The organism is Buttiauxella noackiae ATCC 51607 (genome assembly GCF_001654865.1).
GTDB lineage: Bacteria > Pseudomonadota > Gammaproteobacteria > Enterobacterales > Enterobacteriaceae > Buttiauxella > Buttiauxella noackiae.
The window spans coordinates 114,433-172,103 of record NZ_LXEO01000008.1; the positions used below are offsets into that span (position 1 = coordinate 114,433).

General features: G+C 49.7%; 44 protein-coding genes (2 of these 44 only partly in view). 26 read left to right on the top strand and 18 right to left on the bottom strand.

The genetic code is table 11. From position 1 onward, the window contains the following. The 7 genes from M979_RS02885 to aqpZ form a co-directional block, all read right to left on the bottom strand. On the bottom strand, positions 1-503 hold the 5' end (the start) of the coding sequence (locus M979_RS02885) for an SDR family oxidoreductase (protein ID WP_064553631.1). The gene continues 946 nt to the left of window position 1, outside the view; 503 of the gene's 1,449 nt are visible here — the first part of the coding sequence; its start codon is at positions 501-503; its stop codon lies beyond the left edge, outside the window. A 16-nt stretch (positions 504-519) separates the two neighbouring features. After that, positions 520-1,521 carry a low-specificity L-threonine aldolase gene (ltaE, locus tag M979_RS02890; RefSeq protein ID WP_064553633.1) on the bottom strand — a complete coding sequence of 334 codons (1,002 nt, stop codon included), beginning with the start codon at positions 1,519-1,521 and terminating at the stop codon, positions 520-522. Positions 1,522-1,558: 37 nt separating this feature from the next. Next, positions 1,559-3,280, bottom strand: a complete 1,722-nt coding sequence (gene poxB, locus M979_RS02895) for a ubiquinone-dependent pyruvate dehydrogenase (RefSeq protein ID WP_034456419.1) — start codon at positions 3,278-3,280, stop codon at positions 1,559-1,561. 104 nt (positions 3,281-3,384) lie between these two features. Then, on the bottom strand, positions 3,385-4,353 hold the full coding sequence (hcr, locus tag M979_RS02900) for an NADH oxidoreductase (protein ID WP_064553635.1): 969 nt from the start codon (positions 4,351-4,353) through the stop codon (positions 3,385-3,387). Positions 4,354-4,362: 9 nt separating this feature from the next. Next, on the bottom strand, positions 4,363-6,015 hold the full coding sequence (gene hcp, locus M979_RS02905) for a hydroxylamine reductase (protein ID WP_064553637.1): 1,653 nt from the start codon (positions 6,013-6,015) through the stop codon (positions 4,363-4,365). A gap of 143 nt (positions 6,016-6,158) precedes the next feature. Then, positions 6,159-7,058 (bottom strand): LysO family transporter, encoded by a 900-nt coding sequence (locus tag M979_RS02910; protein ID WP_064553639.1) that lies wholly within the window; start codon positions 7,056-7,058, stop codon positions 6,159-6,161. 170 nt (positions 7,059-7,228) lie between these two features. Beyond that, entirely contained in the window at positions 7,229-7,924 is a 696-nt protein-coding gene (aqpZ, locus tag M979_RS02915) for an aquaporin Z (protein ID WP_034456414.1), read from the bottom strand. 475 nt (positions 7,925-8,399) lie between these two features. Here aqpZ and M979_RS02920 point away from each other — a divergent pair, with 475 nt between their 5' ends. Beyond that, entirely contained in the window at positions 8,400-10,055 is a 1,656-nt protein-coding gene (locus M979_RS02920; protein ID WP_034456412.1) for an ATP-dependent endonuclease, read from the top strand. A gap of 12 nt (positions 10,056-10,067) precedes the next feature. On the opposite strand, the gene M979_RS02925 is transcribed toward M979_RS02920, so the two are convergent. Continuing rightward, entirely contained in the window at positions 10,068-11,015 is a 948-nt protein-coding gene (locus M979_RS02925) for a VirK/YbjX family protein (protein ID WP_064553772.1), read from the bottom strand. 141 nt (positions 11,016-11,156) lie between these two features. On the opposite strand from M979_RS02925, the gene macA reads away from it, so the two are divergent. Both macA and macB read left to right on the top strand, forming a co-directional pair. Next, positions 11,157-12,272 carry a macrolide transporter subunit MacA gene (gene macA / locus M979_RS02930; protein ID WP_064553641.1) on the top strand — a complete coding sequence of 372 codons (1,116 nt, stop codon included), beginning with the start codon at positions 11,157-11,159 and terminating at the stop codon, positions 12,270-12,272. Then, entirely contained in the window at positions 12,269-14,215 is a 1,947-nt protein-coding gene (gene macB, locus M979_RS02935; protein WP_064553643.1) for a macrolide ABC transporter ATP-binding protein/permease MacB, read from the top strand. Before macA ends, macB begins: the two co-directional genes overlap by 4 nt. 89 nt (positions 14,216-14,304) lie before the next feature. Here the strand turns inward: macB and cspD are convergent, their stop codons facing one another. After that, positions 14,305-14,529, bottom strand: coding sequence for a cold shock-like protein CspD (gene cspD / locus M979_RS02940; RefSeq protein WP_034456407.1), 225 nt, complete (start codon positions 14,527-14,529; stop codon positions 14,305-14,307). A gap of 323 nt (positions 14,530-14,852) precedes the next feature. On the opposite strand from cspD, the gene clpS reads away from it, so the two are divergent. Both clpS and clpA read left to right on the top strand, forming a co-directional pair. Further along, the gene (gene clpS / locus M979_RS02945) at positions 14,853-15,173 is read left to right on the top strand and encodes an ATP-dependent Clp protease adapter ClpS (RefSeq protein ID WP_034456405.1); all 321 of its coding nucleotides are present in this window, start codon (positions 14,853-14,855) and stop codon (positions 15,171-15,173) included. Between the two features lie 27 nt (positions 15,174-15,200). Next, a complete protein-coding gene (gene clpA, locus M979_RS02950) occupies positions 15,201-17,474 on the top strand; it encodes an ATP-dependent Clp protease ATP-binding subunit ClpA (RefSeq protein WP_034456403.1) in 2,274 nt (757 codons plus the stop codon). Between the two features lie 117 nt (positions 17,475-17,591). Here clpA and infA read toward each other — a convergent pair whose 3' ends face one another. The 5 genes from infA to trxB form a co-directional block, all read right to left on the bottom strand. Beyond that, entirely contained in the window at positions 17,592-17,810 is a 219-nt protein-coding gene (infA, locus tag M979_RS02955; protein ID WP_002211347.1) for a translation initiation factor IF-1, read from the bottom strand. Positions 17,811-18,101: 291 nt separating this feature from the next. Beyond that, the gene (gene aat / locus M979_RS02960) at positions 18,102-18,794 is read right to left on the bottom strand and encodes a leucyl/phenylalanyl-tRNA--protein transferase (protein ID WP_034456400.1); all 693 of its coding nucleotides are present in this window, start codon (positions 18,792-18,794) and stop codon (positions 18,102-18,104) included. 53 nt (positions 18,795-18,847) lie between these two features. Next, positions 18,848-20,569: a heme ABC transporter ATP-binding protein/permease CydC gene (cydC, locus tag M979_RS02965; protein ID WP_034456398.1), complete on the bottom strand. Its 1,722-nt coding sequence runs from the start codon at positions 20,567-20,569 to the stop codon at positions 18,848-18,850. Then, positions 20,569-22,335, bottom strand: coding sequence for a heme ABC transporter permease/ATP-binding protein CydD (gene cydD, locus M979_RS02970; RefSeq protein ID WP_064553644.1), 1,767 nt, complete (start codon positions 22,333-22,335; stop codon positions 20,569-20,571). Before cydD ends, cydC begins: the two co-directional genes overlap by 1 nt. Before the next feature lie 130 nt (positions 22,336-22,465). Continuing rightward, positions 22,466-23,434, bottom strand: a complete 969-nt coding sequence (gene trxB / locus M979_RS02975) for a thioredoxin-disulfide reductase (RefSeq protein ID WP_064517474.1) — start codon at positions 23,432-23,434, stop codon at positions 22,466-22,468. Between the two features lie 490 nt (positions 23,435-23,924). Here trxB and lrp point away from each other — a divergent pair, with 490 nt between their 5' ends. The 9 genes from lrp (at position 23,925) to M979_RS03020 (ending at position 37,540) form a co-directional block, all read left to right on the top strand. Continuing rightward, positions 23,925-24,419, top strand: a complete 495-nt coding sequence (gene lrp, locus M979_RS02980; RefSeq protein WP_000228469.1) for a leucine-responsive transcriptional regulator Lrp — start codon at positions 23,925-23,927, stop codon at positions 24,417-24,419. 121 nt (positions 24,420-24,540) lie between these two features. After that, complete coding sequence (locus tag M979_RS02985) at positions 24,541-28,302, top strand: DNA translocase FtsK 4TM domain-containing protein (RefSeq protein WP_064553646.1); 3,762 nt, start codon at positions 24,541-24,543, stop codon at positions 28,300-28,302. A 163-nt stretch (positions 28,303-28,465) separates the two neighbouring features. Beyond that, the gene (lolA, locus tag M979_RS02990; RefSeq protein WP_034456386.1) at positions 28,466-29,077 is read left to right on the top strand and encodes an outer membrane lipoprotein periplasmic chaperone LolA; all 612 of its coding nucleotides are present in this window, start codon (positions 28,466-28,468) and stop codon (positions 29,075-29,077) included. An 8-nt stretch (positions 29,078-29,085) separates the two neighbouring features. Then, entirely contained in the window at positions 29,086-30,429 is a 1,344-nt protein-coding gene (locus tag M979_RS02995) for a replication-associated recombination protein A (RefSeq protein ID WP_064553648.1), read from the top strand. 94 nt (positions 30,430-30,523) lie between these two features. Next, a complete protein-coding gene (gene serS, locus M979_RS03000) occupies positions 30,524-31,816 on the top strand; it encodes a serine--tRNA ligase (RefSeq protein ID WP_064553650.1) in 1,293 nt (430 codons plus the stop codon). Between the two features lie 354 nt (positions 31,817-32,170). Next, positions 32,171-34,615, top strand: a complete 2,445-nt coding sequence (gene dmsA / locus M979_RS03005) for a dimethylsulfoxide reductase subunit A (protein ID WP_064553652.1) — start codon at positions 32,171-32,173, stop codon at positions 34,613-34,615. 10 nt (positions 34,616-34,625) lie between these two features. Further along, positions 34,626-35,243 (top strand): DMSO/selenate family reductase complex B subunit, encoded by a 618-nt coding sequence (locus M979_RS03010; RefSeq protein WP_064553654.1) that lies wholly within the window; start codon positions 34,626-34,628, stop codon positions 35,241-35,243. A 1-nt stretch (position 35,244) separates the two neighbouring features. Continuing rightward, a complete protein-coding gene (locus tag M979_RS03015) occupies positions 35,245-36,105 on the top strand; it encodes a dimethyl sulfoxide reductase anchor subunit family protein (RefSeq protein ID WP_064553656.1) in 861 nt (286 codons plus the stop codon). Positions 36,106-36,391: 286 nt separating this feature from the next. Then, entirely contained in the window at positions 36,392-37,540 is a 1,149-nt protein-coding gene (locus tag M979_RS03020) for an MFS transporter (protein WP_064553773.1), read from the top strand. 72 nt (positions 37,541-37,612) lie between these two features. On the opposite strand, the gene pflA is transcribed toward M979_RS03020, so the two are convergent. The 4 genes from pflA to ycaO all read right to left on the bottom strand — a co-directional run bounded on the left by pflA (position 37,613) and on the right by ycaO (position 44,036). Then, positions 37,613-38,353 (bottom strand): pyruvate formate lyase 1-activating protein, encoded by a 741-nt coding sequence (gene pflA / locus M979_RS03025; protein ID WP_034456380.1) that lies wholly within the window; start codon positions 38,351-38,353, stop codon positions 37,613-37,615. Positions 38,354-38,678: 325 nt separating this feature from the next. After that, positions 38,679-40,961, bottom strand: coding sequence for a formate C-acetyltransferase (pflB, locus tag M979_RS03030; RefSeq protein ID WP_064553658.1), 2,283 nt, complete (start codon positions 40,959-40,961; stop codon positions 38,679-38,681). Between the two features lie 53 nt (positions 40,962-41,014). Beyond that, complete coding sequence (gene focA, locus M979_RS03035; RefSeq protein ID WP_034456378.1) at positions 41,015-41,872, bottom strand: formate transporter FocA; 858 nt, start codon at positions 41,870-41,872, stop codon at positions 41,015-41,017. A gap of 406 nt (positions 41,873-42,278) precedes the next feature. Beyond that, positions 42,279-44,036, bottom strand: a complete 1,758-nt coding sequence (gene ycaO / locus M979_RS03040; RefSeq protein ID WP_064553660.1) for a 30S ribosomal protein S12 methylthiotransferase accessory factor YcaO — start codon at positions 44,034-44,036, stop codon at positions 42,279-42,281. Positions 44,037-44,174: 138 nt separating this feature from the next. Here ycaO and M979_RS03045 point away from each other — a divergent pair, with 138 nt between their 5' ends. The 12 genes from M979_RS03045 to kdsB form a co-directional block, all read left to right on the top strand. After that, positions 44,175-44,867 carry a DUF421 domain-containing protein gene (locus M979_RS03045; RefSeq protein ID WP_064553662.1) on the top strand — a complete coding sequence of 231 codons (693 nt, stop codon included), beginning with the start codon at positions 44,175-44,177 and terminating at the stop codon, positions 44,865-44,867. 160 nt (positions 44,868-45,027) lie between these two features. Further along, on the top strand, positions 45,028-46,113 hold the full coding sequence (gene serC / locus M979_RS03050; protein ID WP_034456372.1) for a 3-phosphoserine/phosphohydroxythreonine transaminase: 1,086 nt from the start codon (positions 45,028-45,030) through the stop codon (positions 46,111-46,113). 79 nt (positions 46,114-46,192) lie between these two features. Then, entirely contained in the window at positions 46,193-47,476 is a 1,284-nt protein-coding gene (gene aroA / locus M979_RS03055) for a 3-phosphoshikimate 1-carboxyvinyltransferase (RefSeq protein WP_064553775.1), read from the top strand. Positions 47,477-47,726: 250 nt separating this feature from the next. Continuing rightward, positions 47,727-48,413, top strand: a complete 687-nt coding sequence (gene cmk, locus M979_RS03060; protein ID WP_034456370.1) for a (d)CMP kinase — start codon at positions 47,727-47,729, stop codon at positions 48,411-48,413. A 181-nt stretch (positions 48,414-48,594) separates the two neighbouring features. Next, positions 48,595-50,286: a 30S ribosomal protein S1 gene (gene rpsA / locus M979_RS03065; RefSeq protein WP_277813396.1), complete on the top strand. Its 1,692-nt coding sequence runs from the start codon at positions 48,595-48,597 to the stop codon at positions 50,284-50,286. 90 nt (positions 50,287-50,376) lie between these two features. After that, entirely contained in the window at positions 50,377-50,664 is a 288-nt protein-coding gene (gene ihfB / locus M979_RS03070) for an integration host factor subunit beta (RefSeq protein ID WP_034456367.1), read from the top strand. A 202-nt stretch (positions 50,665-50,866) separates the two neighbouring features. Next, positions 50,867-53,137: a ComEC family protein gene (locus tag M979_RS03075; protein ID WP_064553664.1), complete on the top strand. Its 2,271-nt coding sequence runs from the start codon at positions 50,867-50,869 to the stop codon at positions 53,135-53,137. A 37-nt stretch (positions 53,138-53,174) separates the two neighbouring features. Beyond that, positions 53,175-54,923: a lipid A ABC transporter ATP-binding protein/permease MsbA gene (gene msbA / locus M979_RS03080; protein WP_034456363.1), complete on the top strand. Its 1,749-nt coding sequence runs from the start codon at positions 53,175-53,177 to the stop codon at positions 54,921-54,923. Beyond that, entirely contained in the window at positions 54,920-55,903 is a 984-nt protein-coding gene (lpxK, locus tag M979_RS03085) for a tetraacyldisaccharide 4'-kinase (protein ID WP_034456361.1), read from the top strand. Before msbA ends, lpxK begins: the two co-directional genes overlap by 4 nt. A gap of 50 nt (positions 55,904-55,953) precedes the next feature. Beyond that, positions 55,954-57,189 (top strand): winged helix-turn-helix domain-containing protein, encoded by a 1,236-nt coding sequence (locus M979_RS03090; protein ID WP_034456359.1) that lies wholly within the window; start codon positions 55,954-55,956, stop codon positions 57,187-57,189. Between the two features lie 46 nt (positions 57,190-57,235). After that, positions 57,236-57,418 (top strand): protein YcaR, encoded by a 183-nt coding sequence (gene ycaR / locus M979_RS03095; RefSeq protein ID WP_034456356.1) that lies wholly within the window; start codon positions 57,236-57,238, stop codon positions 57,416-57,418. Then, a protein-coding gene (kdsB, locus tag M979_RS03100) for a 3-deoxy-manno-octulosonate cytidylyltransferase (protein ID WP_064553666.1) crosses the window boundary here: on the top strand, positions 57,415-57,671 show its 5' end (the start). Its footprint extends 490 nt past the window's final position; 257 of the gene's 747 nt are visible here — the first part of the coding sequence; it begins with the start codon at positions 57,415-57,417; its stop codon lies beyond the right edge, outside the window. The genes ycaR and kdsB overlap by 4 nt, the downstream gene beginning before the upstream one ends.

Here is a 57,671-nt window from a genome sequence, read left to right on the forward strand (position 1 = left end):
TTATAAACCATATCGCGCATGACTTCGAAAGCGGCAGAACCTGCGCCGACAATAATACCAGCCCGAACCTCAGTGACCGGAACCCCGGCATCACGCAGAATATCGGCGGTGAGTTGGCGAGCACGAAGGTGTGCGGAATCACCGTCACCTTCAGCGGCTTGCAGTGAACTCAGAAAGATTAGCTGTTTTACAGGATGTTCTCGTAGCGCATCACGTAAATTGAGTGCAGCCTGGCGTTCATGGGCAACGAAATCAGCACCGTCACCCATGCTATGTACCAGGTAGTAAAGTGTATCGATGTTTTCCAGCAATGCGGGAAGCGTTCCCGGCCACTGTAAATCAACATGTCGGCAAATGACACCAGGCCAGGGTTGCTTTTCCAGCCACTCTACACGCCTTGCGGCAGCAGTAACATGATGCCCGGCAGCGGCAAGCTTTGGCACCAGATGTTGGCCTATATAGCCGCTGGCACCGAGCACCAGAATGTTTTGTGGCTGTGTCATCGTCCGTGACCTCTGTTTAGCGCTGTAAAAAAGTCTGCCAGTGAGAAACCACCTCGGCCAACTGTTCACGGTTCACATCAAGGTGAATCACCAGGCGAGTTACCGGGCCTGCACTCATCAAAACACCACGTTCTTTCATGAATTTACCGAGGCTTTCCGCTTGTTCAACCGGCACGCGTACAAACACCATATTGGTGTCCTGACGAGAGACATCAACACCGATTTCACGCAATTCACCAGCCAGCCAATGGGCGTTGTCGTGGTCTTCTTTGAGACGCTGGACGTTATTCTGAAGTGCGTATAAACCTGCTGCTGCCAGAATACCGGCCTGGCGCATACCGCCGCCGACCATTTTACGCCAGCGTGTCGCACGTTTGATGTACTCGTGGCTGCCGACTAACAGTGAACCGACAGGCGTCCCCAGTCCTTTAGAGAGGCAAATCGTGAAGGTATCGCAGTAACGCACGACTTCTTCAAGTGTGCAGCCATACTCCACGACGGCGTTAAAAATACGCGCGCCGTCAACATGCAAAGCCAGGTTGTGATTGCGGCTAAATTCCCAGGCCTGCTTCAAATACTCACGCGGTAAAACTTTGCCGTTATGAGTGTTTTCAAGGCTAAGTAATTTGGTGCGCGCAAAGTGGATATCGTCAGGTTTGATTTTCGCGGCCACTTTATCGAGCGGGAGCGAACCGTCTGGGTTTGCATCAATTGGCTGCGGCTGAATACTGCCTAAAACCGCGGCACCGCCTGCTTCGTAGAGATAGTTGTGGGCAAGTTGCCCGACAATATACTCTTCGCCGCGCTCGCAATGACTCAGCAGCGCCACCAGGTTTGCCTGGGTGCCGGTTGGCAGAAACAGCGCTGCTTCTTTGCCGCTGATTTTAGCGGCGTAATCCTGGAGTTCGTTGACCGTTGGGTCATCACCGTAAACGTCGTCGCCGGTTGGTGCGGCCATCATACGTTTGAGCATTTCATCGCCCGGGCGGGTTACGGTGTCGCTGCGCAAATCAATCACGGTGAATCCTTGTTTTTATCCATAATAAACCTCTGTTTTACCGGAACCAGTTGGTTTTCGCCAGTTCGATAACCTCATCGCCACGTCCGCTGATGATGGCGCGCAGCATATACAGGCTGAACCCTTTGGCCTGTTCCAGCTTGATTTGCGGCGGAATGGCTAACTCATCTTTAGCGACCACAACGTCAACTAACACCGGGCCGTTGATGCTCATCGCGCGTTGCAGAGCGCTATCAAGGTCGGCAGCTTTTTCCACTCGAATACCCGTGATGCCGCATGCGGTGGCGATATTGGCAAAGTTGGTATCGTGTAATTCTGTGCCGTCTGTCAGGTAGCCACCGGCTTTCATTTCCATTGCCACAAAGCCCAGTACGCTGTTGTTAAACACCACAATTTTGATCGGCAGCTTCATCTGAACGACGGAAAGAAAATCCCCCATCAGCATACTGAAGCCACCGTCACCGCACATGGCGATAACCTGCCGCTCTGGTGCGGTCGCTTTTGCGCCCAGTGCTTGTGGCATGGCGTTGGCCATAGAACCATGGGTAAACGAACCAATCAGTCTGCGTTTGCCGTTCATTTTCAGATATCGAGCAGCCCAAACGGTAGGTGTACCGACGTCACAGGTGAAAATGGCATCTTCATCAGCGTACTGGCTAATTTGCTGCGCGACATATTGCGGATGAATAACGTCGCTATCGCCGGGCTTAGCCAGTTCGTCCAGGCTTTCTCGGGCTTCACGGTAATTATCCAGCGCTTTATCGAGGAAACTGCGGTCGGTTTTTTCTTCAAGAAGTGGAATGAGCGCCGCAAGTGTCGCTTTGATATCGCCGACCAGTGCCATATCCACTTTACTGTGCGCGCCGATGCTGCCGGGGTTGATATCAATCTGAATGATCTTCGCATCGGTCGGGTAGAAGGCGCGATAGGGGAATTGGGTGCCGAGCAGGATCAGCGTGTCGGCGTTCATCATGGTATGGAAGCCCGACGAAAAACCAATTAGTCCGGTCATGCCAACATCATAAGGATTATCGTATTCAATGTGTTCTTTACCACGTAACGCGTGAACAATCGGCGCTTTAAGCGTGGCGGCAAACTGCACCAGTTCTTCATGCGCGCCAGCACAACCGCTGCCGCACATGAGCGCGATATTGTCATTGTAACGTAATAGCTGTGCCAGTTTTTTCAGCTCGTCGTGCGGTGGAATAATCACTGGCTGTGGTGCGGGATACCAGTGCGTGCTGGCGGTTTCCGGAGCGGGTTTAAGCGCCACGTCACCGGGTAAAACGACGACCGAAACGCCTCTGTTTAATACCGCTTTACGCATTGCAATCGCAAGAACCTGGGGAATTTGTTCCGGGGATGACACCAGCTCACAATAATGGCTGCATTCGCGGAACAACTCTTCGGGGTGCGTCTCCTGAAAATAACCGCTACCGATTTCGCTGGAAGGAATATGAGCGGCAATCGCCAGCACCGGCACGCGGTTACGGTGGCAATCGAATAAACCGTTAATTAAATGGAGATTTCCCGGTCCACATGAACCTGCGCACACCGCCAGTTCACCAGAAAGATGGGCTTCAGCACCCGCGGCAAAAGCGGCTACTTCTTCATGACGTGTCGGCATCCATTGAATGGTGCCCATCCGGTTGAGGCTGTCACTTAGCCCATTCAGGGAATCGCCAGTGACACCCCAAATTCGTTTTACTCCAGCACTTTCGAGGGTTTTTGCCAGATAAGCGGCTACTGTCTGTTTCATCGATTTTCCTTGTCACGATTCAGTTATCGTAAACAAGCTTAGTCAATGAAATGAGAGGAGGAGGGCAGAAAGTGCCACCCAGGAACTGGGCGGCATGTTTTAGATCAAGCGAGAACCAAATCCCCTTGCGGGTGGCACGAACAAGCCAGCACATAGCCGTTCGCGATTTCTGCTTCGGTCAGTGTCATCGTGCTGCTTACGGTGTAATCCCCGGATTCAATTTTGGTTTTGCAACTACCACATACACCTGCACGGCACGCAGCATTGACCGGAACGCTATTGCTTTCCATCGCTGCCAGCAGAGTGCTACCTACCGGGGCATAGAACTCACGCATAGGTTTCAGTGTGGTAAATTTCAAACCGCTATTTACTGGTGCCGCGACAGGAGTGAAGAATTTTTCGTGATAGAAATCGGTAACACCGAGCGCTTTCACTTCTTTTTCCACCATCTCCATGTACGGAGCCGGGCCGCAAGTCATCACGGTGCGAGAAGCAATATCCGGAACGGCTTCAAGAATCTGGCGACTCAGGCGGCCAGCAATGAAACCGTGCGTTGCATTGTTTTCAGCAACCAGCGTGACCGGGTAGTCGCGCCACTCTTCGGCAAAGATGACATCTTCCGGTGAGCGCACGTTGAAAATCACCTGAACATCAGCCTGTGGGCGGTGTTTTGCCAGCCAGCGGCGCATCGACATAATCGGTGTTACGCCACAACCTGCCGCCATCAACAAATAGCGGTCCGTTGTCAGATTTTCGCAAGTGAATTCCCCCTGGCCTTCAGACAGCCACAGGTAATCGCCGACTTTTACTTCATTGGTCAACCAACCAGAACCAACGCCATTCTCGATACGACGGATAGTCAGCGTAACGAACGGGCTGATTCCCGGGGTGGAAGAAATTGTGTACGCGCGCAGCGTTTCATCACTGTTACGAATACTCACCAGTGCATACTGCCCAGCTTTGTATGGATAGAAGTCGTGATTGATTAACGACAGCGTCCAGACATCCGGCGTTTCCTGATGAATATGATGTACCTGCATACGATACGGGCACATTGGCGTTGGCATAGTCATGGTTTCTCCTTATGCACCCATCAGCTGTTTGATGTCTTCTTCAACGGTGGTGATGGCGCGCAGGCCAAATTTCTCGTTGAGGATAGCCAGCAGATTTGGTGTCAGGAAACCTGGTGCAGTTGGGCCTGTCACGATATTGGTCACGCCCAGAGACAGCAGGGTCAGCAGAACAACAATCGCTTTCTGCTCAAACCAGGACAGAACCAGGCTCAGCGGCAGGTCGTTTACGCCACAACCGAGTTTCTCGGCAAGAGTCACGGCCAAAATGATTGCAGAGTAAGAGTCGTTACATTGACCTGCATCGACCAAACGTGGCAGACCTTCGATGTTGCCGAAGTCCAGTTTGTTGAAGCGGTATTTACCACAAGCCAGAGTCAGGATCAGGCAATCTTCTGGAACGCTGGTCGCGAAATCAGTGAAGTAGCTACGCTCACCGCGTTCGCCATCACAGCCGCCAACCAGGAAGATGTGACGCAGTTTTTCACGGCTTACCAGGTCAATCAGGGTGTCAGCTGCGCCCAGCAGAGTCTGACGACCGAAACCTACGGTGATCAGGTGTTCGATTTCGCTGTACGGGAAGCCTGCCATTTGCTGCGCCTGGGTGATGACTGATGTGAAATCATCGCCTTCGAGGTGGCTAACGCCCGGCCAGCCAACAATGCTGCGCGTCCAGATACGGTCTGCATAAGAACCCACTTCTGGGTTGATGATGCAGTTTGAAGTCATCACTATTGGACCAGGGAAACGTGCGAACTCGGTCTGTTGGTTCTGCCAGCCGCTGCCGTAGTTACCGACCAGGTGTTTGAATTTACGCAGTTCTGGATAGCCGTGTGCTGGCAGCATTTCACCGTGGGTGTAGACATTTACGCCTGTCCCTTCGGTTTGTTCCAGCAGGTGGAACAGATCTTTAAGGTCGTGACCGGAAATCAATACACATTTGCCCGCAACTGGACGCACGTTAACCTGGGTCGGAGTTGGGTGACCGTATTTCTCGGTTTCGCCGTGATCCAGAATGCTCATCACTTTGAAGTTCATCTGGCCGATTTCCATGGAGCACTCAAGCAGTGCGCCCATGTCTGCAGGCCAGGTACCCAGCCATGCCATAATTTTGTGGTATTGAGCGTAGACGTCGTTGTCGTACTGACCCAGAACGTGTGCGTGTTCCATGTACGCCGCAGCGCCTTTCAGGCCGTACAGGCACAGCAGACGCAGGCCAAGAATATCTTCACCAATTTCTGCTTTGTCGCGGTTTGGCGCGAATTCACCAGCCTGACGTTGCAGGTCGCCTAAATCATTGCTGACCAATTGCAGATCGGCCATTGGGTTAGCCACAGTAATGTCGGCGTTAACTGCCAGGGCGCGAGCTTTCAAGCTTTCACGCAGGGCGATTGCTTCCTGCGCGTAACCGACGATGCGCGGGGAGTCGAAGTTAACGTTGGTCAAAGTAGAGAAGAAAGCGCGTGGCGCAAAGCTATCAACTTCATGGTCGATAATGCCAACTTCACGTGCGGCAATGGCCCATGCAGACAGCCCTTGCAGCGAAGCAATCAGCAGATCCTGGAGATCTGAAGTTTCGGCAGTTTTGCCACACATACCCTGCGCGTAAGAGCAGCCGTTGCCCGCTGGGGTGCGGATTGTTTGTTCACATTGCACACAAAACATGATCGTACCTTTTAAAGTTATATTTAATATACATGTTTAAGGTTATGCTCAGTGTCGCGCGGGGAAAAGAGATTTTTTATGCAACTTAAATGGATATTGATATAGCGCAATTTTGGCGGCAGGAGCCTACCGCCAACGAGGTATCAGGAAGCGAAAAATGCCATTAGCAGAGGTGTCAGCAAGCTGAGAATGAACCCGTGAACAATCGCCGCCGGAACAATTTCCAGCCCACCGCTGCGTTGCAGCACAGGAAGGGTAAAGTCCATTGACGTTGCGCCAGACAAGCCGAGAGCGGTTGAGCGGCTACGGCGTACCAATCCGGGAATTAACATGATGGCAATGAGCTCGCGCGCCAGATCGTTAAAGAATGCCGCACTGCCAATGACTGGCCCGTAGGATTCCGTCATCAAAATACCCGACAGTGAATACCAGCCGAATCCTGATGCCATCGCTAAACCTGTCTTAATCGGCAGGTCGAGAATAAAGGCATTTATAACACCACCAGCAAGTGAGCTGAGTGCCACGACAACTGCCACGATCATCCCGCGCCGATTAAGTACAATCTGCTTTAACGTCATACCGCTATTACGCAGTTGGATACCTACCAGCAGCAACAGGAATATCAGTGTGTATTCGCTGGCGTCGGTCGCGTGATGCAGAATTGTCCAGCCAGTCAGGCCAAGCAGAAAACCCGCTACCACCACGAAACATAGTTTTAGTGATTCCAGCGCCATCGCAATTCGTGAAGGGAGTTTTTCTTGTTCATGATTGTGTCGCCATGGAATGGAACGCTCAAGCCAAAGCAGTGCAGCAGCATTGCAGAGCAATAACACCACAACGGTGACCGCGGCGTAATGAAGGATTGCTAGCAGGTTACTTGCCAGGTTATCGAGAAATGCGAGGCTGATGCCCATGAAAAATAAAATGACATACACAATCCAGCTCAATAGGCGATTAATGAGCTTTAACAGACTGGTTTGTTTCAGAGGAATCAGATAACCGATAATCAGCGGCACTAAGATAATTAACAATCCCGAAAACATGGTGCGGAAAATCCTTGCGATAGAAGTAACGACGTATGTCACACTACCCAAAGAAAGAGAATGAGTAAAGCTACGAAAAAAAAGGATTTTTATGCAGGTTTAGGATTTGGGGCAGGGCAGGTAAATACAGCGCCACCAGCCAAATTGCAGCCGGTGACCCTGGAATCAAATCAGTTACGTTTTTCCAGCAATGTCCGGTAGATAACGCCACCCAGGATACCGCCAATGATTGGCATCACCCAGAACAGCCACAATTGTTGTAATGCCCAACCGCCCTGGAAGATAGCAACGGCAGTACTACGTGCCGGGTTCACAGAGGTATTGGTGACTGGAATACTAATCAGGTGAATCAAAGTTAACGCAAGGCCAATAGCGATAGGTGCAAAGCCCGCTGGTGCAAACTTATCAGTTGCGCCATGAATCACAATCAAGAAGCCACAAGTCAAAACAATTTCAATAATGATTGCTGACAGCATGGAATAATGGTCTGGTGAATGTTCGCCATAGCCATTGGAGGCAAAACCGCTTGCCGCTGCATCAAAGCCACTTTTACCGCTGGCAACCAAATAAAGAATACCGGCTGCAACAATACCGCCAATGACTTGCGCCACAATATAGCCAATAACATCTTTAGCCGGGAAACGACCGCCAGCCCACAAGCCCAAAGTGACTGCTGGGTTAAAGTGGCCGCCAGAAATATGACCTACTGCATAAGCCATAGTTAATACGGTTAAACCAAATGCTAATGCCACACCGACAAAACCAATCCCCAATTCAGGATATGCCGCAGCCAGTACCGCACTCCCACAACCACCGAATACCAACCAGAATGTGCCAAAGAATTCTGCCGCTAATTTCCTGAACATAACCACCTCTGCAATTTCATAAAGATGAATCACGGGCGAGGCAAATAACCGCACCTACCCGATTATTGTTTGTTACAACCAGTAGTGATGTAACGTTAATAATAAAAGAGCAGTGATATTAATGAGTTCTGTAATTCAGAACTACCCTATTAAATCCTAAAAATTTGATGTAGGGCAATGAGATGGCATTCCTTTCAAAGGTAACACGGTGGAAGTATAGAAGAGTTTTTCAAGAAATAAGAGTTGTCTTAGATTAAAAGCACTTTATGACATTGCTGTGAAACAACAGAGAATTAAGCGAAGAATTAATCCTTTTAGTATTAAATAAAAGAAATATGGAAAAGGTCATCGCCGCCTGCTACACGATAAATAACGCACGAAGCTAACCTGCCGCCTCGAGTATGAAGAGTATATACTCGAGCTATACAGTCAGATGCGGAAGCTAAAGGAAAGCATTAACCAATCTGGAGGGATTATGTTTCTCGAGCGTGTAGAGATTGTCGGATTCAGGGGTATTAACCGTCTATCGTTAATGCTTGAGCAAAATAACGTGTTGATTGGCGAAAACGCATGGGGTAAATCCAGCCTGCTGGATGCGCTCACTTTGTTGTTGTCACCGCATGAAACTCTCTATCACTTCAGTCGTGATGATTTCTATTTTCCTCCGGGAGACCTTCAAGGCCGGGAACACCATTTACACATTGTGCTGACCTTTCGGGAAACAGCACCTGGCCACCATCTCGGGCGGCGTTACCGCTCACTGGAGCCTGTTTGGGCCGAAGGGAATGATGGTTTCCATCGCATCATGTATCGTCTGGTCGGTGAGCTTGCAGCAGATGGTTCGATTCTGACGCTACGCAGCTTCCTTGATAACAACGGCCACTCCGTTGAGCTTGATGATATTGATACGCTTGCCAGGCAAATTATCCGTCTCAACCCCGTGTTACGCTTGCGTGACGCGCGATTTATGCGCCGCCTACGCAACGACAGCATCCCGGTAATGCCAGAAACTGAAATGACGGCCCGCCAGCTTGATTTCCTTGCTCGTGAACTGGTGTCTCGTCCGCAAAATCTCACCGATGCACAGTTGCGCCAGGGGCTTTCGGCTATGGTGCAATTGCTTGAACACTATTTTTCAGAGCAAGGTGCTACGGCCCATCAGCGTTTGTTACGACGCCGTTCGCATGATGAGCAACGTAGCTGGCGTTATCTGGATGTCATCAACCGTATGATAGATAAACCCAATAGTCGTGCTCATCGCATGATCTTATTGGGAATGTTTTCAACACTTCTGCAAGCAAAAGGAAGCGTGGCGCTTGATAAAGATGCCCGCCCGCTGTTGCTGGTGGAAGATCCTGAAACACGTCTGCATCCCATTATGCTGTCAGTGGCCTGGCATTTATTAAATCTGCTGCCGCTACAAAAAATCACCACCACCAATTCTGGTGAACTGTTATCACTCACGCCCGTTGAGAATGTCTGTCGTCTGGTGCGTGAATCCTCAAAAGTTGCCGCCTGGCGGCTCGGCCCTGGCGGGATGAATGCCGAAGACAGTCGTCGTATCGCATTTCATATCCGTTTCAATCGGGCCTCATCGCTGTTTGCTCGCTGCTGGTTGTTAGTCGAGGGGGAAACGGAGGTGTGGGTGATGAACGAACTGGCGCGCCAGTGCGGGCACCATTTCGATGCCGAAGGGGTGAAAGTCATCGAGTTTGCGCAGTCCGGCCTGCGGCCACTAATTAAGTTTGCGCGGCGTATGGGCATTGAATGGCATGTATTGGTTGATGGTGATGAAGCCGGTAAAAAATATGCCTCCGTGGTGCGTGGCATTCTGGAAAATGATCGTGACCAGGAGCGCGATCATCTGACGACGCTACCTGCGATGGACATGGAGCATTTCATGTATCGCCAGGGGTTTGCTGATGTTTTCCATCGCGTGGCGCAACTTCCCGAAAATGTGCCGATGAATATGCGGCGCGTGATTGTAAAAGCTATTCATCGTTCTTCTAAACCCGACCTGGCAATTGAAGTTGCGATGGAGGCGGGTAGGCGTGGTGTTGAGTCAGTGCCGTCATTGCTACGTAAAATGTTCTCACGGGTGCTTTGGCTTGCGCGTGGCCGGGCTGATTAGCCCGGCAGTTGCTTAAAACTGCTGCTCAATTTGCGCCATCATCTCGTCGAGTAAACTGTAGCGGCGGCGATACTCAGCGCGTTTTTTGCTGGCGATATCCTCAAGGGGTTTGCGAGCCACGCTCAAAGGCATATTAAAGAAACCTTCTGGTAATAACTCACCACTCATCGATTGCCAGAAGCTATCGTAATCGGCATGGATTTTATCTTTCTTCTTTTTCGCGTAACGCCACGAGCGATAGATATGCGAGCTATTGCTGACCGCAAGGATTCTTTTCGCTTCCAAATGGCGTGCCAGTTGGCAGGCAGCTTCAAGAACCAGGCGTTTTGGGAACAATCCGTGACAGGCTTTCGTGGCGACCTGGATATATTCATGGGGCACGTCGCTTTGGGCTCCCTGCAATCCGCCGATAAAAAGTGTCTTTTGGCCCTGATACTGGCACAAAGTGAAGGTTAATCCAGCAAGCGCAATCCCGTCCTGACGGGTGAACGTCAATGTCGCTTCACCTTCTTTGTCGAGATTGGCGATGGCGCAAAAATTCAGGTAGTAGAAGCATTCATCTTTACCCGTTATGGTTGCCAGGAGCGCCCCTTTTTCTGAAAAGTGCTGCTGTAGTAGGGTTACAGGCAGAGCATGGGTCAGCTCGTTGTAGTGGAAAGACAATGCATTCACCACCGCCTTGCGGTTAAAATTCGTTGTTAAATAAGGGCGATGGATGCGACAGGGTAAACCAGGCTGCACGCTAAGTAGCTTTTCAAGCCAGGGCTGATGGGATAAATCGCTTAGTAAGTGCGCCGTAGCCAACGGGTTAACGAGCGATCGCAGGACAAACTTGCGCCGGTAAGACGGGTTTTTCCACGCGCTGCCAGGCGTCCATTGTCCCTTTGCCAGACAAAGAAACAGCTGCCAGCCACTGAGTTGCGGTGCTGAAATAAGTTCGTCTACGGTAATTGGCGACATGATTGAAACCTGATTGATAAAGAATGATGTAATTTCACCACCCATAAGTTCAATGAATGTTCAATCAGCGGCCGGAGAACCGAAGGCTCGCTATTTTTGTTGAGACTTTATTTAATTAGCCAGTTTGTTTGCAGGATACCTATGAGACTCAAGGGAAAAATAAAAAAACGTTATTGGCTTCTGGGCCTGTTGATTCTGCTGTTGGGCGTCTGGCTTTGGCAATTTCTCAACGCGCCAGCGCCGGTTTATCAGACCATGATTGTGCGCAAAGGCGAGCTGCAACAAAGCGTGCTGGCGACCGGCAAGCTGGATGCGTTGCGTAAAGTTGACGTGGGTGCGCAGGTCAGCGGGCAGCTAAAAACGCTGTCGGTGAATATTGGCGATAAAGTGAAAAAAGATCAGCTGTTGGGGGTTATCGATCCCGAACAGGCGCAAAACCAGATCAAAGAAGTTGAGGCTACGCTGATGGAGTTGCGAGCGCAGCGACGCCAGGCTGTAGCGCAGGCAAAACTTGCGCAGGTGACGTTAAATCGCCAACGGGCGCTGGCAAAAACGCAGGCTGTTTCGCAACAGGATCTGGATACTGCCGTAACCGATCTGGAAGTCAGGCAGGCACAAATCGGCACCATTGATGCACAAATCAAACGTAATCAGGCTTCATTAGACACCGCAAAAACTAACCTTGATTACACGCAGATCGTGGCACCGATGGCCGGTGAAGTCACTGAAATCACCACTAAACAAGGCCAGACGGTAATTGCGGCTCAGCAAGCGCCGAACATTCTGACGCTTGCCGATCTCAGCACGATGCTGGTGAAAGCCCAAGTTTCTGAAGCGGACGTCATTCACCTGAAGCCCGGCCAAAAAGCATGGTTTACGGTGCTTGGCGATCCGTTGACGCGCTATGAAGGTGTGTTAATCGATATTTTGCCCACGCCGGTTAAAGTTAACGACGCGATATTTTATAACGCACGTTTTGAAGTCCCGAACCCGAAAGGTGTGCTGCGTCTGGAAATGACCGCACAGGTGCATATTCAACTCGGTGGTGTGAAAGATGTGTTAACCATACCGCTTGCAGCTCTGGGTGAGCCGGTTGGTGATAACCGTTATAAAGTTTCGGTTTTACGCAACGGTGAAACTCGCGACCGTGAAATTACCATCGGTATGCGTAATGACACTCAGGCGCAAGTTGCTACAGGCCTCACCGAAGGCGAAGAAGTAGTGATTGGGAAAAGCACTGCCGGGAGTGCACCATGACAGCACTGCTTGAGCTACGGGATATTCGCCGTAGCTATCCGTCGGGAGACGAACAAGTTGAAGTGCTTAAAGGCATCAATATCGCTATTGAAGCGGGTGAGATGGTGGCGATTGTCGGGGCGTCAGGCTCTGGCAAATCCACGCTGATGAATATTCTTGGCTGCCTCGATAAACCCAGCAGTGGCAGTTACAAAGTTGCCGGGCAGGATATCGCTCTGCTCGATAGTGACGCACTCGCCACGCTGCGGCGTGAGCACTTTGGTTTTATCTTCCAGCGCTACCATTTGCTTTCACACCTGAATGCGACGCAAAACGTCGAAGTACCCGCGGTGTATGCAGGTACGGCACGGGTTTATCGCCAGCAACGTGCGCGTGCATTGCTGATGCGCCTCGGGCTGACAGACCGTGTTGATTATCTCCCTTCGCAGCTTTCCGGTGGCCAGCAGCAGCGCGTCAGTATTGCCCGAGCGTTGATGAATGGCGGCCAGGTGATTCTTGCTGATGAACCAACCGGCGCGCTGGATAGTCACTCTGGTGAAGAGGTGATGGCGACGCTCAAACAACTGTGCGAGCAGGGGCATACGGTCATCATCGTGACCCACGACCCGAGTATTGCGGCTCAGGCGCAGCGTGTTATTGAAATTCGTGACGGCGAAATTATCAGTAACCCGCCTTCACTGGCGCAGCAACCCGGTGTGCCGAAAGAAGTGAAAATCCAGCCGACTTACTCGGCATTTCAGCAAACACTCAGTAGTTTCCGCGAAGCATTTACCATGGCCTGGCTTGCGTTGGCGGCGAATAAAATGCGCACGCTGTTGACCATGCTTGGGATTATTATCGGTATAGCTTCTGTGGTATCGATTGTCATCGTCGGTGATGCGGCAAAACAGATGGTGTTACAGGATATTCGCTCGATAGGTACCAATACGATTGATATCTATCCCGGTAAAGATTTTGGTGATGATGATCCACAGTATCAGCAAGCGCTGAAATACGACGACCTGGCAGCCATCAGCCAACAACCATGGGTCAGTTCCGCCACGCCTGCTCTTTCGAGCAACTTACGCTTACGCTATGGCAACGTTGATGCTGCCGCCAGCGTGAACGGTGTCAGTAGCCAATATTTTAACGTCTATGGCATGACTTTTAGCGAAGGTAATACCTTTAATGAAGAACAGTTGGCAGGGCGTGCGCAGGTTGTCGTGCTTGATAGAAACACCAAACGCCAGCTATTTCCTGATAAAGCCAAAGTTGTTGGCGAAATTATATTAGTGGGGAATATGCCCGCAACAGTGATTGGTGTGGCGCAGGAGAAGCAGTCGATGTTTGGCAGCAGTAAAATTCTGCGTGTCTGGCTGCCGTATAACACTATGGCTGGGCGCGTTATGGGGCAAAGCTGGCTGAATTCCATCACGGTGCGTGTCAAAGAAGGCTACAATAGCCACGAGGCCGAACAACAGCTCAATCGCTTGTTGCAGTTACGCCATGGTAAGAAAGATTTCTTCACCTACAACATGGATGGCCTGTTGAAAACGGCGGAAAAGACCACACGTACTCTTCAGATGTTCCTGACTTTGGTGGCGGTAATTTCGTTGTTGGTGGGTGGGATTGGCGTGATGAACATCATGCTGGTGTCAGTAACGGAGCGTACTAAAGAGATCGGTATTCGCATGGCAGTTGGCGCCAGGGCAAGCGATGTATTGCAGCAGTTTCTGATTGAGGCGGTGCTGGTGTGTCTGGTTGGCGGTGCGTTGGGGATCTCGCTATCTCTGCTTATTGCCTTCACATTGCAACTGGTTTTGCCGGGCTGGGAAATCGGTTTTTCACCCATGGCGTTGTTAACCGCATTTGCTTGTTCGACTGCGACGGGAATTATTTTTGGCTGGTTGCCGGCGAGAAATGCCGCAAGATTGAACCCGATTGATGCGCTGGCGCGTGAATAATTTTCATCTTTGGTATTACGTTTGGTTATAAAAATGCCAGCGTACAAGCTGGCATTTTGATTTAGGGATGTACACAATGAAACAAAGGGTCAGGCGACCGCAGCTTCGAGCTCCAGAGGCACAATCAAGCTAGCGTGATTGCCTTTTGGCCCCTGATGTACATCAAACCTGACTGTTTGCCCGGCTTTAAGCGTTCTGTAACCATCCATCTGAATGGTGGAGTAATGAGCGAAGATATCTTCGCCGCCGCCTTCAGGGCAGATAAAACCGAACCCTTTGGCGTTATTGAACCATTTAACTGTACCCGTCTCCATGCTTCTACATCCTTCGAAAATCTTATAAGTGAGATGGAATGAACCGGTGGGTGAGGGCGGGCTGTTCAAAACCTCGCCAACTCACGCTTGTACAATGTAGATAATTTAACCATGTCGTCAAGCGTTGCACGGGGGTGATCGATTGAAAATGAATCAAAAATTTGAAGCAGTTAACGCTATTGTGATTAATGTGACAGAGCTCTCTATTGTCAATTGCTGTCCCTTTTAAACACGATGAGTCACGTTAACTAAAAGCGTATTACACTCAACCTATGGGCTTCGCCTTAATGACAATGGGCGATTAAACATGATGACAATTTGCAATGGGTAAGACGAACGATTGGTTGGATTTCGACCAGCTGGTGGGTGACAAACTGCGCGAAGCGCTGAAACCACCATCGATGTATAAAGTTATGTTAATGAACGATGACTACACGCCGATGGAATTTGTTATTGACGTGCTGCAAAAGTTCTTTTCTTATGATGTAGAACGTGCAACGCAATTGATGCTCACTGTGCACTATCAGGGTAAAGCTATCTGTGGCATTTTTACTGCAGAAGTAGCAGAAACCAAAGTCGCGTTAGTGAACCAGTATGCAAGGGAGCATGAGCATCCGCTGCTGTGTACGCTAGAAAAAGCCTGAAGAAGGCAAAATTTGGGGGAGGTGCCTATGCTCAATCAAGAACTGGAACTCAGTTTAAATATGGCTTTCGCCAGAGCGCGCGAGCACCGACATGAGTTTATGACTGTCGAGCATCTGTTACTGGCTTTGCTCAGTAACCCATCGGCTCGCGAAGCGCTGGAAGCGTGTAGCGTAGATCTGGTGGCGCTGCGACAGGAACTCGAGGCCTTCATCGAACAAACCACACCGGTTCTGCCAGCCAGTGAAGAAGAGCGAGATACTCAACCTACGCTTAGCTTCCAGCGCGTGCTGCAACGTGCGGTGTTCCACGTCCAGTCTTCTGGTCGCAGTGAAGTCACAGGCGCAAATGTGCTGGTGGCTATCTTTAGCGAGCAGGAATCCCAGGCAGCGTACCTGCTGCGTAAACATGAAGTCAGCCGACTTGATGTGGTGAACTTCATCTCTCACGGTACACGTAAAGACGAACCTAATCAGGCACCGGGTGCAGAAAATCCGGTCAATGAAGAGCAAGCAGGCGGGGAGGAACGTATGGAAAACTTCACCACCAATCTCAACCAGCTTGCACGTGTGGGAGGGATCGATCCGCTGATTGGCCGCGAGAAAGAGCTTGAGCGCGCCATTCAGGTTCTGTGCCGTCGCCGTAAGAACAACCCGCTGTTAGTGGGTGAATCAGGCGTAGGTAAAACGGCGATTGCTGAAGGTCTTGCCTGGCGTATCGTGCAGGGTGACGTTCCGGAAGTGATTGCTGATTGCACTATTTACGCGCTGGATATTGGTTCGCTGCTGGCGGGCACTAAATATCGCGGTGACTTTGAGAAACGTTTCAAAGCGCTGCTTAAACAGCTTGAGCAGGATCAGAACAGCATCCTGTTTATTGATGAAATTCATACCATTATCGGTGCAGGTGCCGCGTCGGGTGGGCAAGTTGATGCCGCAAACTTGATCAAGCCGCTGCTGTCGAGTGGTAAGATCCGTGTTATCGGTTCAACCACTTACCAGGAATTCAGCAATATCTTTGAGAAAGACCGTGCTCTGGCGCGTCGCTTCCAGAAAATTGATATTACTGAGCCAAGCGTTGAAGAAACCGTTCAGATTATTAACGGCCTGAAACCGAAATACGAAGCGCACCATGACGTACGTTATACCGCGAAAGCGATTCGTGCGGCGGTGGAGCTGGCGGTGAAATACATCAATGACCGCCACCTGCCAGATAAAGCTATTGACGTTATCGACGAAGCGGGTGCCCGCAGCCGTCTGATGCCGGTGAGCAAGCGTAAGAAAACCGTGAATGTTGCTGACATCGAAACCGTGGTTGCACGTATTGCACGTATCCCGGAGAAGAGTGTTTCAGCAAGCGATCGCGATACGCTCAGAAGCCTTGACGATCGTCTGAAAATGCTGGTGTTTGGCCAGGATAAAGCCATTGAGGCATTAACCGAAGCCATCAAAATGAGCCGTGCTGGATTGGGCCATGATCACAAGCCTGTGGGTTCATTCCTGTTTGCCGGGCCAACGGGCGTCGGCAAAACGGAAGTCACCGTTCAGTTGGCGAAATCGCTGGGCATTGAGCTGTTGCGTTTTGATATGTCGGAATACATGGAACGCCACACAGTGAGCCGTTTGATTGGCGCACCTCCAGGTTACGTTGGTTTCGACCAGGGCGGCCTGCTGACGGATGCAGTGATTAAACATCCTCACTCTGTGTTGTTGCTCGATGAAATCGAAAAAGCGCACCCGGATGTCTTTAACTTGTTATTACAAGTAATGGATAACGGCACGCTGACCGATAACAACGGGCGCAAAGCCGATTTCCGTAACGTGATTCTGGTCATGACCACCAACGCCGGTGTGCGTGAAACCGAGCGTAAGTCTATTGGCCTGATTCGTCAGGACAACAGCACCGACGCGATGGAAGAGATCAAGAAGATCTTTACCCCGGAATTCCGTAACCGTCTGGATAACATTATTTGGTTCAACCATCTGTCTACAGATGTGATCCACCAGGTGGTCGACAAATTTATCGTTGAACTTCAGGTGCAGCTGGATCAGAAAGGGGTGTCTCTGGAAGTGAGCCAGGAAGCACGCGATTGGCTGGCAGAAAAAGGCTATGACCGTGCGATGGGTGCTCGTCCCATGACACGTGTTATTCAGGACAACCTGAAAAAACCACTCGCTAACGAGCTATTATTTGGTTCACTGGTGGATGGTGGACAGGTAACGGTGGCACTGGATAAAGAGAATCAGAAACTGATTTATAATTTCCATAGTGCGCAGAAACATAAACCGGAAGCTGCTCATTAATTTTAAATATATACCCAAAGTATTACGGGTATAAAAAAAGGCCAGGTCATTGACCTGGCCTTTCTATTATTAAATTGTTTACGCCGCCTGTTTATCACGCAGCGTTAAATAAAACTATCAGCGACTACGGAAGACAATGCGGCCTTTGCTCAGGTCGTACGGGGTCAGCTCTACAGTGACTTTGTCACCCGTCAGGATGCGGATATAGTTTTTACGCATTTTACCGGAGATATGAGCGGTTACCACGTGCCCGTTTTCCAGCTCAACGCGGAACATGGTGTTAGGTAACGTATCAAGAACGGTACCCTGCATTTCAATATTGTCTTCTTTGGCCATCTAATCCTCGAGGGTATCACTACCATAGTTTTGAACCGGCAAGATAATGCCCAAGTTCACGTATCATGTAAAGAATTGTTGGTGAAATCACCAGCGAAAGTGCAATTTGCGCATTACCCAAAACCCACTCAAAAGCTGCACTGTTGGCGCTTACGATGAGGGCTGCGAAGAGATAAACGATGGGCGATCCCTGTTAAAGCTAATCCCAAACGGCGGCGGGGTAATGAGCAGAGCTCACTCTGCGGGGCTAATTATAACACTCTTAACAGTAATGTGCCGTAAACATTATCGTTACGACAGTATTTGTGGCACCCAGCAATAAGATGCAAGATGCTGCGGACGAAAAGTAGACAAATGCTCCAGATATTCACGACGAGGAATTTCAATCGCTCCCAATGATGCGGTATGGGCATTTAGCACCTGGCAATCAATCAGCTTGCCACCATAACTGAGAAAGTGTTGGCAGAAGACCAGCAGCGCCGTTTTTGAAGCATTTTCCCTGCGGCTGAACATGGATTCACCACAAAACAGAGATCCTTGTGCAACACCATATACTCCGCCAACCAATTCTTTATCTTCCCAGACTTCAATCGAATGGGCGTGGCCTAATTCATGAAGCCGTTTATAGGCGTCGATGATTTCAGGGGTAATCCAGGTTCCTTCGTCGCGATCGTCAGCGCACTCGCTGATCACACGCTCGAAAGCATGATTCAGGGTCACCCGATATGGGGAGTTGCGGTGAAAACGCTTCATGCTGCGACTAAGGTGAAACTGATCCGGAAAAAGCACCGCGCGCGGGTCTGGCGACCACCATAAAATGGGGTCACCAGGGGAGAACCATGGAAAGATGCCGCGCTGATAAGCCATCAGCAAACGAGCCGGGCTTAAGTCTCCCCCGAGCGCCAGTAACCCATTAGGTTCACGCAACGCGCCTTCCGGTGAGGGGAAGGCGATTGAGTCACGGGAAAGCTGAATAAGGCGCATGACGTCCAAACTCCAGGGGGCAGTAAATATTGATAATAGACCAATTACACAGCCTACAAACGCTGGTGGAAATGATAATAACGCCCACCGCTGGCCATTAAATCTGGGTGATTACCTTGCTCAATAATTTGCCCGTTGTCCATCACAATTATGCTGTCGAAATTAGCGAGTCCACGCAGGCGATGGGTAACCATCAGCACGGTCTTTTCTTTGGTCACTTCGGCCAGCAAATCAAGTATCTGGCGCTCTGTTTCAGCATCCAGACCCTCAGTTGGTTCGTCCAATAAGAACAGAGGGGCATCGTGTAATAACGCACGTGCAATCGCCAGTCGACGTAACTCGCCGCCAGACAGCTGTCGGCCACCTTCACCAAGCCAGCTATTGAGACCAGCATCTTCTAATAACTTCTCAAGACCAACGCGGGTCAGGATACTGCTGAGTTGTTCATCGCTGGCCTGCGGAGCTGCAAGCAGTAAGTTATCGCGCAATGTGGCGCTAAACAGATGTACACGTTGTGATACGACGCTCGTGGCAGCACGCAAAGCCGTTTCATCAAATTGACTTAAGGCTTCGCCATTAATACGAATTTCGCCGTGGTGTGGTTCCCAGGCGCGAGTAAGTAACTGGAGTAGAGTGGATTTCCCACAGCCAGTGCGCCCCAGAATCGCGACATGTTGTCCTGCATCGACTTTAAGCGAGATACCGCGTAACGCCATCTGCGACTGGTCAGGATAAGCAAAGCTCAGATTGTTGATATCCAGCGCTACGCGTTCAGGAACGGCATGAGGTTGCTCAGTGAACACCACTTCTGGTTTTTGGCTAGTGATTTCCGTAACGCGCAGTGCCGAGGTAATCACCTGGCCCAGATGTTGAAACGCACCGGTGACCGGAGCCAGGGCTTCGAAAGAGGCAAGGGCACAGAACACAAACAACGCGATAAGCGCGCCAGGTGTGGTATTCCCGCCAACACCCGCCGCAGCCATCCACAGCATCAATATTACTGCCGCGCCGCTAATAAGCAGCATCACGGCTTGCGAGAGAGCCGTAAGCTCAGCCTGGCGGCGCTGTGCTTCTTGCCAGCGATCTTCAGTCGCTTCGAGTTGCTGGCGATAACGCTGGGTAGCGCCAAAAATGGTTAACTCTGCGTGGCCCTGTAGCCATGCTGTGAGTTGCTGACGGTATTGTCCACGTTGGACAGTGATTGCCTCACCGGTTGATTTTCCAGCGAAATAAAACACCGGCGGTAACAACACTAACGTCGCCAGTAAGATAGCGCCGAGCGTAAGCGCCAACTCTACATCGAGCCAGCTTAAACCGAAGGTCACCACGACGATCACGACAAACGCGCCAACCATCGGAGAAATCACGCGCAGGTAAAGATGGTCAAGGGTGTCGACATCAGCAACCAGGCGATTAAGTAATTCGCCCTGACGAAAGCGTGCCAGTCCGGCAGGGGAGAGCGGAAGCAGTTTGCTAAAAGTGGAGACGCGCAAATGTTGAAGCACGCGGAACGTCGCATCATGGCTGACCAGACGTTCAAAGTAACGCCCTGCGGTACGCGTAATTGCACCACCACGCACACCAGCGGCAGGCAGCATATAGTTAAAACTATAAATGCCCGCTACGCCGACAACGGCCGAGGCTGACAGGAACCAGCCCGAAAGCGTCAGAAGCCCAATACTTGCCAGTAGCGTGATAATTGCCAGCACCACGCCAAGCGTCAGCAGCCATTTATGGCGACAATAAAGCGCCAGGTAGGGTAGTAAAGCGCGCATTAAATCTCCTCCTGGCGATGAGCCAGTAACGTGGCAAACGGGCCTTCCTGAGAGGCAAGCGTTGCGTAATCTCCTTGCTGCACGATACGACCATCACGCATCACCCACACCTCGTCCCAGCCGCTGATGTAGTCCAACTGGTGCGTTACCATTAACGTCGTTTGTTGACGGGAAGCGTCACTTAAAGCATCCATTACTCGCTGCTCGCTGTGAGCGTCCAGGCTTGCGGCTGGTTCATCCAGCAGTAACAATCCGCATGGCATCAATAAGGCGCGTGCTACGGCGACACGTTGTGCCTGGCCGACCGATAAGCGTGCAGCAGCTTCGCCAAGAGGTGTATCAATACCTTGCGGTAACAACGGCAGGAATTCGCTGACAGAGGCTTTTTCCAGTGCGGTAGCTAATTGTTCAGAGCTCGCATCTGGGGCACTCAACAGCACGTTTTCGCGGATGGTTGGAGCCGGAAGTTGTGGGTTTTGCCCAACCCAACTGAGTTGTTCGCGCCACCATTTAGGTTCAAGCTCTGAAAGCTCAATACCGTTGACCAGCAACTGCCCTTGATAAGGTAAAAAGCCAGATAACACATTGAGCAGTGAGCTTTTACCCGCACCACTTTGCCCAACCAAAACGACGCGTTGGTTGCCTGAAAGAGTGAAGTTCAGAGGCCCTGCGAGAACTTTTTCTTCGGTCGACAGGATAACTAAATCACGCGCTTCAATGCAGATAGGTTCGTTGCAATTAAATTGTGCACTGCCTTTTTTACGTTCCTGCAATGGTGCATCGAGGAATGTCATCAGGCTATCAGCTGCACCTACGGCTTGTGCTTTAGCGTGATAGAAAGTGCCTAAATCGCGTAGCGGTTGGAAAAACTCAGGAGCGAGAATCAGGGCCAGAAAACCAGCAAACAGAGTCACGCCGGTGCTGTAATGGCCGAAGTTAAGTTCGCCCAGATAGGAGAAGCCGAAGTAAACCGCAACCACCGCGATTGAAAGTGAGGCGAAGAACTCCAGTACGCCGGATGAGAGGAACGCAAGGCGTAAAACTTCCATAGTACGCTGGCGGAAATCCTGCGAAGCAACACGGATATTTTCTGTTTCCGCGCTACCACGGTTAAACAAGCGAAGTGTTTCCATACCACGTAGGCGGTCAAGGAAATGTCCGCTCAGTCGTGCAAGCGCCTGGAAGTTACGGCGGTTCGCATCTGCAGCCCCCATACCTACCATCGCCATAAACAGCGGGATAAGCGGTGCGGTGCAAAGCAAAATCAACGCAGCGACCCAGTTGGATGGGAAAATTACGATTAAAATCAGTACCGGAACCATCACCGCAAGCGACATCTGTGGCAGGTAACGGGCGTAATAATCGTGCATATCTTCAATCTGTTCGAGAACCAGCGTTGCCCAACTGCCGACAGGTTTACCCTGAATTGAGGCAGGACCGGCTTCATGCACGCGGTCGAGCACTTTACGGCGTATTTCCTGCCGAATATGAAGCCCGGCGTAGAAACCGACTTTTTCTCGCAGCCATACGACCCAGGCTCGTAATACAAAAATCAGAATCAGGATAACGAACAGCAGAAGCAAAGCTTCACGCGGTATGTTTTCCATAATCATATGCTGCAACATCCTGGCTAAAATCCAGGCCTGAGCAACGATTAATAGCCCACTGACCAAACCCAAAAAACGGGAAAGCCCCAGCCAGCGGCGCGAGATAATACTTTGTGTTTTTAGCCAGCGGCTAAGTTCTTTTTGACGGGTTTTATTCATGGTTGCCAGTGCAGGTAAATGATGAATTATCAGGCAAAATTTGCGGGCAATGTTACAACGCAGGCAAAAGAAAGGCGACTTATTCAGTCGCCTTTACGTATCTTCAAATTGTCGCTATGGATTACGAGAGTTACTTATTCTGTTCGGCGAGTCCGTCCAGGTAACGCTCAGCATCTAATGCAGCCATACATCCTGTGCCTGCAGAGGTAATTGCCTGGCGGTAGATATGGTCCATAACATCACCTGCGGCAAATACACCAGGTATGCTGGTTTGCGTGGCATTACCGTGGATACCGGACTGCACTTTGATGTAACCATTCTCCAGCTCTAGCTGACCGTCAAAAATCCCAGTGTTCGGGCTGTGGCCGATAGCAACAAACAGCCCTGCAACTTCTAACTCTTCCGTCTGGTCAGTGTTATGCGCATCGCGCAGACGCAAACCACTAACACCCATTTGATCGCCAGTGACTTCATCCAGCGTGCGGTTAGTGTGAAGTACGATATTACCGTTCTTCACCTTATCCATCAGGCGATTAATAAGGATTTTCTCCGCACGGAAGCTGTCGCGGCGGTGAATCAAATGCACTTCAGAGGCAATGTTTGCCAGATAAAGCGCTTCTTCAACTGCGGTGTTACCGCCGCCGATGACTGCAACTTTTTGATTGCGGTAGAAGAAACCATCGCAGGTAGCGCAGGCGGAAACGCCACGGCCTTTAAATGCCTCTTCTGAAGGCAGCCCCAGGTAACGTGCTGAAGCGCCGGTTGCGATGATCAACGCATCACACGTGTATTCACCACTGTCACCCGTCAGACGGAATGGACGATTCTGGAGATCAACTTTAGAAATGTGATCGAACAGAATTTCGGTTTCGAATTTAGTTGCGTGTTCGTGCATGCGCTCCATCAGAGCGGGGCCAGTCAGGTCATTTGGATCACCCGGCCAGTTCTCGACTTCGGTCGTAGTGGTCAATTGGCCACCTTTTTCCATCCCGGTAATTAAAACGGGCTTGAGGTTGGCGCGCGCCGCGTAGACTGCTGCGGTGTAGCCCGCAGGGCCGGAGCCAAGAATTAGCAATTTACTGTGTTTAGCGGTGCCCATGAGATCCTCATTGTTCGTTGGCAGACAATCGAGGGATTGTAGGGAATTTGGCGGGTTAAAAAAAGGGTGCAACGATTTTGTTAACTATATGTGCAATAGCTCAACTCAATCAGCCATTGCTGAACGCATATAAAACGCATAAAAATCCGTCTAAATAGGGTAATTAGTCACGCAGGTAAAGTGATGAATAATCATCAACTGCCCCGGATATATGGCACGTTCCACTAAATTTCGATGTTTTGCTTTGACAATCCGCTAAGCATTTGCGAAAACATTCGAGGAAGAAAAACATTTGGTATGAGAGCAGTAAAATAATCACGCATACCTGATGCAATTTTACCGGGTTATTGAAATCTACTCATGGCGTGGACAGACGCCATGAGTGATGTCGATGGCAGCCGTTGGGCACCGGTCTTCTCACGTACACCCGGAACAGTGACGTTGACCGGGTTATGGCAGGTGAAGGAAGGAACACAGAGAGACAATAATAATGGTAGATAGTAAGAAGCGCCCTGGCAAAGATCTCGACCGCATCGATCGTAACATTCTTAATGAGCTACAGAAGGATGGGCGTATTTCCAACGTCGAGCTTTCGAAGCGTGTTGGGCTTTCACCGACTCCGTGCCTTGAGCGCGTGCGTCGTCTGGAACGACAGGGTTTCATTCAGGGCTATACCGCTCTGTTGAACCCGCATTATCTGGATGCATCACTTCTGGTTTTTGTTGAGATTACTCTGAATCGTGGCGCGCCAGATGTGTTTGAGCAATTTAACGCCGCAGTGCAAAAACTTGAAGAAATTCAAGAGTGTCATTTGGTATCCGGTGATTTCGACTATTTGTTGAAGACTCGTGTGCCTGATATGTCTGCGTACCGCAAATTACTAGGCGAGACCTTGTTGCGACTGCCGGGTGTGAACGATACCCGTACCTATGTGGTCATGGAAGAGGTCAAACAGAGCAATCGTCTGGTTATTAAGACCCGTTAACACGGGCCAGGTGCAAAATCTGCGTATTTTGGTTACACTCCTGGTCATTCATACAGCCACAGTGCCGGGAATGCCCGGCACTGTGGCTCTCCATATTTATTAAGGACCTGGAGAGTCTTACTTGAGCCAGGAATACACCGAAGAAAAAGAAGTTACATTGAGGAAACTCAGCAGCGGGCGTCGGGCATTAGAGGCCTTACTCCTCCTTGTTGCCATTTTTGCCGTCTATTTGATGGTAGCGCTGCTTAGTTTTAATCCTTCCGATCCCAGTTGGTCACAAACCGCATGGCACGAACCTATTCATAATTTAGGTGGGATGCCGGGTGCGTGGTTGGCCGATACGCTGCTGTTTATTTTTGGCGTAATGGCCTACACCATTCCGGTTATCATTATCGGTGCGTGTTGGTTTACTTTCCGCAATCGGGATAACGAAGAATTTATTGATTATTTTGCCGTTTCCTTACGCCTTATAGGCGTATTGGCCATGGTACTTACCGCCTGCGGCCTTGCTGCGATTAACGCCGATGATATTTGGTATTTTGCCTCCGGCGGGGTGATCGGTAGTTTGCTGAGCACTGCCATGATGCCATTGCTTAACAGCAGTGGCGGTACTATTGCTCTGTTGTGCGTGTGGGCGGCAGGTCTAACGTTGTTTACTGGTTGGTCCTGGGTCGGTATTGCTGAGAAAATTGGTAGTGCAACTTTGAGCGTGCTGACATTTGCCAGCAACCGCACTCGCCGAGATAACACCTGGCAGGACGATGATTATGACTACGAAGAAGAACATGATGAAGAACACGCACCAGCAGTAGAAAAGCGTGAGTCTCGTCGTGCGCGTATTTTACGTGGGGCATTGGCTCGCAAGCAGCGTATCTCAGAGAAATTCGCCAATCCAAATGCACGCAAAACAGACTCGGCGCTATTTTCTGGCAAAAGAATGGATGATGCCGAGGATGATGTTTTGTTCTCGCCAAATAAAGCCACACTCCCGGAAGATGACGTGCTCTTCTCTGGTAACAAAGCAACGTTGCCAGAAAGCGATGAGTACGATCCGCTATTACACGGACAGTCTATTGTCGCGCCAGTCGCTGCTGCTGCCGCAATGGCGAACCCTGCTTATGCCGCTCCAGTGATGCCAACGGGTACCGTATCTCCTGTAGCCACGCCTGCGCCGGAAGTGGTGGAGACTCCGGCAATCGCCTGGGAACCTGCACCGACAACGGTGACTCCTGATCCGGTGCTTGCACCGACACCTGAAAGTTACCATGCGCCTCGAGCAGCGGAACAATACAACTCGCAACAGGTGACCAGCCATTGGTCTGAACCAGAAATGGTTCAGCCTGTTGTTGAACCAGCTCCTGTTCAGCCAGTTTATTACGATCCAACACCCGTTCAACCAATTGCTGAGCCTGAACCTGTTGAAGAGATAAAGCCGGCCGTTCGTCCACCGATCTATCATTTTGAAGAAGTCGAAGCCAAACGTGCTCGTGAACGTGAACAACTGGCGGCCTGGTATCAGCCGGTTAATGAACCGAAACCCGATCCTTATGGGTATGACAGTTCCCCGGCATTTGCATCTACATCAGTGCCGGATTCTTCACGTTCTGAAGCGCCAGCTATACCTCAGGGCTTCTCTGGCGTTGTGCCGGAGGTTCCGATCGTAGCGGCTCCATCTGTTCCGCAAGGTGTTAAAGATGCAGCGAAAGCTGCGGGTGCCGTGGCTGCGTTTAGTCCGGTATTCAGTATTGCCAGCGATGCGCCACGCCCTCAGGTTAAAGAGGGGATTGGCCCACAGCTACCACGTCCGAATCGTGTACGCGTGCCGACTCGTCGTGAACTTGCCTCTTACGGAATTAAGTTGCCGTCTCAGCGTATGGCTGAAGAGGAAGCGCGTCGCCAGAATGGCATGGATATTGAAGACGACTATGCCGACGATGCACAAGAAATGGAACAGCATGAACTTGCTCGCCAGTTTGCGGCTCAACAGCAGCAGCGTTATGGTGAAGAGTATGAAGACGACTCTTTGCAGCAAGACGAAGATGAGGCCGAGCAGGCTGAATTAGCCCGCCAGTTTGCTGCACAACAGCAACAGCGTTATTCAGAACCCCAGCAGCAGCCGAATCAGCAACAGCCAAATAATGTGCCGTTCTCATTGGATGATTTTGATTTCTCACCAATGAAAACGTTAGTGAATGATGGACCAAGTGAGCCATTGTTTACGCCGGGTCACGTTGAAGAACCAGTTCCTGTGCAGCAACCGCAAAATTGGCAGGCAGTTCCACAGCCGCATGTGCAACAACAACCGACACCTGCACCAGTTGCCACCCCATCGATAAAAGAAAGCTTGATCCATCCTTTCCTGATGCGTAATGGTGATGACCGTCCGTTGCAGCGCCCAACCACGCCGTTGCCGTCTTTGGATTTGCTGACCTCTCCACCTGCGGAAGTTGAACCAATAGATACTTTTGCTCTTGAGCAAATGGCGCGTCTGGTTGAAGCCCGCCTTGCGGATTACCGCATTAAAGCCGATGTGGTGGATTACTCGCCGGGTCCGGTAATTACACGATTTGAGCTTGATTTAGCGCCTGGAGTTAAAGCCGCGCGTATTTCTAACTTGTCTCGCGACCTTGCTCGTTCGTTGTCGACAGTGGCCGTGCGTGTTGTCGAAGTTATCCCGGGTAAACCGTATGTGGGCCTGGAATTACCAAATAAAAAGCGCCAAACCGTATACCTGCGCGAAGTGCTGGATTGTGCCAAATTCCGTGAAAGCACTTCGCCACTGACAGTGGTATTAGGTAAAGATATAGGTGGCGAACCGGTTATTGCTGATCTTGCAAAAATGCCGCACCTGCTGGTAGCCGGTACAACTGGTTCCGGAAAGTCCGTTGGCGTAAACGCCATGATCCTTAGCATGTTGTATAAAGCCACTCCTGACGATGTGCGCTTTATTATGATCGACCCGAAAATGCTTGAGTTGTCAGTGTATGAAGGCATTCCACATCTGTTAACTGAAGTCGTAACAGATATGAAAGATGCTGCCAATGCATTGCGCTGGAGCGTTAACGAAATGGAACGTCGTTACAAGCTGATGTCCGCGTTAGGCGTGCGAAATCTGGCGGGTTACAACGAACGCGTGTTGGAAGCTGAACGCATGGGCCGCCCAATCCCAGATCCATTCTGGAAGCCGGGCGACAGTATGGAAGTTTCCCATCCAATGCTTGAGAAACTGCCGTATATCGTCGTGCTGGTGGATGAGTTTGCCGACCTGATGATGACGGTCGGTAAGAAAGTTGAAGAGTTGATCGCTCGCCTGGCGCAGAAAGCGCGTGCTGCAGGCATTCACTTAGTTTTAGCTACTCAGCGTCCATCGGTAGATGTGATTACAGGCTTGATTAAAGCCAACATCCCAACGCGTGTGGCGTTTACGGTATCGAGCAAAATTGACTCCCGTACCATCCTCGATCAGGCTGGTGCTGAGTCTCTGCTGGGCATGGGTGACATGCTTTATTCCGGACCAAACTCTACTTTGCCGGTTCGTGTCCATGGTGCGTTTGTTCGTGACCAGGAAGTCCATGCTGTCGTTCAGGACTGGAAAGCGCGTGGTCGCCCACAATACATCACTGGCATTACTTCCGATAACGAAAGTGAAGGCGGTACAGGTGGTGGTCTTGACGGTGATGAAGAACTCGATCCGCTATTTGATCAAGCAGTCGCTTTTGTAGTCGAAAAACGTAAAGCGTCTATTTCCGGAGTTCAGCGTCAGTTCCGCATCGGCTATAACCGTGCAGCCCGAATTGTTGAACAAATGGAAGCGCAGGGTATCGTGAGTCCGCAAGGGCATAATGGTAACCGCGAAGTGCTTGCGCCACCGCCATTTGAATAATTCTAAGCAAAAGAGCCGTCGTTACGGCTCCTTTGCAAAGAAGGGTAAATTACCGGAAAATCAGCTTATTCTTCTGTTGCTACAGAATAACTCTCGACTAGAGTGGGCAGCAGAAATACCACAGCGCAGTCGCTTTGTGGCGCATGAATTTTAAGGAATCATAATGAAAAAAATCGCTATTACTTGTGCTTTGTTGGCTGCTCTGACTGCAACCGCTGCCTGGGCAGACGCCGCAGGTGATCTGAAAGCTCGTCTGGACAAAGTCAGCAGCTTCCACGCGAGTTTTACTCAGAAAGTGACTGATGGCAGCGGTGCCGCAGTCCAGGAAGGTCAGGGTGATTTGTGGGTTAAACGTCCGAATTTGTTCAACTGGCATATGACTCAGCCAGATGAAAGCATTCTGGTTTCTGATGGCAAAACATTGTGGTTCTACAATCCGTTTGTTGAGCAAGTTAGTGCAACTTGGCTGAAAGATGCGACCGGTAATACCCCGTTTATGCTGATTGCGCGCAACCAAAGCAGTGACTGGCAGCAATACAACATCAAACAAAGCGGCGACGATTTTGTTCTGACGCCAAAAACCAGCGCTGGGAACCTTAAACAGTTCACCATAAACGTCGGGAACGACGGGACTATCCATCAGTTCAGTGCGATTGAGCAAGACGATCAACGCAGCAGCTATGCACTGAAAACGCAGCAGAATGGCGCGGTGGATATGAGTAAGTTTACGTTTACCCCGCCTAAAGGCGTGACGGTGGACGACCAACGTAAGTAGAGGTATGAGTGAGCAACCTGTCGCTCGATTTTTCTGAGAATACCTTCAAACCTCTGGCCGCGCGTATGCGGCCAGAAAATCTCGCGCAATATATCGGCCAACAACATCTACTCGCACCGGGCAAACCGCTTCCAAAAGCGATAGAAGCGGGGCATCTCCATTCAATGATTTTATGGGGGCCGCCGGGCACGGGCAAAACGACATTGGCTGAAGTAATTGCTCACTATGCTGACGCGGATGTAGAACGCATTTCGGCTGTCACTTCAGGTGTCAAAGAAATCCGCGAAGCCATAGAGCGCGCACGCCAGAATCGCAATGCCGGGCGGCGCACAATTCTGTTTGTCGACGAAGTCCATCGCTTCAACAAAAGCCAGCAAGATGCTTTTTTGCCGCACATTGAAGACGGCACGATTACGTTTATTGGCGCAACTACTGAAAATCCCTCATTCGAGCTCAATTCGGCACTGTTGTCGCGCGCTCGCGTTTACTTGCTCAAATCGCTCACCACTGAAGATATTGAGAAAGTTCTCGACCAGGCGATGAATGATGCTGCGCGCGGCTACGGTGGGCAAAATATCGTCCTGCCTGATGACACGCGTCTTGCAATCGCAGAACTAGTCAATGGGGACGCACGGCGCGCATTGAACACGCTGGAAATGATGGCTGATATGGCCGAAATCGATGCCAGCGGTCAGCGTGTTCTACAAATTGCTCTGTTAACTGAAATTGCTGGGGAACGCAGTGCTCGCTTTGATAATAAAGGCGACCGTTTTTACGATCTTATTTCTGCGTTACACAAATCGGTGCGTGGCTCATCACCTGATGCAGCTCTGTACTGGTATGCGCGTATTATCACCGCCGGTGGCGATCCGTTATACGTAGCCAGACGTTTGCTTGCGATCGCGTCCGAAGATGTGGGAAATGCCGATCCTCGTGGGATGCAGGTTGCTATTTCTGCGTGGGACTGCTTTACCCGTGTCGGCCCGGCAGAAGGCGAACGTGCAATTGCTCAGGCCATTGTTTATTTAGCCTGCGCACCTAAAAGTAATGCGGTTTACACTGCATTCAAAGCCGCAATGGCGGATGCTCGTGAGCGTCCGGATTATGACGTTCCGGTTCATTTACGTAATGCCCCAACCAAATTGATGAAAGAAATGGGGTATGGTCAGGAGTATCGCTACGCTCATGATGAACCCAATGCTTATGCTTCCGGAGAAGTTTACTTCCCGCAGGAAATGGCACAAACACGTTATTATCAGCCGACAAACAGAGGTCTTGAAGGCAAGATTGGTGAAAAGCTCGCCTGGCTTGCTGAACAGGATCAAAATAGCCCGACAAAACGCTACCGATAATTCAGGCGTTGCGGTAAGGTTAGCAAGACTATCATTGCGGTTGCAGGCTGTGACCGCTATCCCCTTCATTTAATTCGATAAGCACAGGATAAGCATGCTCGATCCCAATCTACTGCGTACAGAGCCAGACGCAGTCGCTGAAAAACTGGCACGCCGAGGCTTCAAGCTGGATGTAGAAACGCTGCGCTCTCTCGAAGAGCGTCGTAAAGTATTGCAGGTAAAAACTGAAAATCTGCAGGCTGAGCGTAACTCGCGATCGAAATCCATTGGCCAGGCGAAAGCTCGTGGGGAAGACATCGAGCCGTTGCGTTTGCAAGTCAACCAGTTGGGTGAAGAGCTGGATGCAGCGAAAACTGAACTTGATGTCCTGCTTGAAGAGATCCGCGACATCGCGCTGACGTTGCCTAACATCCCGGACGATTGCGTGCCGATGGGTAAAGACGACAGTGAGAACGTTGAAGTCAGCCGTTGGGGTGAGCCGCGTAAATTCGATTTTGAAGTGCGTGACCACGTGACGCTGGGCGAAATGGCTAAAGGCCTGGATTTCGCTTCTGCAGTTAAACTGACCGGTTCCCGTTTCGTTGTGATGCAAGGGCAAATTGCCCGTCTGCACCGCGCCCTGAGCCAGTTTATGCTTGACCTGCATACTGAGCAGCATGGTTATATTGAGAACTATGTTCCGTACCTGGTAAACCACGACACGCTTTATGGTACAGGCCAATTGCCTAAATTTGCTGGTGACTTGTTCCATACTCGTCCGCTGGAAGAAGAAGCCGATGCCAGCAACTACGCATTGATCCCAACCGCAGAAGTGCCGTTGACCAACCTGGTGCGTGATGAAATTCTCGATGAAGATACTCTGCCGCTGAAAATGACCGCACATACCCCATGCTTCCGTTCCGAAGCGGGTTCTTACGGTCGTGACACCCGTGGCCTGATTCGTCAGCACCAGTTCGATAAAGTAGAAATGGTTCAGATTGTACGCCCTGAAGATTCTATGGATGCACTGGAAGAACTGACGGGACACGCAGAGAAAGTGCTGCAATTATTGGGTCTACCATATCGTAAAGTGCTGCTGTGCAGTGGCGATATCGGTTTCGGCTCGGCTAAAACCTACGATCTTGAAGTCTGGTTGCCGGCGCAGGACACTTACCGTGAAATCTCTTCTTGTTCGAACATGTGGGATTTCCAGGCACGTCGTCTACAGGCTCGTTGCCGTAGCAAAGCAGACAAGAAAACCCGTCTGGTGCATACGCTGAACGGTTCTGGTCTGGCTGTAGGCCGTACTCTGGTTGCGGTGCTGGAAAACTATCAGCAGGCTGATGGCCGAATCGAAGTTCCTGAAGTGCTGCGTCCGTACATGAAAGGGCTCGAGTTCATCGGCTAATGTATTAGTGCTGCTTTATTCTTGAAAAGCGCCTGCGGGCGCTTTTTTTATGCCGTAAACATTCTCATTACCACAGATAATCTGCCTTTATTGACACCAGACAATAACAAATACCCCTATATGAGTATTATCCCTCCCGGAAAGAGAGTGGTGATTATTAATACAATTCGTTCAGGGTCCTTATCATTTGATGGTTTCAGGTTACATGATGTAACTGGACTGACAATTTTGGCCCAGACATAAACCAAAAACACTCCTTTCTCTTTTGGGCTGAGCAATGGATACGCGTGCCGCAATTTAGTCAGTAACCGTTGCCAGCTTGTTTAAATGTGAGCACTAAACAAGTGGGTCATTATGAAAGAGAAAACTTCTAATGCGGTCCTTACCGCACAAGTGAGTCGCCGTAAGCTGGTGCAAACCACTGCTATCGGTGGACTTGCTGCTGCGAGTGGAGCATTAACACTTCCCTTTAGCCGCCTGGCTTTTGCACAGACCGCCTCTGATACCGAAAGCGCTGCTGAAAAAGTTATCTGGAGCGCCTGTACAGTAAACTGCGGCAGCCGTTGCCCACTTCGGATGCATGTGGTGGACGGTGAAGTAAAATACGTTGAGACAGACAATACCGGTGATGACAATTATGAAGGGTTGCATCAGGTTCGTGCCTGCCTGCGTGGCCGCTCAATGCGTCGTCGTGTCTATAATGCCGATCGTCTGAAATATCCAATGAAGCGTGTTGGTGCACGTGGAGAAGGGAAATTTGAGCGCATCAGTTGGGATGAAGCCTACGACACCATCGCTAACAGCATGAAAGGCATCATCAAAGAGTACGGTAACGAAGCCATTTACCTGAACTACGGCACCGGTACGCTGGGTGGCACGATGACCCGTTCCTGGCCGCCGGGTTCAACATTAATCGCCCGCCTGATGAACTGCTGTGGTGGTTATCTGAACCATTATGGCGACTATTCAACTGCGCAAATCGCTGCTGGCCTGAACTATACCTACGGTGGCTGGGCGGATGGCAATAGCCCATCTGATATTGAAAACAGCAAATTAGTCGTGCTGTTTGGCAATAACCCTGGTGAAACGCGTATGAGCGGCGGCGGGGTGACTTACTATCTTGAACAAGCGCGCGAGAAATCTAATGCTCGCATGATTATCATCGATCCACGTTACACCGATACCGGCGCAGGCCGTGAAGATGAATGGATTCCTATTCGTCCTGGTACTGATACCGCCCTTATCTCAGCTTTAGCATGGGTAATGATCACTGAAAATCTGGTTGATCAGCCATTCCTTGATAAATATTGTGTCGGTTACGACGAAAAAACCCTTCCAAAAACGGCTCCAGCAAACGGGCATTACAAGGCTTATATTCTTGGTGAAGGGGCTGATGGCAAGGCAAAAACGCCCCAATGGGCGGCCCAAATTACTGGTATTCCAGCCGATCGCATCATTAAACTTGCTCGTGAAATCGCCACGGCGAAGCCGGCATTTATCAGCCAGGGCTGGGGGCCGCAGCGCCACTCAAATGGTGAGCTGGTTTCCCGCGCCATCGCGATGTTGTCGATTCTGACCGGCAACGTAGGGGTTCACGGTGGCAACAGTGGTGCGCGGGAAGGTTCATACAGCCTGCCATTTGTTCGCATGCCGACGTTGAAAAACCCAGTGCAGGCCAGTATTTCAATGTTCCTTTGGACAGATGCCATCGAACGCGGCCCTGAAATGACCGCCACTCGAGATGGTGTGCGCGGGAAAGATAAGCTCGATGTGCCAATTAAAATGGTCTGGAACTACGCCAGTAACTGTCTGATTAACCAGCATTCAGAAATTAACCGTACCCACGATATCCTGCAAGACGACAAGAAATGCGAAATGATTGTGGTGATCGATAACCACATGACGTCATCAGCTAAATACGCTGACATTTTGCTGCCTGACTGCACCGCTTCTGAGCAGATGGATTTCTGTCTCGATGCGTCATGCGGCAACATGGCTTATGTAATTTTTGCCGATCAGGCGATCAAACCGCGTTTTGAGTGCAAAACCATTTACGAGATGACTACTGAACTGGCAAAACGCATGGGTGTTGAGCAACAGTTCACTGAAGGACGCACGCAAGAAGGCTGGATGCGTCATCTCTATCAACAGTCTCAGGAAGCGATTCCTGGCCTACCGAGCTTTGATGAATTCCGAAAGGTTGGCATCTTCAAGCAGCGTGATCCTGAAGGCCATCACGTGGCGTATAAAGCTTTCCGTGAAGATCCTGTGGCGAATCCATTGACGACACCATCAGGGAAAATTGAAATCTATTCTGAACAGTTAGCCGAAATTGCAGCCACCTGGCAACTTGATGAAGGAGATGTCATCGATCCGCTTCCAGTCTACAGCGCCGGTTTTGAAAACTTTGGTGACCCGCTTGCCGAGAAATGGCCATTGCAGATGACCGGTTTCCACTACAAAGCGCGTACTCACTCAACCTACGGCAATGTGGATGTGTTGAAAGCTGCCTGCCGCCAGGAAATGTGGATCAATCCCATTGATGCGCAGCAACGTGGGATTAAGAACGGTGACACAGTGCGCATCTTCAATGGACGTGGGGAAGTTCAAATCAACGCAAAAGTGACTCCACGCATAATACCTGGCGTTGTCGCGATGGGGGAAGGGGCATGGTATAGCCCGGATGCCAATAAAGTTGACCACTCGGGTAGCATTAACGTGTTAACCACGCAGCGGCCGTCGCCACTTGCAAAAGGCAACCCATCCCACAGTAACCTTGTCCAGGTCGAGAAGGCGTAAGGAATAGCTGATGACAACCCAATACGGATTTTATATAGACTCCAGCCGCTGCACTGGTTGTAAGACCTGCGAGCTGGCTTGTAAAGATTACAAAAATTTAGGCCCGGACGTCAGCTTCCGTCGTATTTATGAATATGCCGGTGGTGACTGGCATCAAGACAACGGGGTCTGGCAGCAAAACGTATTTGCCTACTATTTGTCGATTGCCTGTAACCACTGTGAAGATCCAGCTTGCACGAAGGTTTGTCCAAGTGGCGCAATGCATAAGCGTGAGGACGGATTTGTCGTGGTAAACGAAGATGTTTGCATTGGCTGCCGCTATTGCCACATGGCTTGTCCATATGGCGCACCTCAGTACAACGCAGAAAAAGGCCATATGACGAAATGCGACGGCTGTTACTCGCGTATTGCCGAAGGTAAGAAACCTATTTGTGTCGAATCTTGCCCGCTTCGTGCATTGGATATGGCTCCTATTGACGAACTGCGTAAGAAGTATGGCGAGCAAGCGGCTATTGCACCGCTACCATCAGCGCATTTCACGAAGCCAAATATTGTCATTAAACCTAACGCCAACAGCCGCCCTTGTGGGGATAAAACCGGCTATCTGGCAAACCCGAAGGAGGTGTGAGATGGGTAACGGATGGCATGAATGGCCGCTGATGGTCTTTACGGTTTTAGGGCAATGTGTCGCAGGCGGTTTTATCGTCATGGCGTTAGCGTTGCTGACAGGTGTTTCTGACCGTGCACAGCAAAAGCGTGTGCACTGGACGATGATCGTGCTGTGGGTGCTGATGGGAATTGGTTTTATGGCCTCAGTACTGCATCTCGGTTCACCGTTACGCGCCTTCAACTCGCTTAATCGCATTGGGGAATCAGCATTAAGTAATGAGATAGCCAGTGGCTCAGTCTTCTTTGCGGTAGGCGGTTTCTGGTGGCTGATTACCGTGCTGGGCAAAATGCCGCAGGCACTGGGTAAAATCTGGATGGTGTTGACGATGATTCTGGGCGTGTTCTTTGTCTGGATGATGTGCAAGGTTTACCTGATTGACACCGTACCAACATGGTATAGCGCCTATACACCGTTGAGTTTCTTCCTGACAATGTTTATTGGTGGCCCACTGCTTGGTTACTTATTGCTGAGCGTTGCAGGCGTAACGGGGTGGGGAATGCGCCTTCTCCCGGCAATTTCATTGCTGGCTGTTGTAATAAGCAGCGTGGTTATGATGTTGCAGGGTATGGATTTAGCAACAATCCACAGCTCAATTACTCAGGCATCAACACTGGTTTCTCAATACGGTGCATTAATGTCATGGCGCTTGCTGGTGCTGGCACTTGCATTAGCTTGTTGGATTATCCCGCAACTAAAAGGTCGCCAGGCAAACCCTGCAGTTCTGACATTCGCTTTCGTGCTGATTATTGTTGGTGAACTGATTGGCCGTGGTGTGTTCTACGGTCTTCATATGACGGTTGGTATGGCTATCGCAAGTTAGTAGACCAAGCGACTAAATGCGCTTTAGGGCGCATTTAGTCTTTTCGGATAAAAAAATATCATCCGATTGACCATGAAATTTTTCATCCAACCCGCTTCGATTCCTAATACCTGATCCTATCAAAAACAGAGAGATAGCATTTCGTCTATATGCTTTGCTCACAAGTAAGATAAGTTTTTCAAATCGACAGTTTTCAAATCGTGCCAGGCCCCGCTAGCACTGGATTGACAATCATTTTCCCAGTGGCATGATGCGCACAAATTATTCTCTTCCTCGCGGTTTCTACATGTCCACCTATACCCGGCCAGTGATGCTTTTGCTCTGTGGTCTGATGCTTTTGACCCTGGCGATAGCGGTTTTAAATACTCTGGTCCCGCTTTGGTTAGCTCACGAAAATCTTCCAACCTGGCAAGTCGGGATGGTGGGGTCGTCGTACTTTACCGGAAACCTGGCGGGTACTTTGCTGACCGGGTGGCTAATAAAGCGTCAGGGGTTTAACCGTAGCTACTATCTTGCCTCGCTGATTTTTGCAGCGGGTTGTGCAGGTTTGGGGCTGATGACCGGCTTCTGGAGCTGGATGATGTGGCGCTTTGTAGCGGGTATCGGCTGCGCGATGATTTGGGTGGTGGTTGAAAGCGCGCTGATGTGTAGCGGCACTTCCCACAACTGCGGGCGCTTGCTGGCGGCCTACATGATGGTTTATTACGTTGGCACCGTACTGGGGCAATTGATGATAAGCAAGATGCCAACGGATTTAGCCAGCGTATTACCATGGGTGACCGCACTTATTCTGACTGCGATCCTTCCGCTGCTGTTTACCCGCATAGTGAATGATCGCAATGAAAACCAGGAAGCAACGCCTGTCTGGCCAATGTTGCGTCTGCGCCATGCGCGCCTTGGCGTAAACGGTTGTATTATTTCAGGGATTGTTCTCGGTTCGTTATACGTATTAATGCCGCTGTATTTGAACCATAAAGGTGTGAGCGATGCCGGTATTGGTTTCTGGATGGCGGTGATGGTCAGTGCCGGTATTGTCGGGCAGTGGCCGGTAGGGCGCCTGGCCGATCGCTTTGGCCGTTTACTGGTGCTACGTGTTCAGGTATTTATTGTGATACTTGGTTGCATGGCAATGCTAAGTAATGCGGCGATGGGGCCTACATTGTTTGTGCTGGGAGCTGCCGGTTTTACACTTTATCCCGTGGCGATGGCATGGGCCTGTGAGAAAGTTGAACATCATCAGCTGGTAGCAATGAACCAGGCTCTGTTACTCAGCTATACCGTAGGTAGTTTGCTTGGTCCAACGTTTACCTCAATGCTGATGCAAAGTTTCTCGGATAACTTGCTGTTCGTAATGATAGCTGGCGTCGCATTTATCTACTTACTGATGCTGCTGCGTAAAGCGGGCCCCCATTCAACACCCATTGCCCACGCCTGATATTGAAATACAAAAAAGCCCCTCGGTGTGGAGGGGCTTGTTGCACAGAGCGACGATACTGCAATCTAAAACTTAGTACATCACCTTGTGACCATACTGTTCCAGAATGCTTTTTACGCGTTCCATAGTCTCTTTCTTCGGTGGATGTACGCCATCAAGTTTGTACTCTTCGCCCATCGCTACCCATTTGTGCTTGCCCAGTTCGTGGTAAGGCAATAGCTCAATTTTCTCGACGTTGCCCATATCACGGGTAAATTCGCCAAGGCGATGCGCGGAATCATCATCGTCAGACCAACCAGGTACGACAACATAACGAATCCAGACGTTAACGTTTTTATCTTTCAGATAGCGTGCAAATTCCAGAGTACGATGGTTAGAAACACCCACCAGATTCTGGTGAATTTCATCGTTCATCTGTTTTAAATCGAGCATCACCAGATCGGTCACTTCCAACAATTCGTCGACTACCGGATCATAGCGGCGCACAAATCCATTGGTATCAAGACAGGTATGAATACCTTCTTTGCGGCAGGCACGGAACCAGTCACGCACAAATTCCGCTTGTAGCATAGCTTCGCCGCCTGAGGCTGTTACACCACCACCAGATGCGTTCATAAAGTGGCGATAGGTCACCACTTCTTTCATCAGTTCTTCAACGGTAATTTCTTTGCCGCCGTGTGTGTCCCATGTATCACGGTTATGGCAATACAGGCAGCGCATCAGGCAGCCCTGGAAGAAGGTGATAAAACGAATACCGGGACCATCCACGGTACCGCAGGATTCAAAGGAATGAATTCGGCCAATTACTGACATTGCGGTGTTCTCTCCAGTATTGGTTCATGCTTTTAAGCAAGAACCAGGTTGAGCGCGGTCGAATAAAATCCTTGCCGCGTCGAATCAATTTTGCGAGATAACTTAACCGTAGCAGTTATCTTGCAAAATCGGTTCATATACCCGTCATCCTTCAAGCTGCAGGGGTGTTGGCTGCACTCCCTCACTCCAGTCACTTACTTAAGTAAGCTCCTGGGGATTCACTCCCTGGCCGCCTACCTGCAACTCGAATGCTAACGGGTATACATAAGAAAAGGCCCCCCATAAGGAGAGCCTTTATTCTACGCCTTTTCAGACAAACCGGAAATTACATGGTTTGAGTGAAGGTACGGGTAATAACGTCCTGCTGTTGTTCTTTAGTCAGGGAGTTAAAACGTACAGCGTAACCAGAAACACGAATGGTCAGCTGAGGATATTTCTCAGGGTGTTCCATCGCATCCAGCAGCATTTCACGGTTCATTACGTTCACGTTCAGGTGTTGACCACCTTCGATGGACGCTTCGTGGTGGAAATAACCATCCATTAGACCCGCGAGGTTAGTTTTACGAACTTCGTCGTCTTTACCCAGTGCGTTAGGAACGATAGAGAAGGTGTAAGAGATACCATCTTTAGCGTAAGCAAACGGCAGTTTAGCAACGGAAGTCAGAGAGGCAACAGCACCTTTCTGGTCACGACCGTGCATTGGGTTAGCACCTGGACCGAATGGAGCGCCAGCGCGACGACCGTCTGGGGTGTTACCAGTTTTCTTACCATAAACCACGTTAGAGGTGATGGTCAGAACAGACTGAGTCGGGATAGCGTTACGGTAAGTAGTCAGTTTCTGAATTTTCTTCATGAAACGTTCTACCAGGTCAACAGCGATATCATCTACGCGAGAATCGTTGTTACCGAACATTGGGTATTCGCCTTCGATTTCGAAGTCTACAGCCAGGCCGTCTTCGTCACGAACAGGTTTAACTTTCGCGTATTTGATTGCAGACAGGGAGTCAGCTGCAACAGACAGACCCGCGATACCACAAGCCATGGTGCGAACAACGTCACGGTCATGCAGAGCCATCAGAGATGCTTCGTAGCTGTACTTATCATGCATGTAGTGGATGATGTTCAGCGCAGTGACGTACTGTTTAGCCAACCAGTCCATGAAGTGGTCAAGACGATCCAGAACGTTATCGTAGTCCAGAACATCAGCCATGATTGGTGCTTCTTTAGGACCGATCTGCAGTTTCAGTTTTTCATCAACGCCGCCGTTGATTGCATACAGCATGGTTTTCGCGAGGTTAGCACGAGCACCGAAGAACTGCATTTGCTTACCAACAACCATTGGGCTTACGCAACAAGCAATAGCGTAGTCGTCGTTGTTGAAGTCAGGGCGCATCAGATCATCATTCTCGTATTGCAGAGAAGAAGTATCGATGGAAACTTTAGCTGCGAACTTCTTGAAGTTCAGTGGCAGTTTTTCAGACCACAGAATAGTGATGTTCGGCTCCGGAGACGGCCCCATGGTGTACAGGGTGTTCAGGAAACGGAAGCTAGATTTAGTAACCAGAGTACGGCCATCTACACCCATACCGGCGATAGATTCGGTCGCCCAGATTGGGTCACCAGAGAACAGCTCATCATACTCAGGGGTACGCAGGAAGCGAACCATACGCAGTTTCATGACCAGGTGGTCAATCATTTCCTGTGCTTCAAGCTCAGTAATTTTGCCTGCTTTCAGATCACGTTCGATGAATGCATCCAGGAAGGTGGATACGCGACCGAAGGACATTGCAGCGCCGTTCTGAGATTTAACTGCAGCCAGGTAGCCGAAGTAAGTCCACTGAATAGCTTCTTGAGCATTTTTAGCAGGACCAGAGATATCGCAGCCATATTTAGCAGCCATTTCTTTGATCTGACCCAGAGCACGGTGTTGCTCAGAGATTTCTTCGCGCAGACGAATAGTTGCTTCCAGATCTTCGCCGTTTTCCAGTTTGGTCTGCAGAGAATTGAACTGAGCAAATTTGTCTTTCATCAGGAAGTCGATACCGTACAGCGCAACGCGACGGTAGTCACCGATGATACGACCACGACCGTAAGCATCCGGCAGACCGGTGATTACGCCTGACTTACGGCAGTTCAGGATGTCTTTGGTATAAACGTCAAACACACCCTGGTTGTGGGTTTTACGGTATTCGGTGAAGATCTTTTTAAGCATTGGGTCAAGTTCACGACCGTATACTTTGCAAGAACCTTCAACCATTTTGATGCCACCGAACGGAATAATTGCACGTTTCAGAGGAGCATCAGTCTGCAGACCCACGATAGTTTCGAGGGACTTGTTGATGTAACCAGCATCATGAGAGGTGATGGTGGATGCGAGGTCAGTGTCGAAGTCAACAGGCGCGTGAGTGCGGTTTTCCTGTTTAACGCCTTCCATGACGCTGTCCCACAAAGTGGTAGTTGCTTCAGTAGCACCTGCCAGGAAGGACTCGTCACCCTCGTAAGGGGTGTAGTTTTTCTGAATAAAGTCACGCACGTTGACTTCATTCTGCCAGTCGCCTTTGGCAAAACCTTCCCAGGCTGTGGCTAACTTCTCATTAAGCTCGGACATTTAACACCTACCTTCTAATGTGGATTTCTTATTCCCTACACAATGGTTAGCACTTAGTGCTTATCACCACCGCGCAGATAAATTACCCAGTACGTCAACCCAACCAGTAAACCACCACCGATGATGTTCCCGATTGTCACGGGGATTAAGTTATCAGTGATGAAGTTCAACACGGTCAAGTGTGTGAAATTGTCCGGAGACGACCCAACTGCGGTCCAGAATTCCGGGCTTGCAAAGTTGCGTACTACGATACCCATAGGGATCATGAACATGTTTGCGATACTGTGCTCAAAACCACTAGCGACAAACATGGCGACCGGGAGGATCATAGCAAACATCTTGTCCATCAAACTGCGACCTGAGTAGCTCATCCAGACAGCCAGACAGACCATCAGGTTAGCCAAAATACCCAGGCACACAGCTTCAATAAAGGTGTGGTGCATTTTATGGTCTGCAGTTTGTAGCACATTCAGACCCCACGCACCGTTTGCTGTCATATACATACCTGATAGCCAAATCAGCACCACAAAGAGCAGTGCGCCAACCAGGTTGCCAACGTAGACGTTGATCCAGTTTTTGGCTAGCTGACCCCAGGTGATACGTCCACTGGCTTTAGCAACAACGATTAACACTGTAGAAGTGAAAAGGTCTGCACCGCAGATGACACACAGGATAAGCCCTAAGGAGAAGCATGTACCGCCAATCAATTTTGCAATACCAAACGGAATTGTTGCGGTACCGGTGGTAGCCGTGATGTAAAAGACAAAGGCAATCGAGATGAACATACCCGCAGTTATCGCTAAATAAAACGTGGTTAGCGGGTGTTTTGTTGCTTTATAGACGCCAGCATCTTCGGCAACTTTCGCCATAGCAGCTGGGAGCAATAGATCAAAAGGGTTGTCAGCTTTCACACTAACTCTCTCTTATTTAATTCGGCGACGAGATACTAACAAAGCATTATAGAGTAAAATTTGATATGGATCATATCTCGCCAAGCTTATAGGCCTGAAAAAAGCAGGTGTTTACCTAATTTTCAGTTCAACTTATTGATTATTGTGATAAAAATAAAGTTTAAATTTTATAATGTAATTTGATATTTAACCTCGAAGCTTTTCTGTTTGATTAATTAGAATGGAGTATTTCAATAATTTGGCAACAGTATTTGTAATTTAATTTAATAATATTTCACCAATATTTAACCATTGAGTCACAAGTGAAATTATTACGCGGCCAATAAAAACACGGGGCAATAAAAATCGCCCCGTAATATAGCGTAAACATTATGGTTTACGCACCTTTGAGTTTCTTTTTGTTACTTTATTTCCAGAACGCAACCTTTGCGCGTTGCAATTTTTCATATGCGTTCAATAGCGCCTGATGTGCAGGGAAGGCTTTCAAATCGCTATCTACAGCTTGTAGCCCATAGAATGCAGCTTCTCCACTCAGGGCTGCACTTGCGGCTTCAACCGTTTCTGCGCCGTACATGCGTACGAAGGCATTCAGGTATTGCAATGGCTGGCGGTCTTCTTCCATTGCCAGCAGCAGTAACGTTTGCAGGCAACGGTAATAGTTAGCACGCTCGGCGCTGAAAATAGACGCATTGAACTCCATCGTCCATTCAGTCCAGATCAGCGCCTGCTCGGTATCACCGCCAGCCAGAGCCAGCATGGCTTTCAATTCACCAATACGCAGCGTGTACCAACCGTTATCTTTACCTGTGGCAAGACCCAGCAATTCACGTACACGAGTGAAGTCATCGTGGCCTTCTTCATCTAACTGAGAAATCAGGTCCAGATAATCTTGCTTCTCCCACTCGCTACCTGGCAGAGCCAGAATTGTATCGCGCAGGTGATAGCCCATATTGTTGTTTGCGAGTAGCAGGTCTTCCGCCGGATAAATATCGGACATGCCTGGAACGATGATGCGGCAAGCGTAAACATCCAGATGCTGGTAGTCAGCGATGTAGACTTCCTGGTCTTCTGCATCAAAGATTGCCATCAACGTGGCGAACTCTTCTTCTGTTGTGCCGGAGAAGCTCCAGTCAACAAATGGATAGTCAGCATCTTGCTTGAACATATCCCAGGAGATCAGGCCGCTGGAGTCGATAAAGTGAGTTTCGAGATTGGCATGCTCTGCCACTTCTTCGTCGTCAAAAGTTGGTGGAGTGAAGACATCCAGATCTTTCAGGCCACGGCCTTGCAGTAGTTCTGTCACGGTACGTTCCAGCGCAACGCCAAAATCAGGGTGCGCACCAAACGAAGCGAAGCAGGTGCCATTTGCCGGGTTGAACAACACCACGCAGATAACCGGATATTTACCGCCTAATGAACCGTCATACGCGAAGATTGGGAAACCTTCAGCTTCAAGCGTTGCAATTGACTCAACCACGCCCGGATACCGAGCCAGCACTTCCTGTGGGATTTCTGGCAGGCTGATGCTTTCTGCGATAATGCGATTTTTAATGTGACGTTCGAAGACTTCTGAGAGCGCTTGTACGCGAGCTTCGTTCGCGGTGTTCCCTGCGGACATCCCATTTGAAACGTACAGATTGCCGATGATGTTCATCGGGATATATACGGTTTCTTGATCGGACTGGCGGGTGAATGGCAGCGCACAGATACCGCGTTCTTCATTACCTGATTGCAGGTCGATAAGCATACCTGCGGTGACTTCGTTTTCAGGGTCGTAAAACGCGCGCAGACGTGAGTCCAGAATGCCTTCCGGCAATTGCTCATCTTCTGGGATTGGGAACCATTTCTCGTTTGGATAATGCACAAACGGGCCATTAGCGATGGTTTTGCCCAACCAGAAATCAGCAAAGAAATAGTTGGTCGACAGACGTTCGAAATATTCACCCAGCGCTGAAGCTAAAGCGGCTTTTTTAGTTGCGCCTTTACCATTGGTAAAGCACAGCGCGCTGTCTTTATCACGGATATGTACGGACCAGACGTTCGGTACAGGGTTTAACCAGGAGGCTTCTTCTATATTAAAGCCAAGATCGGCGAGTTTGGTCTGAAAGCGAGCGATGGAATCTTCCAGAGCGGCATCTTTGCCAGGAATAAAGGTTTGAGTCATGAGGTTTCACTTTTGTCGTACGCAAAGCGCGCAATGATACGGGTTTTAGCAGACTGACGCCATCGTCAGCAGCACGCAGGCGGCCTTAGCATAACAGTCTATGCTTACTGTCAGTAACCTACTGTTATGGCGGTATAAATGAAGACCTTTGATCTCCAGCGGATGGCGCTAGACAAAGTCCCTTTAGATTTTCTGTGGGAAGTGGCTTTTCGTAGCCTTTACACCTTTGTACTCGTGTTCTTGTTTTTAAAGATAACCGGGCGGCGTGGCGTAAGGCAGATGTCGTTGTTTGAAGTGTTGATAATTCTGACTCTTGGCTCAGCGGCAGGTGATGTGGCGTTTTATGACGATGTGCCGATGCTGCCTGTCTTCGTCGTATTTATGACGCTCGCTTGCTTATATCGTTTGGCGATGTGGTTGATGAGCCACAGTGAAAAACTCGAAAATCTGATGGAAGGAAAACCTGCGGTAATAATAGAAGAAGGTGAGTTTGCCTGGGAAAAAATGCAGGCTCAAAACATGACCGAATTTGAGTTCTTCATGGAACTACGCCTGCATGGTGTAGAACATTTGGGGCAGGTTCGGCTGGCAATATTAGAAACCAACGGGCAGATTAGCGTCTATTACTTCCCCGATGATTTGGTCAGGCCGGGTTTATCTATATTGCCTGAGTATTGTAGCGAGCGTTTCGAGGTGGTTCCGCAGGATGGGGATTACGCCTGCATTCGATGTAGTGAAGTGCTGACGTTAAACGCGGGAACAAAAATTATTTGTCCACGCTGTAAACATCATCAATGGGTCAAAGCCAGCACGGCAACACGAGTCACCTGACGGGTGGTTATCGGGTGTTTAATTCAGCGACTGGTTGATTATGTTGTGTGATTTTGCGCACATTACCAAGCCATGTCTGATTAACCGTTGCAGCCTCTGCATCTGAGTGATAAAACCGATAGCGTGATAAAACTTATTGCTCTAAGCGTGGTGAGGGGAAATGGCTCAGGTATACAATTTTAGTTCCGGCCCGGCAATGCTGCCGGCTGAAGTGCTTCGTCGTGCGCAACTTGAACTTTGCGACTGGCAAGGTTTAGGCACCTCCGTAATGGAGATTAGCCACCGTGGTAAAGAGTTTATTGAGGTCGCTGAAGAAGCTGAAAAAGATTTTCGTGATCTGCTGCAAATCCCCTCAAACTACAAAGTATTGTTCTGTCACGGCGGTGGTCGCGGCCAATTTGCTGGTGTACCGTTAAACCTGCTGGGCGACAAAACTACCGCTGATTATGTTGATGGTGGTTACTGGGCGAGCAGCGCAGTAAAAGAAGCGCATAAATACTGCACTCCGAATGTTATTGATGCCAAAGTCACCATCGATGGCCTGCGTGCCATCAAACCGATGAGCGAGTGGCAGGTTTCTGAAAATAGTGCCTACTTGCATTACTGCCCGAACGAAACTATTGACGGTATCGCGACTCATGAAACGCCAGATTTCGGTGATAAAGTTGTGGTTGCTGACTACTCATCCTCTATTTTGTCGCACCCGATGGATATCAGCCGGTTTGGTGTTGTTTACGCTGGTGCGCAGAAAAACATCGGCCCTGCGGGTTTGACGTTGGTTATTGTGCGTGAAGATTTGCTCGGCAAGGCGCATAAAGCGTGCCCGTCAATTCTTGACTACACCGTGCTTAACGAAAATGACTCCATGTTTAACACCCCGCCAACGTTCGCATGGTACCTTTCCGGCCTGGTCTTCAAATGGCTGAAAGAGCAGGGCGGCGTTGAAGTAATGGACAAAATCAACAAAGCAAAAGCTGAGTTGTTATATGGTGTTATTGATAAAAGCGACTTCTACCGTAACGATGTGGCTGCGGCTAACCGTTCACGTATGAATGTGCCGTTCCAGTTAGCTGACAGTGCCCTTGATAAAGTGTTCCTGGAAGAGTCGTTTGCCGCAGGTCTGCATGCACTGAAGGGCCACCGCGTAGTGGGTGGAATGCGCGCATCCATCTACAATGCGATGCCGCTTGAAGGTGTACAAGCGTTAACCAACTTTATGGTCGACTTCGAACGTCGCCACGGTTAATCGCTGTTCGTTGTTATTCTCCCCGCGACCTGTTTCGCGGGGTTTTTATTCTGTTTGAGTTGAGAGTATTTTCCCCATGCTGGAATCCCTGACGTTACAACCCATCGCCCTTGTCGACGGCACGATTAATCTTCCTGGTTCAAAAAGTGTCTCTAACAGAGCTCTTTTGCTGGCTGCGCTGGCTAATGGCACCACCGAACTGACTAATTTGCTGGATAGCGACGATGTGCGTCATATGCTTAACGCGCTGAAAGCACTTGGCGTGAGCTATACGCTCTCTACTGACCGCACACGTTGCGAAGTGACTGGTATGGGTGGCCCACTGCAAGCGTCAGGCGAGCTGGAATTGTTCTTAGGGAATGCGGGTACGGCGATGCGCCCACTGGCAGCTGCACTGTGTCTGGGCAGCAACAATATCGTGTTGACGGGCGAACCGCGCATGAAAGAACGCCCAATTGGCCATCTGGTTGATGCATTACGCCAGGGTGGCGCTCAGATCGAATATCTGGAGCAGGAAAATTACCCACCGCTACGTTTGCGTGGTGGCTTTAGCGGCGGCCAGGTTTCGGTTGATGGTAGTGTTTCCAGCCAGTTTCTGACGGCGCTTTTAATGACTGCGCCACTGGCGGCAAATGACACCGAAATCACTATAAAAGGTGAGCTGGTATCAAAGCCGTATATCGATATTACCTTACACCTGATGAAAACATTTGGCGTTGACGTCGAAAATCGTGATTACCGCAGCTTTGTTATTCGTGGCGGCCAGCAGTACACCTCACCGGGTGCTTATCTGGTAGAAGGCGATGCATCTTCCGCTTCTTACTTCCTGGCAGCTGGTGCAATCAAAGGCGGCACGGTAAAAGTCACGGGTATTGGTCGCAACAGCGTACAAGGCGATATCCGCTTTGCTGATGTGCTGGAAAAAATGGGTGCAAAAATTACCTGGGGCGATGATTTCATCTCTTGCGAACGCGGGGAACTTAACGCCATTGATATGGATATGAACCATATTCCGGATGCTGCGATGACCATTGCGACAGCGGCCTTGTTCGCTAAAGGCACCACGACACTGCGCAATATCTATAACTGGCGTGTGAAAGAGACTGACCGCCTGAGCGCGATGGCAACAGAATTACGTAAAGTTGGAGCCGTGGTGGAAGAGGGGGAAGATTACATTTCCGTGACTCCGCCAGCTCAGCTACAGGTTGCTGAAATCGGCACCTATAACGACCACCGTATGGCGATGTGTTTTTCGCTAGTGGCGTTGTCCGACACACCTGTAACTATCCTTGACCCTAAATGTACCGCGAAAACTTTCCCGGACTATTTCGAGCAGTTAGCACGTATTAGCACCCCGGCTTAATAGATGAATATCAGCTCCGACCACACAATGTGGCGGAGCTGATTTCAACAAATTTTCCCTTCTGATATCACATCATCTGTATCTATTGCTGCTGTTTTTCCAGGCTTTTTAACGTAAGTTGCGCAATTCTTCTACACTCAGCCTCATTAACTACGATAATTGGCAGGAAAGGTAACGGTCAGTAATCTGGCGGCGTATAATATGCGGCGTTGATATTTTAGGTCCGCAATTCCAGCGAGAGGAGAGTACGATGACGGCACCCGCCCCGGTAATAACGATTGATGGCCCAAGCGGCGCAGGTAAAGGTACGCTGTGTAAGGCCATGGCGGAAGCATTGCAATGGCATCTACTTGATTCTGGTGCAATTTATCGAGTTCTTGCTTTAGCGGCCCTGCATCACCAGGTTGATGTGACTTCTGAAGATGCGCTGGTTCCACTGGCTGCACATCTGGATGTGCGCTTTGTCGCGAGTAATGGCAATCTGGAAGTTATCCTTGAGGGTGAGGATGTCAGCGCGGAGATTCGTACTCAGGATGTCGCCAATGCAGCGTCTCAAGTCGCCGCTTTTCCTCGTGTACGAGAAGCGTTATTACGCCGCCAGCGCGCGTTCAGAGAGGCCCCTGGCCTGATTGCTGATGGCCGTGATATGGGAACCGTCGTTTTCCCTGACGCGCCGGTAAAAATCTTCCTTGATGCCTCATCTGAAGAGCGCGCTCACAGGCGTATGCTGCAGTTGCAGGAAAAGGGCTTTAGTGTTAACTTTGAGCGCCTTTTGGCAGAAATTAAAGAACGTGATGATCGTGACCGTAACCGTGCAGTAGCACCGTTAGTGCCAGCCGCAGATGCGTTGGTGCTGGATTCAACCAGCATGTCCATTGACGAAGTCATCAAACAAGCGCTGACCTATGCGCAGAAGATTTTAACACCAGCACAATAGTCAATATTGTGCTGGTGTCTGTTTTGTCATATTTGTCATGATATTGCCATAATGGTATCCTGACATATCGGGTAAGTTTCTTACCCCTGTAACCTAAACCCTGTCGGCATGGAGCCAATGGCGGGGTATGTGAAACAACCCCATTCGGCGGGATGCTAAATGGACGTTAAACAAAAGAACCTTGAAGATTAACAACATGACTGAATCTTTCGCTCAACTCTTTGAAGAATCCCTGAAAACAATCGAAACCCGTCCGGGTTCCATCGTTCGTGGCGTAGTAGTTGCTATCGACAAAGATATCGTACTGGTTGACGCTGGTCTGAAATCTGAGTCTGCAATTCCTGTAGAGCAGTTCAAAAATGCTGCTGGCGAACTGGAAATCCAGGTTGGTGACGAAGTTGATGTTGCTCTGGACGCTGTTGAAGATGGCTTTGGCGAAACTCTGCTGTCCCGTGAAAAAGCTAAGCGTCACGAAGCTTGGATCACGCTGGAAAAAGCTTACGAAGAAGCTGAAACTGTGGTCGGTATCATCAACGGCAAAGTTAAGGGTGGCTTCACTGTAGAGCTGAACGGTATTCGTGCGTTCCTGCCTGGTTCACTGGTAGATGTTCGTCCGGTACGTGACACTCTGCACCTGGAAGGCAAAGAGCTTGAGTTCAAAGTCATCAAGCTGGACCAGAAGCGTAACAACGTTGTTGTTTCTCGTCGTGCAGTTATCGAATCCGAAAACAGCGCAGAACGTGATCAACTGCTGGAAAACCTGCAAGAAGGCATGGAAGTTAAAGGTATCGTTAAGAACCTCACTGACTACGGTGCATTCGTTGATCTGGGCGGCGTTGACGGCCTGCTGCACATCACTGATATGGCATGGAAACGCGTTAAGCATCCAAGCGAAATCGTGAATGTTGGCGATGAAATTACCGTTAAAGTACTGAAGTTCGACCGTGAGCGTACTCGTGTGTCTCTGGGTCTGAAACAACTGGGCGAAGATCCATGGGTCGCAATCGCTAAGCGTTATCCAGAAGGTACCAAACTGACTGGTCGCGTGACTAACCTGACTGATTACGGCTGCTTCGTAGAAATCGAAGAAGGCGTTGAAGGTCTGGTTCACGTTTCCGAAATGGATTGGACCAACAAAAACATCCACCCATCCAAAGTTGTTAACGTTGGTGATGTAGTGGAAGTTATGGTTCTGGATATCGACGAAGAACGTCGTCGTATCTCCCTGGGTCTGAAGCAGTGCAAATCTAACCCATGGCAGCTGTTCGCTGAAACCCACAACAAGGGCGACCGCGTTGAAGGTAAAATCAAGTCTATCACTGACTTCGGTATCTTCATCGGCCTGGACGGTGGCATCGACGGCCTGGTTCACCTGTCTGATATCTCCTGGAACGTTGCAGGCGAAGAAGCAGTTCGTGAATATAAGAAAGGCGACGAAATCGCGGCTGTGGTTCTGCAAGTTGACGCAGAACGTGAGCGTATCTCCCTGGGTGTTAAACAACTCGCAGAAGATCCGTTCAACAACTACGTTGCACTGAACAAGAAAGGTACTATCGTTACTGGTAAAGTAACAGCAGTTGACGCGAAAGGTGCTACAGTTGAATTAGCAGATGGCGTAGAAGGCTACCTGCGTGCTTCTGAAGCTTCCCGTGACCGCGTTGAAGATGCAACTCTGGTTCTGAGCGTAGGCGACGACGTTGAAGCTAAATTCACCGGCGTTGACCGTAAAAACCGTGTTGTAAGCCTGTCTGTTCGTGCTAAGGACGAAGCTGACGAGAAAGATGCAATCGCTACTGTTAACAACAAACAGGAAGATGCACCGAACTTCTCTAACGCAATGGCTGAAGCATTCAAAGCAGCTAAAGGCGAGTAATCGCCCGAGCACTAAATCAGGGCGGCTACGGCCGCCCTTGTTCGATTGATAGCTGTAAGTTAATTTTCCTGAAAGGAAACCGGAGGAATCATGACCAAGTCAGAATTGATAGAAAGACTTGCAACTCAGCAATCTCACATCCCGGCGAAAGCTGTAGAAGATGCAGTTAAAGAGATGCTGGAGCATATGGCCTCTACTCTCGCCCAAGGTGAGCGTATAGAAATCCGGGGTTTCGGCAGTTTTTCCTTACACTATCGCGCACCTCGCACCGGACGTAACCCTAAAACTGGCGACAAAGTGGATCTGGAAGGCAAATACGTTCCACACTTTAAACCAGGTAAAGAATTACGTGACCGCGCCAACATTTACGGCAATTAAATCTTCGGATTTGATTCTTAAGAGCGGCACCTTCGGGTGCCGTTTTTTTATGTCTGAAATTTATATTTCCGAGTCTCCTCGCAAAAATATTAAGCCCATTTTCAAATCGCATAAAATCTGTGGAAACCTTCTCGTGAAATCAATAAACCCAGGCTGACGCAAATGCCAGGATACCTCAGACTGCCTGCAACAAGGAGGCGCTGTGAGGAATCTTATCGGGCTATGTTGTAGTGCAATTATTGGTACTCTACCTCTGCTGTGGTTGCCCGTTATTCCAGGGTTGCGAGCCATTGCAATATTGTTCATGGCTGCATTGGGTGTCGCACTCATTCGTCACCCATTGGCACGTTATCTCGCATTGAGCATGCTTTGTTGTAGCTGGGCATTATTTTCTGCGAGAGAAATCTTGATCCCCGTTGAGGGATGGACGGGTAAACCTGTTGTGGTCGAAGCCGTCATTAATCGTAGTGATGGCAAGCAAGATCATGAAATGCAGATAGTTTCGATGGCTGGGAGAATTGTTTTCCCAGCTTTAGGTATCAGGAGTCAGAGTAGTTATTTACCAGATAGTGTCTGTGCTGGGCAACGCTGGCGCATGAAAGTCTATCTTCGCCCTGTGCATGGGCAACTCAACGAAGGAGGCTTCGATAGTCAGCGTTATGCTCTTGCACAGCACCAACCATTAAGTGCACGTATTATTTCAGCCCAGCGCATTACGCAGCGGTGTAGCTTACGTGCCCAGTGGTTATCTGTCGTTGAAACTGCAACCCAGGCGTTACCCTATCAAGGAGTTATTCTTGCACTGGCGTTTGGTGAACGTTATGGGGTGAGTGACGAGCAAAAAAATATGCTGCGCCAAAGTGGAACAGCACATCTGATGGCTATTTCTGGGATGCATATTTCACTGGCAGCGATGATTGGCTGGTTAATGGGTCGTTTACTGCAATTGGCTTTTCCAGCCCACAGAATTTATTTCCGAATGCCGTTATTCGCAAGTGTACTTGCTGCTGGGATTTACACCTGGCTTGCAGGAGGAAATCCTCCGGCAGTGAGAGCATTGATTGGCGTTGTTATATGGCTATTTTTGCGATTACAGGGCCGGAATTGGTCGGGTTGGGAAGTCTGGCTTTGTTGCATTACCTGTATCCTTATTTATGATCCTTTGACCGTTTTATCTGACAGTTTCTGGTTATCGGTACTGGCTGTTGCGGCACTTATTTTCTGGTATCAGTGGATGCCGCTTCCTCGATATATTGCAACTGCGAAATGGTTTTATCGGTACCCATTAGCGCTAATACATCTGCAAATTGGCATTATGATTTTGTTGTTGCCACTACAAGTTTTAATCTTTCATGGCATCAGCGTTAGCGCCTTGCTTGCGAACTTATTGGCGGTCCCGCTCATTTCGTTTGTTGTGGTTCCTCTAATATTGGTAGCACTCGTTTTTACGTCGACTCCGTGGCTCGGAGAATATATCTGGTGGAGTGTTGACCGTTCGCTGACTCTTCTTTTTACCGCACTATCTTTATTGCCCGATGGTTGGCTAGAGGTCGATAAGCGTTTTCAGGCTCTTAGCTTGAGTGGTTGGCTCGCTGTCATTATCCATCGTTTATCCCTGTGGCGTAGTTCATGTCTATCGGTAATTGTTCTGATGTTGTCTTTGTCCACCCCAGTAATACGGGCTGAGAAGAAAGACAACTCATGGCAAGTGAATATGCTGGATATTGGGCATGGATTGGCGATTGCTATTGTCCGCCATGGGAAAGTCTTTCTGTATGATGCAGGAAATGCCTGGCCTGGCGGCGATGCTGCTCAACAAGTGATCATCCCCTGGCTGCGCTGGCACCATTTATCTCTCGAACAAGCAATTATTAGCCATGAGCATCTGGATCACCGTGGCGGTTTGCTTAGTTTGCAACGTGAATGGCCAACACTAAAAATTCGCAGCCCATTGCTCTGGGAAGGGCATCATTCTTGTTTTCAAGGGGATCGTTGGCAATGGCAGGGTTTGGAATTTACCGTGAAGTGGCCTCCCGCACAGCCTCTGATGAAAGGTAATAACGGCTCATGCGTTGTGATGGTCAGTGACGGTAACGTTCGTATTTTATTAACCGGAGATGTGGAAGCTGAAGCGGAATTAGCTATGCTGAAGGGGCGATGGGGAACCTTACATGCTGATATTATTCAAGTCCCTCATCACGGCAGCCGGACATCTTCGAGTGCACCTTTGTTGCGTGCTGTCGCTGGAAGTGCTGCATTTTCTTCTTCATCGCGCTATAACGCCTGGCATTTGCCCTCCGCAAAAGTAGTTCAACGCTACCAGTTGCAGGGGTACAAATGGTATGACACAGCGCAATCGGGCCAACTCACTATCGATATAAATAGTGATAAATGGCAAATCAATAGCTTCAGAGCACAAATTTCACCCCGTTGGTATCATCAGTGGTTTGGTGTATCCCGGGATAATGGGTAGAATATGCGGCTATTTCATCAAATGCTGGTTCGACTTAATGCAGAACGATAAAGATCTCTCCACATTGCAGACCTTCCGCCGTCTATGGCCGATGATTGCGCCTTTTAAAGCTGGTCTGATCGTGGCTGGGATTGCGTTAATCCTCAACGCAGCCAGCGATACGTTTATGCTATCGCTGCTCAAACCGTTACTGGATGATGGTTTTGGTAAAACGGATAAATCTGTTTTGTTATGGATGCCACTGGTTGTCATCGGGCTTATGGTGATGCGCGGTATCACAAGCTATGTCTCAAGCTACTGCATTTCCTGGGTTTCAGGGCAGGTAGTAATGAACATGCGTCGTCGCTTGTTCAGCCATATGATGGGAATGCCGGTTTCGTTCTTTGACCAACAGTCTACGGGTACACTGCTTTCGCGCATTACCTATGACTCTGAACAAGTTGCTTCATCCTCATCTAGTGCTCTGATAACGGTAGTACGCGAAGGCGCCTCCATCATTGGCCTGTTTGTGCTGATGTTCTGGTATAGCTGGCAGCTTTCGCTGATTCTGATAGTTCTGGCACCTATCGTTTCCTTTGCGATTCGCATGGTTTCCAAGCGTTTCCGTAATATCAGCAAAAACATGCAAAACACCATGGGGCAGGTAACGACCAGTGCTGAGCAGATGCTGAAAGGTCACAAAGAGGTGTTGATCTTTGGCGGTCAGGAAGTGGAAACCGAGCGCTTCAACAAAGTCAGTAACCGTATGCGTCGCCAGGGTATGAAACTAGTATCTGCCTCGTCTATTTCTGACCCGATTATTCAGCTCATAGCCTCTCTGGCTCTGGCTTTCGTCATTTACGCGGCAAGCTTCCCGAGTGTCATGGAAACGTTAACCGCTGGTACCATCACCGTTGTGTTCTCTTCCATGATTGCACTGATGCGTCCACTGAAATCGCTGACTAACGTCAATGCTCAGTTCCAGCGCGGTATGGCGGCATGTCAGACTTTGTTCTCTATCCTCGATTCAGAGCAAGAGAAAGACGAAGGAACTCGCGTAATTGAACGTGCGAAAGGGGATGTTGAATTCCGTGACGTGACCTTTACCTATCCTGGCCGCGAAATACCAGCGCTGCGTAAAATCGACCTGACCATTCCTGCTGGCAAAACAGTGGCATTGGTAGGGCGTTCCGGCTCTGGTAAATCAACGATCGCCAGCCTGATGACGCGTTTTTACGATATTGACGAAGGTAGCATTACCATTGATGGCGTGGATATTCGTGAATACACTTTGTCTTCTTTGCGTAATCAGGTTGCTCTCGTTTCGCAAAACGTCCATTTGTTCAATGACACGATTGCCAACAACATTGCTTACGCGCGTACTGAACAGTACAGCCGTAGTGATATAGAGAATGCCGCGCGCATGGCCTACGCCATGGATTTCATCAATAAGATGGAAAACGGCCTTGATACAATCATCGGTGAAAATGGCGTGCTGCTTTCAGGTGGTCAGCGCCAGCGTATTGCCATTGCTCGTGCGTTATTGCGTGACAGCCCAATCCTGATTCTGGATGAAGCGACATCTGCGTTGGATACGGAATCTGAACGTGCCATTCAGGCGGCACTTGATGAACTACAGAAGAACCGTACCTCGCTGGTAATTGCTCACCGCTTATCAACCATTGAACAGGCGGATGAAATCGTGGTTGTTGAAGATGGCCGTATCGTGGAACGTGGTCCACATGCAGAACTGATTGAGCATCGCGGTGTTTACGCGCAACTGCACAGGATGCAATTCGGGCAATGATAGAACGCATTTGGTCGGGGAAATCTCCTCTCTACCTTTTGCTCTTACCGCTCTCCTGGCTTTATGGTCTGGTGAGTGGTGCTATTCGTCTTAGTTACCGATTAGGTATAAAAAAAACCTGGCGTGCGCCGGTACCTGTGGTGGTCGTGGGTAACCTGACTGCTGGTGGTAACGGTAAAACGCCGGTTGTTATCTGGCTTGTCGAACAGCTACAGCAGCGCGGAGTTCGCGTTGGTGTTGTTTCTCGAGGTTACGGCGGTAAATCTGAGCATTATCCGCTGTTGCTTGACCAGAACACGACGACGATGCAGGCAGGCGACGAACCCGTACTTATTTATCAACGCACTGGCGCTGCTGTGGCGGTTGCGCCTCGTCGAAGTGATGCTGTGCAAATGCTCGTTGAAAAAGTACATCCGCAGCTGATTATTACAGATGACGGTTTGCAGCATTACGCTCTCGGGCGCGATAAAGAAATTGTTGTCATTGATGGTGTCCGGCGATTTGGCAACGGCTGGTGGCTTCCAGCTGGCCCAATGCGTGAGAGAACAGGGCGACTGGCTTCTGTCGACGCAATTATCACCAATGGTGGCAATGTTCAGGCTGGTGAAATAGCCATGACGCTGCGCCCGGGCGATGCGGTTAATTTGCTTACCGGTGAACACCGGCCTGCGCGCATGTTGCAAAACGTGGTTGCTATGGCAGGAATTGGCCATCCCCCCCGTTTTTTTGCTACTTTGCAGCAATGTGGCGTAACTCCAGTTAATACGGTTAGCCTCGCAGACCATCAGGCTCTGAGTGAAAGTGATGTGGCTAAATTAGTCCAGCCGGGGCAAGCCCTGTTGATGACTGAAAAAGATGCTGTGAAGTGCCGTGTTTTCGTTACGGGCCATGAAAACTGGTGGTATTTGCCCGTCGATGCACACCTGGCGCAACCGCAGGCCAACGAGTTATTGCAATCACTATTGGCGCTGGTGCGCTAACTTTAGGTTATCGCACCAGAATTCGAGTTTGCTGACGACAGGATTTCTTCATGTCCGTACCGCAACTGACTTTACGTGCAGCCCGCAATCTTCACCTTGCGGCGCAAGGCTTATTAGTAAAGCCTCGTCGCCGTGCTAAACCTGCTGATATTGTTGCCGCCATCTCCCGTATGTCCCTTCTACAAATTGATACCATCAATATCGTTGCGCGCAGCCCTTATCTGGTGCTGTTCAGCCGATTAGGTAATTACCCGCAAACCTGGCTAGATGATGCTTTGCTCAAGGGCGATTTAATGGAGTATTGGGCACATGAAGCGTGCTTCCTACCGAGAAAAGACTTTTCGCTAATCCGCCACCGGATGCTCAACCCTGAAAAAATGGGCTGGAAATATCGTCCTGAATGGATGATTGAGCACGCCGAAGAGATCGAAAAACTCTTAACGCATATCGAGAGCAATGGTCCGGTGCGCTCCGCTGATTTTGAGCATCCACGAAAAGGTTCCAGTGGCTGGTGGGAATGGAAACCGCATAAAAAACATCTTGAAGGCTTGTTTACCGCAGGCAAGGTGATGGTGATTGAGCGTCGCAATTTTCAACGTGTTTACGATCTGACCTCACGCGTACTGCCGCACTGGGATGACAAGTTACATCTGATTCATCAGGCAGATGCCGAACAGCAAATGCTGGAGAACAGCGCTCGTAGCCTTGGCATTTTTCGCGCTGAGTGGCTGGCAGATTATTATCGTCTGAAGAATGTCTCAATTAAGCCATTGCTGGCCCAATGGCAGGAAAAAGGCATCGTTATTCCTGTTAATGTCGAGAGTATTGGCGAGATGTGGTTGCATTGCGACCAATGGCCATTGCTGGAAAAGGCTGAGAAAAACACCTTGCGAGCGACCTACAGTGCGGTGCTGTCACCGTTTGATCCGGTGGTCTGGGATCGTAAACGTGCTGAAGAACTTTTTAACTTTTCTTATCGACTGGAATGTTATACCCCTGCTCAGAAACGTAAATACGGTTATTTCGTTCTTCCGTTGCTGCATCAAGGAGTGCTGGTGGGAAGAGTTGATGCAAAAATGCATCGCAAAAGTAACTTATTAGAAATTATCAGTCTGTATCTTGAAGAAGGTATTAAGGCTGAGCCGTCATTGATTAACGGCTTGCACAAGGCACTAACCGATTTTGCCCGCTGGCAGGGTGCAACCTTGATTCGCTTCGGGAATATTCCCGCCACGTTAACGGCATCATGGGGTGAAGGCTGGGAAATTAGCCCGGAGAGCGAGTAAGTTATGTTATTCTGCTGCCTTTGATGGCAGCCATTCTGGAGTAACCATGGATCATCGATTACTTGAAATCATTGCTTGTCCGGTTTGTAACGGCAAGCTCTACTTTAATCAGGAAAAGCAGGAGCTTATCTGCAAACCTGATCATCTGGCGTTTCCTCTGCGCGATGGTATTCCGGTGCTGCTGGAGACTGAAGCTCGAGTTCTGACTTCTGACGAGAAAAATCCATGAGTTTTGTGGCAATAATCCCTGCCCGCTATGCCTCTACACGCTTACCGGGTAAACCGCTTAAAGATATCAATGGCAAACCGATGGTCGTTCACGTTATGGAACGTGCTCGCGAATCGGGTGCTGAACGTATCATTGTGGCAACCGATCATGAGGATGTGGCTCGTGCAGTGGAAGCTGCCGGCGGCGAAGTTTGTATGACTCGCGCTGATCATCAGTCTGGCACTGAGCGTCTTGCTGAAGTGATTGAAAAATG

Bases quoted from the DNA above. Each gene is read 5' to 3' on its own strand.
- poxB (WP_034456419.1), bottom strand. From the start codon at position 3,280: ATGAAACAGACAGTAGCCGCTTATCTGGCAAAAACCCTCGAAAGTGCT.
- hcr (WP_064553635.1), bottom strand. From the start codon at position 4,353: ATGACTATGCCAACGCCAATGTGCCCGTATCGTATGCAGGTACATCAT.
- hcp (WP_064553637.1), bottom strand. From the start codon at position 6,015: ATGTTTTGTGTGCAATGTGAACAAACAATCCGCACCCCAGCGGGCAAC.
- M979_RS02910 (WP_064553639.1), bottom strand. From the start codon at position 7,058: ATGTTTTCGGGATTGTTAATTATCTTAGTGCCGCTGATTATCGGTTAT.
- aqpZ (WP_034456414.1), bottom strand. From the start codon at position 7,924: ATGTTCAGGAAATTAGCGGCAGAATTCTTTGGCACATTCTGGTTGGTA.
- M979_RS02920 (WP_034456412.1), top strand. From the start codon at position 8,400: ATGTTTCTCGAGCGTGTAGAGATTGTCGGATTCAGGGGTATTAACCGT.
- M979_RS02925 (WP_064553772.1), bottom strand. From the start codon at position 11,015: ATGTCGCCAATTACCGTAGACGAACTTATTTCAGCACCGCAACTCAGT.
- macA (WP_064553641.1), top strand. From the start codon at position 11,157: ATGAGACTCAAGGGAAAAATAAAAAAACGTTATTGGCTTCTGGGCCTG.
- macB (WP_064553643.1), top strand. From the start codon at position 12,269: ATGACAGCACTGCTTGAGCTACGGGATATTCGCCGTAGCTATCCGTCG.
- cspD (WP_034456407.1), bottom strand. From the start codon at position 14,529: ATGGAGACGGGTACAGTTAAATGGTTCAATAACGCCAAAGGGTTCGGT.
- clpS (WP_034456405.1), top strand. From the start codon at position 14,853: ATGGGTAAGACGAACGATTGGTTGGATTTCGACCAGCTGGTGGGTGAC.
- clpA (WP_034456403.1), top strand. From the start codon at position 15,201: ATGCTCAATCAAGAACTGGAACTCAGTTTAAATATGGCTTTCGCCAGA.
- infA (WP_002211347.1), bottom strand. From the start codon at position 17,810: ATGGCCAAAGAAGACAATATTGAAATGCAGGGTACCGTTCTTGATACG.
- aat (WP_034456400.1), bottom strand. From the start codon at position 18,794: ATGCGCCTTATTCAGCTTTCCCGTGACTCAATCGCCTTCCCCTCACCG.
- cydC (WP_034456398.1), bottom strand. From the start codon at position 20,569: ATGCGCGCTTTACTACCCTACCTGGCGCTTTATTGTCGCCATAAATGG.
- cydD (WP_064553644.1), bottom strand. From the start codon at position 22,335: ATGAATAAAACCCGTCAAAAAGAACTTAGCCGCTGGCTAAAAACACAA.
- trxB (WP_064517474.1), bottom strand. From the start codon at position 23,434: ATGGGCACCGCTAAACACAGTAAATTGCTAATTCTTGGCTCCGGCCCT.
- lrp (WP_000228469.1), top strand. From the start codon at position 23,925: ATGGTAGATAGTAAGAAGCGCCCTGGCAAAGATCTCGACCGCATCGAT.
- lolA (WP_034456386.1), top strand. From the start codon at position 28,466: ATGAAAAAAATCGCTATTACTTGTGCTTTGTTGGCTGCTCTGACTGCA.
- serS (WP_064553650.1), top strand. From the start codon at position 30,524: ATGCTCGATCCCAATCTACTGCGTACAGAGCCAGACGCAGTCGCTGAA.
- dmsA (WP_064553652.1), top strand. From the start codon at position 32,171: ATGAAAGAGAAAACTTCTAATGCGGTCCTTACCGCACAAGTGAGTCGC.
- M979_RS03010 (WP_064553654.1), top strand. From the start codon at position 34,626: ATGACAACCCAATACGGATTTTATATAGACTCCAGCCGCTGCACTGGT.
- M979_RS03015 (WP_064553656.1), top strand. From the start codon at position 35,245: ATGGGTAACGGATGGCATGAATGGCCGCTGATGGTCTTTACGGTTTTA.
- M979_RS03020 (WP_064553773.1), top strand. From the start codon at position 36,392: ATGTCCACCTATACCCGGCCAGTGATGCTTTTGCTCTGTGGTCTGATG.
- pflA (WP_034456380.1), bottom strand. From the start codon at position 38,353: ATGTCAGTAATTGGCCGAATTCATTCCTTTGAATCCTGCGGTACCGTG.
- pflB (WP_064553658.1), bottom strand. From the start codon at position 40,961: ATGTCCGAGCTTAATGAGAAGTTAGCCACAGCCTGGGAAGGTTTTGCC.
- ycaO (WP_064553660.1), bottom strand. From the start codon at position 44,036: ATGACTCAAACCTTTATTCCTGGCAAAGATGCCGCTCTGGAAGATTCC.
- M979_RS03045 (WP_064553662.1), top strand. From the start codon at position 44,175: ATGAAGACCTTTGATCTCCAGCGGATGGCGCTAGACAAAGTCCCTTTA.
- serC (WP_034456372.1), top strand. From the start codon at position 45,028: ATGGCTCAGGTATACAATTTTAGTTCCGGCCCGGCAATGCTGCCGGCT.
- cmk (WP_034456370.1), top strand. From the start codon at position 47,727: ATGACGGCACCCGCCCCGGTAATAACGATTGATGGCCCAAGCGGCGCA.
- ihfB (WP_034456367.1), top strand. From the start codon at position 50,377: ATGACCAAGTCAGAATTGATAGAAAGACTTGCAACTCAGCAATCTCAC.
- msbA (WP_034456363.1), top strand. From the start codon at position 53,175: ATGCAGAACGATAAAGATCTCTCCACATTGCAGACCTTCCGCCGTCTA.
- lpxK (WP_034456361.1), top strand. From the start codon at position 54,920: ATGATAGAACGCATTTGGTCGGGGAAATCTCCTCTCTACCTTTTGCTC.
- M979_RS03090 (WP_034456359.1), top strand. From the start codon at position 55,954: ATGTCCGTACCGCAACTGACTTTACGTGCAGCCCGCAATCTTCACCTT.
- ycaR (WP_034456356.1), top strand. From the start codon at position 57,236: ATGGATCATCGATTACTTGAAATCATTGCTTGTCCGGTTTGTAACGGC.